General features: G+C 70.4%; 66 protein-coding genes and 1 pseudogene (1 of these 67 running past the window's edge). 56 read left to right on the top strand and 11 right to left on the bottom strand.

Annotated features, from left to right (window positions below; genetic code table 11):
• The 4 genes from FRZ03_RS38770 to FRZ03_RS02860 form a co-directional block, all read right to left on the bottom strand.
• On the bottom strand, window positions 1-981 hold a 981-nt coding region (locus FRZ03_RS38770; protein ID WP_186785227.1), incomplete at its 3' end, for a PE-PGRS family protein.
• Window positions 982-1,000: 19 nt separating this feature from the next.
• On the bottom strand, window positions 1,001-3,163 hold the full coding sequence (locus FRZ03_RS02850; protein ID WP_146463569.1) for a hypothetical protein: 2,163 nt from the start codon (window positions 3,161-3,163) through the stop codon (window positions 1,001-1,003).
• On the bottom strand, window positions 3,160-4,014 hold the full coding sequence (locus FRZ03_RS02855; protein ID WP_146463570.1) for a hypothetical protein: 855 nt from the start codon (window positions 4,012-4,014) through the stop codon (window positions 3,160-3,162). Before FRZ03_RS02855 ends, FRZ03_RS02850 begins: the two co-directional genes overlap by 4 nt.
• Window positions 4,015-4,173: 159 nt before the next feature.
• A complete protein-coding gene (locus tag FRZ03_RS02860; RefSeq protein WP_146463571.1) occupies window positions 4,174-4,896 on the bottom strand; it encodes a Crp/Fnr family transcriptional regulator in 723 nt (240 codons plus the stop codon).
• Window positions 4,897-5,372: 476 nt separating this feature from the next.
• Between FRZ03_RS02860 and rpsL the strand changes: the two genes are divergently transcribed.
• The 5 genes from rpsL to FRZ03_RS02885 all read left to right on the top strand — a co-directional run bounded on the left by rpsL (window position 5,373) and on the right by FRZ03_RS02885 (window position 10,879).
• Window positions 5,373-5,744, top strand: coding sequence for a 30S ribosomal protein S12 (gene rpsL, locus FRZ03_RS02865; protein ID WP_003948652.1), 372 nt, complete (start codon window positions 5,373-5,375; stop codon window positions 5,742-5,744).
• Window positions 5,745-5,746: 2 nt separating this feature from the next.
• Entirely contained in the window at window positions 5,747-6,217 is a 471-nt protein-coding gene (gene rpsG / locus FRZ03_RS02870) for a 30S ribosomal protein S7 (protein WP_003998848.1), read from the top strand.
• 39 nt (window positions 6,218-6,256) lie between these two features.
• Window positions 6,257-8,383, top strand: a complete 2,127-nt coding sequence (fusA, locus tag FRZ03_RS02875; RefSeq protein ID WP_070026323.1) for an elongation factor G — start codon at window positions 6,257-6,259, stop codon at window positions 8,381-8,383.
• Between the two features lie 156 nt (window positions 8,384-8,539).
• The gene (tuf, locus tag FRZ03_RS02880; protein WP_146463572.1) at window positions 8,540-9,733 is read left to right on the top strand and encodes an elongation factor Tu; all 1,194 of its coding nucleotides are present in this window, start codon (window positions 8,540-8,542) and stop codon (window positions 9,731-9,733) included.
• Between the two features lie 204 nt (window positions 9,734-9,937).
• Window positions 9,938-10,879, top strand: coding sequence for a hypothetical protein (locus FRZ03_RS02885; RefSeq protein ID WP_186785228.1), 942 nt, complete (start codon window positions 9,938-9,940; stop codon window positions 10,877-10,879).
• A gap of 528 nt (window positions 10,880-11,407) precedes the next feature.
• Here the strand turns inward: FRZ03_RS02885 and FRZ03_RS02890 are convergent.
• A complete protein-coding gene (locus tag FRZ03_RS02890; RefSeq protein WP_146463573.1) occupies window positions 11,408-12,364 on the bottom strand; it encodes a toxin glutamine deamidase domain-containing protein in 957 nt (318 codons plus the stop codon).
• A 59-nt stretch (window positions 12,365-12,423) separates the two neighbouring features.
• On the opposite strand from FRZ03_RS02890, the gene FRZ03_RS02895 reads away from it, so the two are divergent.
• Window positions 12,424-13,107 carry a serine/arginine repetitive matrix protein 2 gene (locus FRZ03_RS02895; protein WP_146463574.1) on the top strand — a complete coding sequence of 228 codons (684 nt, stop codon included), beginning with the start codon at window positions 12,424-12,426 and terminating at the stop codon, window positions 13,105-13,107.
• 7 nt (window positions 13,108-13,114) lie between these two features.
• Here FRZ03_RS02895 and FRZ03_RS02900 read toward each other — a convergent pair whose 3' ends face one another.
• Complete coding sequence (locus FRZ03_RS02900; protein ID WP_146463610.1) at window positions 13,115-13,486, bottom strand: ATP-binding protein; 372 nt, start codon at window positions 13,484-13,486, stop codon at window positions 13,115-13,117.
• A gap of 174 nt (window positions 13,487-13,660) precedes the next feature.
• On the opposite strand from FRZ03_RS02900, the gene FRZ03_RS02905 reads away from it, so the two are divergent.
• The 36 genes from FRZ03_RS02905 to truA all read left to right on the top strand — a co-directional run bounded on the left by FRZ03_RS02905 (window position 13,661) and on the right by truA (window position 35,828).
• Window positions 13,661-14,506: a helix-turn-helix domain-containing protein gene (locus FRZ03_RS02905; protein WP_261398479.1), complete on the top strand. Its 846-nt coding sequence runs from the start codon at window positions 13,661-13,663 to the stop codon at window positions 14,504-14,506.
• Window positions 14,503-14,682 carry a DUF397 domain-containing protein gene (locus FRZ03_RS02910; protein ID WP_146463576.1) on the top strand — a complete coding sequence of 60 codons (180 nt, stop codon included), beginning with the start codon at window positions 14,503-14,505 and terminating at the stop codon, window positions 14,680-14,682. The genes FRZ03_RS02905 and FRZ03_RS02910 overlap by 4 nt, the downstream gene beginning before the upstream one ends.
• Window positions 14,683-14,901: 219 nt before the next feature.
• Window positions 14,902-15,363, top strand: a complete 462-nt coding sequence (locus FRZ03_RS02915) for a hypothetical protein (RefSeq protein ID WP_146463577.1) — start codon at window positions 14,902-14,904, stop codon at window positions 15,361-15,363.
• 7 nt (window positions 15,364-15,370) lie between these two features.
• Window positions 15,371-17,206 carry an alpha/beta hydrolase gene (locus FRZ03_RS02920; RefSeq protein ID WP_146463578.1) on the top strand — a complete coding sequence of 612 codons (1,836 nt, stop codon included), beginning with the start codon at window positions 15,371-15,373 and terminating at the stop codon, window positions 17,204-17,206.
• Window positions 17,203-18,150, top strand: a complete 948-nt coding sequence (locus tag FRZ03_RS02925; protein WP_146463579.1) for a hypothetical protein — start codon at window positions 17,203-17,205, stop codon at window positions 18,148-18,150. The genes FRZ03_RS02920 and FRZ03_RS02925 overlap by 4 nt, the downstream gene beginning before the upstream one ends.
• 438 nt (window positions 18,151-18,588) lie before the next feature.
• Entirely contained in the window at window positions 18,589-18,897 is a 309-nt protein-coding gene (gene rpsJ, locus FRZ03_RS02930) for a 30S ribosomal protein S10 (RefSeq protein WP_003948644.1), read from the top strand.
• Between the two features lie 16 nt (window positions 18,898-18,913).
• Window positions 18,914-19,558, top strand: a complete 645-nt coding sequence (gene rplC, locus FRZ03_RS02935) for a 50S ribosomal protein L3 (protein ID WP_014674369.1) — start codon at window positions 18,914-18,916, stop codon at window positions 19,556-19,558.
• Window positions 19,559-19,566: 8 nt separating this feature from the next.
• A complete protein-coding gene (rplD, locus tag FRZ03_RS02940) occupies window positions 19,567-20,220 on the top strand; it encodes a 50S ribosomal protein L4 (RefSeq protein ID WP_070026317.1) in 654 nt (217 codons plus the stop codon).
• Window positions 20,220-20,639, top strand: a complete 420-nt coding sequence (rplW, locus tag FRZ03_RS02945) for a 50S ribosomal protein L23 (protein ID WP_070026316.1) — start codon at window positions 20,220-20,222, stop codon at window positions 20,637-20,639. Before rplD ends, rplW begins: the two co-directional genes overlap by 1 nt.
• 40 nt (window positions 20,640-20,679) lie before the next feature.
• A complete protein-coding gene (rplB, locus tag FRZ03_RS02950; protein WP_070026315.1) occupies window positions 20,680-21,516 on the top strand; it encodes a 50S ribosomal protein L2 in 837 nt (278 codons plus the stop codon).
• A 12-nt stretch (window positions 21,517-21,528) separates the two neighbouring features.
• Window positions 21,529-21,810 carry a 30S ribosomal protein S19 gene (gene rpsS, locus FRZ03_RS02955; protein ID WP_030641188.1) on the top strand — a complete coding sequence of 94 codons (282 nt, stop codon included), beginning with the start codon at window positions 21,529-21,531 and terminating at the stop codon, window positions 21,808-21,810.
• Window positions 21,811-21,855: 45 nt separating this feature from the next.
• On the top strand, window positions 21,856-22,203 hold the full coding sequence (gene rplV / locus FRZ03_RS02960) for a 50S ribosomal protein L22 (protein ID WP_006130776.1): 348 nt from the start codon (window positions 21,856-21,858) through the stop codon (window positions 22,201-22,203).
• Window positions 22,203-23,027, top strand: a complete 825-nt coding sequence (gene rpsC, locus FRZ03_RS02965; RefSeq protein WP_010036723.1) for a 30S ribosomal protein S3 — start codon at window positions 22,203-22,205, stop codon at window positions 23,025-23,027. Before rplV ends, rpsC begins: the two co-directional genes overlap by 1 nt.
• 5 nt (window positions 23,028-23,032) lie before the next feature.
• Window positions 23,033-23,452, top strand: coding sequence for a 50S ribosomal protein L16 (rplP, locus tag FRZ03_RS02970; RefSeq protein ID WP_009190136.1), 420 nt, complete (start codon window positions 23,033-23,035; stop codon window positions 23,450-23,452).
• Window positions 23,452-23,676 carry a 50S ribosomal protein L29 gene (gene rpmC, locus FRZ03_RS02975; protein ID WP_007494763.1) on the top strand — a complete coding sequence of 75 codons (225 nt, stop codon included), beginning with the start codon at window positions 23,452-23,454 and terminating at the stop codon, window positions 23,674-23,676. Before rplP ends, rpmC begins: the two co-directional genes overlap by 1 nt.
• Window positions 23,676-23,960 carry a 30S ribosomal protein S17 gene (gene rpsQ, locus FRZ03_RS02980; RefSeq protein WP_039656223.1) on the top strand — a complete coding sequence of 95 codons (285 nt, stop codon included), beginning with the start codon at window positions 23,676-23,678 and terminating at the stop codon, window positions 23,958-23,960. Before rpmC ends, rpsQ begins: the two co-directional genes overlap by 1 nt.
• 105 nt (window positions 23,961-24,065) lie before the next feature.
• Window positions 24,066-24,434, top strand: a complete 369-nt coding sequence (gene rplN, locus FRZ03_RS02985; protein ID WP_003998823.1) for a 50S ribosomal protein L14 — start codon at window positions 24,066-24,068, stop codon at window positions 24,432-24,434.
• A gap of 2 nt (window positions 24,435-24,436) precedes the next feature.
• Window positions 24,437-24,760: a 50S ribosomal protein L24 gene (gene rplX / locus FRZ03_RS02990; RefSeq protein ID WP_014674376.1), complete on the top strand. Its 324-nt coding sequence runs from the start codon at window positions 24,437-24,439 to the stop codon at window positions 24,758-24,760.
• Complete coding sequence (gene rplE / locus FRZ03_RS02995) at window positions 24,760-25,317, top strand: 50S ribosomal protein L5 (protein ID WP_070026314.1); 558 nt, start codon at window positions 24,760-24,762, stop codon at window positions 25,315-25,317. The genes rplX and rplE overlap by 1 nt, the downstream gene beginning before the upstream one ends.
• A 5-nt stretch (window positions 25,318-25,322) precedes the next feature.
• Entirely contained in the window at window positions 25,323-25,508 is a 186-nt protein-coding gene (locus FRZ03_RS03000) for a type Z 30S ribosomal protein S14 (protein WP_003948630.1), read from the top strand.
• 212 nt (window positions 25,509-25,720) lie between these two features.
• Window positions 25,721-26,119, top strand: coding sequence for a 30S ribosomal protein S8 (gene rpsH, locus FRZ03_RS03010; RefSeq protein ID WP_014674378.1), 399 nt, complete (start codon window positions 25,721-25,723; stop codon window positions 26,117-26,119).
• A gap of 24 nt (window positions 26,120-26,143) precedes the next feature.
• A complete protein-coding gene (gene rplF / locus FRZ03_RS03015; RefSeq protein ID WP_070026313.1) occupies window positions 26,144-26,683 on the top strand; it encodes a 50S ribosomal protein L6 in 540 nt (179 codons plus the stop codon).
• 3 nt (window positions 26,684-26,686) lie between these two features.
• Window positions 26,687-27,070, top strand: a complete 384-nt coding sequence (gene rplR, locus FRZ03_RS03020) for a 50S ribosomal protein L18 (protein ID WP_070026312.1) — start codon at window positions 26,687-26,689, stop codon at window positions 27,068-27,070.
• Window positions 27,071-27,113: 43 nt separating this feature from the next.
• Window positions 27,114-27,719 carry a 30S ribosomal protein S5 gene (gene rpsE / locus FRZ03_RS03025; protein WP_003992370.1) on the top strand — a complete coding sequence of 202 codons (606 nt, stop codon included), beginning with the start codon at window positions 27,114-27,116 and terminating at the stop codon, window positions 27,717-27,719.
• Between the two features lie 2 nt (window positions 27,720-27,721).
• Window positions 27,722-27,904: a 50S ribosomal protein L30 gene (gene rpmD, locus FRZ03_RS03030; protein WP_003974250.1), complete on the top strand. Its 183-nt coding sequence runs from the start codon at window positions 27,722-27,724 to the stop codon at window positions 27,902-27,904.
• 2 nt (window positions 27,905-27,906) lie between these two features.
• A complete protein-coding gene (rplO, locus tag FRZ03_RS03035) occupies window positions 27,907-28,362 on the top strand; it encodes a 50S ribosomal protein L15 (RefSeq protein ID WP_070026311.1) in 456 nt (151 codons plus the stop codon).
• 186 nt (window positions 28,363-28,548) lie between these two features.
• On the top strand, window positions 28,549-29,862 hold the full coding sequence (gene secY, locus FRZ03_RS03040; protein ID WP_070026310.1) for a preprotein translocase subunit SecY: 1,314 nt from the start codon (window positions 28,549-28,551) through the stop codon (window positions 29,860-29,862).
• Window positions 29,862-30,527, top strand: coding sequence for an adenylate kinase (locus tag FRZ03_RS03045; RefSeq protein WP_146463580.1), 666 nt, complete (start codon window positions 29,862-29,864; stop codon window positions 30,525-30,527). The genes secY and FRZ03_RS03045 overlap by 1 nt, the downstream gene beginning before the upstream one ends.
• 103 nt (window positions 30,528-30,630) lie before the next feature.
• Window positions 30,631-31,467 (top strand): type I methionyl aminopeptidase, encoded by an 837-nt coding sequence (map, locus tag FRZ03_RS03050; RefSeq protein ID WP_146463611.1) that lies wholly within the window; start codon window positions 30,631-30,633, stop codon window positions 31,465-31,467.
• Window positions 31,468-31,634: 167 nt separating this feature from the next.
• The gene (gene infA / locus FRZ03_RS03055) at window positions 31,635-31,856 is read left to right on the top strand and encodes a translation initiation factor IF-1 (RefSeq protein ID WP_003948620.1); all 222 of its coding nucleotides are present in this window, start codon (window positions 31,635-31,637) and stop codon (window positions 31,854-31,856) included.
• Between the two features lie 60 nt (window positions 31,857-31,916).
• Complete coding sequence (gene rpmJ / locus FRZ03_RS03060) at window positions 31,917-32,030, top strand: 50S ribosomal protein L36 (protein WP_003998809.1); 114 nt, start codon at window positions 31,917-31,919, stop codon at window positions 32,028-32,030.
• 192 nt (window positions 32,031-32,222) lie between these two features.
• The gene (gene rpsM / locus FRZ03_RS03065; protein WP_009300593.1) at window positions 32,223-32,603 is read left to right on the top strand and encodes a 30S ribosomal protein S13; all 381 of its coding nucleotides are present in this window, start codon (window positions 32,223-32,225) and stop codon (window positions 32,601-32,603) included.
• Between the two features lie 66 nt (window positions 32,604-32,669).
• A complete protein-coding gene (gene rpsK, locus FRZ03_RS03070; RefSeq protein WP_003956432.1) occupies window positions 32,670-33,074 on the top strand; it encodes a 30S ribosomal protein S11 in 405 nt (134 codons plus the stop codon).
• A gap of 129 nt (window positions 33,075-33,203) precedes the next feature.
• Window positions 33,204-34,226 carry a DNA-directed RNA polymerase subunit alpha gene (locus FRZ03_RS03075; protein ID WP_003966937.1) on the top strand — a complete coding sequence of 341 codons (1,023 nt, stop codon included), beginning with the start codon at window positions 33,204-33,206 and terminating at the stop codon, window positions 34,224-34,226.
• Window positions 34,227-34,408: 182 nt separating this feature from the next.
• Window positions 34,409-34,903, top strand: a complete 495-nt coding sequence (gene rplQ, locus FRZ03_RS03080) for a 50S ribosomal protein L17 (RefSeq protein ID WP_070026307.1) — start codon at window positions 34,409-34,411, stop codon at window positions 34,901-34,903.
• A 73-nt stretch (window positions 34,904-34,976) separates the two neighbouring features.
• Complete coding sequence (gene truA, locus FRZ03_RS03085) at window positions 34,977-35,828, top strand: tRNA pseudouridine(38-40) synthase TruA (RefSeq protein WP_146463581.1); 852 nt, start codon at window positions 34,977-34,979, stop codon at window positions 35,826-35,828.
• 15 nt (window positions 35,829-35,843) lie between these two features.
• Here truA and FRZ03_RS03090 read toward each other — a convergent pair whose 3' ends face one another.
• On the bottom strand, window positions 35,844-36,740 hold the full coding sequence (locus tag FRZ03_RS03090; protein WP_146463582.1) for a hypothetical protein: 897 nt from the start codon (window positions 36,738-36,740) through the stop codon (window positions 35,844-35,846).
• Between the two features lie 387 nt (window positions 36,741-37,127).
• Here FRZ03_RS03090 and rplM point away from each other — a divergent pair, with 387 nt between their 5' ends.
• From rplM to glmM, 3 genes are all read left to right on the top strand, one after another.
• Window positions 37,128-37,571, top strand: coding sequence for a 50S ribosomal protein L13 (gene rplM / locus FRZ03_RS03095; RefSeq protein ID WP_146463583.1), 444 nt, complete (start codon window positions 37,128-37,130; stop codon window positions 37,569-37,571).
• A gap of 42 nt (window positions 37,572-37,613) precedes the next feature.
• Entirely contained in the window at window positions 37,614-38,126 is a 513-nt protein-coding gene (rpsI, locus tag FRZ03_RS03100) for a 30S ribosomal protein S9 (RefSeq protein ID WP_146463584.1), read from the top strand.
• Between the two features lie 196 nt (window positions 38,127-38,322).
• Window positions 38,323-39,681 (top strand): phosphoglucosamine mutase, encoded by a 1,359-nt coding sequence (glmM, locus tag FRZ03_RS03105; RefSeq protein WP_146463585.1) that lies wholly within the window; start codon window positions 38,323-38,325, stop codon window positions 39,679-39,681.
• Window positions 39,682-39,756: 75 nt separating this feature from the next.
• Here glmM and FRZ03_RS03110 read toward each other — a convergent pair.
• Window positions 39,757-40,685 (bottom strand): annotated as a pseudogene (locus tag FRZ03_RS03110) (DUF389 domain-containing protein).
• Between the two features lie 54 nt (window positions 40,686-40,739).
• Window positions 40,740-41,708, bottom strand: a complete 969-nt coding sequence (gene coaA, locus FRZ03_RS03115) for a type I pantothenate kinase (RefSeq protein ID WP_186785232.1) — start codon at window positions 41,706-41,708, stop codon at window positions 40,740-40,742.
• Between the two features lie 195 nt (window positions 41,709-41,903).
• Here coaA and glmS point away from each other — a divergent pair, with 195 nt between their 5' ends.
• A complete protein-coding gene (glmS, locus tag FRZ03_RS03120) occupies window positions 41,904-43,751 on the top strand; it encodes a glutamine--fructose-6-phosphate transaminase (isomerizing) (RefSeq protein WP_146463587.1) in 1,848 nt (615 codons plus the stop codon).
• Between the two features lie 14 nt (window positions 43,752-43,765).
• On the opposite strand, the gene FRZ03_RS03125 is transcribed toward glmS, so the two are convergent.
• Window positions 43,766-44,557, bottom strand: coding sequence for an SDR family NAD(P)-dependent oxidoreductase (locus tag FRZ03_RS03125; protein WP_146463588.1), 792 nt, complete (start codon window positions 44,555-44,557; stop codon window positions 43,766-43,768).
• A 49-nt stretch (window positions 44,558-44,606) separates the two neighbouring features.
• Between FRZ03_RS03125 and FRZ03_RS03130 the strand changes: the two genes are divergently transcribed.
• From FRZ03_RS03130 to FRZ03_RS38775, 6 genes are all read left to right on the top strand, one after another.
• Entirely contained in the window at window positions 44,607-44,978 is a 372-nt protein-coding gene (locus tag FRZ03_RS03130; RefSeq protein ID WP_146463589.1) for a holo-ACP synthase, read from the top strand.
• A 47-nt stretch (window positions 44,979-45,025) separates the two neighbouring features.
• Entirely contained in the window at window positions 45,026-46,456 is a 1,431-nt protein-coding gene (locus tag FRZ03_RS03135) for an NAD(P)H-hydrate dehydratase (RefSeq protein WP_146463590.1), read from the top strand.
• Between the two features lie 272 nt (window positions 46,457-46,728).
• Window positions 46,729-47,898 (top strand): alanine racemase, encoded by a 1,170-nt coding sequence (alr, locus tag FRZ03_RS03140; protein ID WP_146463591.1) that lies wholly within the window; start codon window positions 46,729-46,731, stop codon window positions 47,896-47,898.
• 88 nt (window positions 47,899-47,986) lie between these two features.
• Window positions 47,987-49,234: an alpha/beta fold hydrolase gene (locus FRZ03_RS03145; protein WP_146463592.1), complete on the top strand. Its 1,248-nt coding sequence runs from the start codon at window positions 47,987-47,989 to the stop codon at window positions 49,232-49,234.
• The gene (gene tsaE, locus FRZ03_RS03150) at window positions 49,200-49,727 is read left to right on the top strand and encodes a tRNA (adenosine(37)-N6)-threonylcarbamoyltransferase complex ATPase subunit type 1 TsaE (protein ID WP_146463593.1); all 528 of its coding nucleotides are present in this window, start codon (window positions 49,200-49,202) and stop codon (window positions 49,725-49,727) included. Before FRZ03_RS03145 ends, tsaE begins: the two co-directional genes overlap by 35 nt.
• Before the next feature lie 126 nt (window positions 49,728-49,853).
• Entirely contained in the window at window positions 49,854-50,015 is a 162-nt protein-coding gene (locus FRZ03_RS38775) for a hypothetical protein (protein ID WP_186785229.1), read from the top strand.
• Window positions 50,016-50,104: 89 nt separating this feature from the next.
• Here FRZ03_RS38775 and FRZ03_RS03155 read toward each other — a convergent pair whose 3' ends face one another.
• Window positions 50,105-50,665 carry a hypothetical protein gene (locus FRZ03_RS03155; protein ID WP_146463594.1) on the bottom strand — a complete coding sequence of 187 codons (561 nt, stop codon included), beginning with the start codon at window positions 50,663-50,665 and terminating at the stop codon, window positions 50,105-50,107.
• A gap of 113 nt (window positions 50,666-50,778) precedes the next feature.
• Here FRZ03_RS03155 and tsaB point away from each other — a divergent pair, with 113 nt between their 5' ends.
• The 4 genes in view from tsaB to FRZ03_RS03175 are tightly spaced (at most 17 nt apart) and all read left to right on the top strand, a layout consistent with a single transcriptional unit that may run on beyond the window.
• Window positions 50,779-51,435 carry a tRNA (adenosine(37)-N6)-threonylcarbamoyltransferase complex dimerization subunit type 1 TsaB gene (gene tsaB / locus FRZ03_RS03160; protein ID WP_146463595.1) on the top strand — a complete coding sequence of 219 codons (657 nt, stop codon included), beginning with the start codon at window positions 50,779-50,781 and terminating at the stop codon, window positions 51,433-51,435.
• 17 nt (window positions 51,436-51,452) lie between these two features.
• Window positions 51,453-51,926 carry a ribosomal protein S18-alanine N-acetyltransferase gene (gene rimI, locus FRZ03_RS03165; RefSeq protein ID WP_146463612.1) on the top strand — a complete coding sequence of 158 codons (474 nt, stop codon included), beginning with the start codon at window positions 51,453-51,455 and terminating at the stop codon, window positions 51,924-51,926.
• Window positions 51,919-53,016 carry a tRNA (adenosine(37)-N6)-threonylcarbamoyltransferase complex transferase subunit TsaD gene (gene tsaD, locus FRZ03_RS03170; RefSeq protein WP_146463596.1) on the top strand — a complete coding sequence of 366 codons (1,098 nt, stop codon included), beginning with the start codon at window positions 51,919-51,921 and terminating at the stop codon, window positions 53,014-53,016. The genes rimI and tsaD overlap by 8 nt, the downstream gene beginning before the upstream one ends.
• Window positions 53,013-53,234 carry the 5' portion of a hypothetical protein gene (locus tag FRZ03_RS03175; RefSeq protein ID WP_146463597.1) on the top strand. 36 nt of this gene lie beyond the right edge of the window, so only the first 222 of its 258 coding nucleotides appear in the window; its start codon is at window positions 53,013-53,015; the stop codon falls past the right edge of the window. Before tsaD ends, FRZ03_RS03175 begins: the two co-directional genes overlap by 4 nt.

The raw sequence follows: 53,234 nt of genomic DNA on the forward strand, positions 1-53,234 counted from the left end.
CGGCGCGGCCGGGGGCAGCGCCTGGGGCGGGGCCGGCTGCTCGCGCATGAGGTCGTCGACGGAGCGCAGGACGGAGCGGGCCGCCTCGGCCTTCTGGTAGTCCTCCAGGGTGTCGCCGGCGATCAGTTCGAGTTCCTGGCGGATGGCGCCGAGCTGCTCCTTTTGGATGTTGCCGATGACCATCCCGGTGTCTTCGGGGTGGGCCGCGAGGTGCAGGGCCCACATGGCGACGCCCCCGTGCTGGAGCCAGTACTGGTAGAACGCGATCTTCTGGGCGGCCAGCTCCTGGGCCTGCCGTTCGCGCAGCACCTCCAGCTGGTGGTCGAGCTGGGCCTGGCGCATCCGGTACTCGTGCTCGGGGTCGAGCATCTCCGACTCGTAGCGCAGGGTGCGCAGCCGCCGCCGGTGGGCGATCGCCTCGTCGTCCAGGCGCAGCCGCACCACACAGGTGACGTGCAGACCGGTGCCCACGGCGAAGGCGCCCTCGGCCGTGACCGCCTGCTGCACGGCTCGTTCGGCGCCCGGGCTGTCCTCGATGGAGAAGCCCCGGGTGACCGGGCGGGCCACCTGGTGCAGTTCCCGGGCGAGCCGGGTCGGCACGTCCCGCTCACCGCTCGCCACGTATGCCTTCGGATCGGCCACCCGCCAGGTGAGGTCGGCGGTGCCGCCGAAGGAGAACGCGTCGTCGTCGCTGGGCAGTTCGAGTTCGAGCCGGACCGGATGGCTGCCCATGTCCACCTCGTACACGGAGGTGTAGCGGCGGGTCGTGGCCTCCGCGCGGCTCGGGCGGTGCGGCGGCATGTAGACGTCGTACGAGCCGCCCGCGGTGACGAAGACCAGGGCGTGGTCGATCGCGCCGACCTGCCGGCGCACGGTGTAGTCGAACCGCGAGATCGGGCGCACGGTCAGGACCGGGTCGATCAGCTCGGTGTGCCGGTCGGCGTTCTGCGACCACTCCGGTGGGCGGCGGAAGTCCGCCATCACTCAACTCCTCGTGTTCTCAGGGTCGTTCCGTGCTCATCGGCGCCGGGTGCAGCACCGTGAGCAGATGCTCGGCCATCGGTGGGCGGGGGCCGCCGTCCTGCGCGCGCATCGTGCGCAGTTCGTGGTCGAGGCGCTTGCGGTCGTCCGCGCTGACCACCAGGGCGGGCAGCAGCAGCTCCAGGGCCGTGGCGGCGTCCGAGCGGCGGGCGGCGACGTGCACCCAGGTCCGCAGGGCGGTCAGCGCCGCCCTGGTGTGGGAGCGGTCGTTGAGCGCGGCGCGCCACAGGGTGGCCAGGTCCCGGGCGGCGTCCTGCTGGTACATGCCGGACTCGGCGTACCAGCCGACGAGCGCGCCCTCCTCGTCGTTGTCGCAGGCGCGGGCGAAGGCGGCCAGGGCGAGGTCGCGGACCGCGGGTGTGTCCCGTTGCAGCAGCCGTACGAACTCGGCGAGCACCTCCTCGCGGCGCGTCCCGGCGGAGAGCAGCAGGGCGGCGGACTCGGTGAGGTGGTCCTGCTCGGCCGGGCTGCTGGCGTCGAACCGGGCGCGGGCGGCCAGCGCGTCCAGGACCGGGCCGGCGAGGTCGGGGCGGAGCGGGGCGAGCAGGCCGAGGGCGCGGATGGCGGTCCACCGCCGTCCCCGGTGGCCGTCGGTGCACCACTGGGTGAGCAGTCGCAGGACGATCGGCACGTCGAGGAGCTGGGCCAGCGCGAGCGTGTTGGCGGCGGTGACGCGCGGGCCGACGGCCTGTGCGGTGGCCCAGCCGTTGACGAGCAGCGCGATCGTCGAGGGCGGGTCGGCGGCGGTGAGCAGCGCCGCGGCCGCGGCCGCGCGGGTGCGGACCAGGGGACGGCCGTCACGGGCGAGCTCCCGCAGCCACTCCACCAGGGCCGGGCGGGCCGAGGGGTGGCCGGTCCACACCTCGGTGAGCAGGACGTGCGGGGTGCGTTCGTCGTGGAAGGCGGCCATGAACTGCGGGACCGGCCCCCACTCGGTCTGCTCCTGCCGTACCTCGCCGGTGGCCCGCGCGAGGGCGAGGCGGTCCTCGGCGGCCGGGCCGAACACCGGGACGGTGGGCGGCCGTTCGGGATGCTGCAACCGCTCGAAGTGCAGGAACAGCTTGTCGGCGAGTTCGGCGGCCAGCACGTAGGGCGCCTGGTCGAAGACGGCCAGCGCGATGACGAAGGCCTTCTCGCGCAGCCCCAGCTCCGGATCGCCGAGCCAGGCGCGGCACTGCTCCTCGACGGCGGCCTGCCCGAAGTCCGCGAGCCGGGCCAGCGACTGGGAACTGCCGTCGTACGCCGCGAGGGCACCGGCGAACGCGGCGGCCTCGGCCGGACGGCGGTCGGTGTCCGCGAGGAAGCGGGCCACGGGCGCCAGCGCGAGCAGGGCGTCGGCCTCGTCGGGCCGGTGCCGGCGCAGCAGCGCCCGTACGACCTCCTCGGCGGGCGGCGGCGCCCAGGGGCAGGGGGTGACCCCGGGCAGATGGGGCGAGTTCTCGACCGTCACGACGAGACAGCCGCCGGTCCTGGCGAGCTGGTCCCGGGCCGCGAAGAGATGGGTGTCGCGCAGCGGACGGTTGCGGCTGAGCGGCAGATCCCGCAGGACGTAGCCGCCGGGCCGGGTGAGCGCGCCGCTCAGCGCGGCCGGCGCGGTCTCGGGGCTCAGCGCGTGCACGGCGGGGACGCCCAGGCGGTGCACCAGCATGAGCGCGGCGGCGTTGCGGCCGGTGGCGTGCGCGCCGGAGAGGACCAGCACCCGCTCCTCGCGCAGCCGCTTCAGCGCGGCCGCGAAGGCGGGCCCCTCGGCGAAGACGGCGGCCAGTTCCTCGATCCGTTCGCGGGGCACCTCGCCGGACGCGTCGGGCGTGGTGCCGACGGGCCCGTGGTGGTGGATCTCGGTGCGGCCGCCCAGGTACACGTCGCCGTCCACCCGGCCGCCCGACACCCCGTGCTGGGCGCCGCCGACCAGGCTGCCGCCGAAGCGGGTGCCCTCGCCGAGGAAGAAGCCCGGGGTGTGCGCGACCAGTTCGCGCTGGGCGGCCCGTGCCTCGTGGCTGTTCTCCTCCTCCGGGTCGGGGCCGGCGCCGGGCCACGGCTCCTCGTCGGGCGCCGGCCGGCCCGGCGGAGCCTGCTCCTCGGGGGCCTGGTCGCCGACGGCGGCGGCCGGGGAAGCCGTCATGCGCCCTCACCCGCCGTGCCGCCGAGGTGCACGTCCCCGGTGACCTGCCCGCCGGAGACGCCGTGCTGGTCCCCGGCCACCAGGCTGCCGCCGAACCGGGGCGATCCGCCGCCGAAGTCGAACACCACGCCGCCCGTGCCGGGCGAGGCGGGCGCGGCCGGCGTCTGGGCGGGCGCCGCCGGGGCCGCGGTGGCCGGCGACCCCGGTGCCGGGACGTCCCCCGACGTGCCCGGCACCGGGGCTTCCCCCGCCCCCGTCCCACCGTGGTCGGTAGCGCCGCTCGGCACCGGCCCGTGCAGCCAGGCGCGCAGCGGCCCGTTCTTGCTGGTCAGGGTCACCGGGTGGAACTCGGCGGCCCGGATGCCGTGGTGGTCGTGGCGTACGACCCCGGTGTGCACGCCCTCCGACACGCACAGCGCGAAGCCGTTGTCCCGCTCCCGCAGCGCGGCGCGCAGCAGCGGGGCGTCCAGCAGCCGGCAGGCGTGGTTCAGGTCGGAGCCGACCCAGCCGCCGTGCTCGTCCACGGCCACGTACCCGGTCGCGACCACACCCCGCAGCCGGATCTGGGCGGAGCTCGACGCCAGCCGGTTGTACCCGTGCAGCCGGGCGGGCACCTCGGTGAGCAGGGTCCGCAGCAGCGCCGGGACGGACGCGCCCGCGTCGATCAGCTCCATGACGGAGTCGCCGCGGTCGGCCCGCTGCCGCAGCGTCTCGTCGATGCCGGCGCGTTCCAGGGCGCGGTCGGCGATGTCGTAGAGCACGCGCCGCAGATAGGTCTGTTCGACGTCGTCCCGGTCGCTGTACTTCTCGATGTCGAACAGCAGGATCGTCCGGCTCACGGGATCGTTCATGCTCGCCTCTCGTTCGGTGCCGTGGTGATGGGGGGCTGCGCCGTCGTCGGAAGAGTGGCGCGCGGCGCCACAAGAGCGTGAGGACGGATGACCCACTGGGACTGTGACCGTGTGCACAGAGCGTGCGCAGGCCGGGAAGTGCGCTGTGTGCGCGGGCGCTCACTCCGGAGCGTCGGCCCGGGCGAGCCGCCGCAGCACGTCCGGCCGTACGATCACCAGCGCCCGGCGGCCGGTGCGCACCACATCGCGCTCCCGCAGGTCCTTCAGCAGGCGCTGCACCGCCTCGCGCGAGGCGCCGACCGAGCCGGCCAGCTCCTGCTTGCTCAGCGGCACGGAGAGTTCGACGCCCTCGGCGGTGCGCCGGCCGTGGGTGCGGGCGAGGTCGAGCAGCAGGGTGGCGAAGCGCTCCCGGACGGTCATGGAGGCGAACTCCAGCCGGCGCCGGTCGGCGGCGCGGGTGCGGTCGGAGGTGAGCCCGAGCAGGGCGAAGGAGACGGCGGGGGAGTGCGCCAGGAACTCCGTGAACCGCTCGCGCTGCACGGCCACCGCCCGCACCTGCTCCAGCGCGGTCACGGTGGCCGAGCGGGTACGGCCGGTCAGCGCGGCCGACTCGCCGATGATGTCGCCCGGCCCGCGCAGCGCGAGCAGCGCCTCGTAGCCGTTGGCCGCCGCCGCGGTCACCTTGGTCCAGCCCTGCACGAGGACCAGTACGTGGGAGGACGGCTCGTGGTGGTGGATGAGCACGGACCGCGCGGTGAAGGTCAGCTCCCGGCCCAGCGCGAGCAGCGCCGCCCGGTCCTCGGCCTCCAGCCGGGCCAGGAAGGGCACCCGGTCGTCGAGACCGCCGTCGTACGGAGCGGACGCGGTCCACTTGCTCGCCATGCCGGTTCCCCCGAATCGTTCACCGCGGTGGACGGATCAACGTACTGAAAGCGCATCGGGCACCGGCCCGGCAAGAGCGGAATCCGGCCAGTCGGCGGAGAAGGGGCAGCGGGCGGGGGAGAGACCGAGCGAAGGGGGGTGACCAGCCGCGACGCCGTGCTGTGGCGCCCCTCGGCCGAGTGGCGGACGATGGGGACAAAACCGTGCCGACGAGGTGGGAAAGTCCAGCGTGTCGGGGGCTGCTCCATTTGTTTTGACCGAAGTCCGTGAGGTAGGTACTCTCAGACCTTGTGCCTGGGGTGTGCCCTGGCTGCTGTGCGTGCCTTGAAACCGTATGGCGAGCCGCTACCGGCCACCGTAATTCGCGCCCTTTTCGCCTTGCGGCGGGAGTCTGGCGGATTCGACACACCCGACCGCGTGGGTCGGCGACGTTCCAGGTTAGCTGTACCCATCGGCACACAGAAACCGGAGAAGTAGTGCCTACGATCCAGCAGCTGGTCCGCAAGGGCCGGCAGGACAAGGTCGAGAAGAACAAGACGCCCGCACTCGAGGGTTCCCCTCAGCGTCGTGGCGTCTGCACGCGTGTGTTCACGACCACCCCGAAGAAGCCGAACTCGGCCCTGCGTAAGGTCGCGCGTGTGCGTCTGACCAGTGGCATCGAGGTCACCGCTTACATTCCGGGTGAGGGACACAACCTGCAGGAGCACTCCATCGTGCTCGTGCGCGGCGGCCGTGTGAAGGACCTGCCGGGTGTTCGCTACAAGATCATCCGCGGCTCCCTCGACACCCAGGGTGTCAAGAACCGCAAGCAGGCCCGCAGCCGCTACGGCGCCAAGAAGGAGAAGTAAGAATGCCTCGTAAGGGCCCCGCCCCGAAGCGCCCGGTCATCATCGACCCGGTTTACGGCTCTCCTCTGGTGACCTCCCTGATCAACAAGGTGCTGCTGAACGGCAAGCGCTCCACCGCCGAGCGCATCGTCTACGGCGCCATGGAGGGTCTGCGCGAGAAGACCGGCAACGACCCGGTCATCACCCTCAAGCGCGCCCTTGAGAACATCAAGCCGACCCTCGAGGTCAAGTCCCGCCGTGTCGGTGGTGCCACCTACCAGGTTCCGGTCGAGGTCAAGCCCGGCCGTGCCAACACGCTGGCGCTGCGCTGGCTGGTCGGTTACTCCCGCGCCCGCCGCGAGAAGACCATGACCGAGCGTCTGCTCAACGAGCTCCTCGACGCCTCCAACGGCCTCGGTGCCGCTGTGAAGAAGCGCGAGGACACGCACAAGATGGCCGAGTCCAACAAGGCCTTCGCGCACTACCGCTGGTAGTCGCAGTCCACATCGAGACCGAGAGAAGACTGAAGCCTTATGGCTACCACTTCGCTTGACCTGGCCAAGGTGCGCAACATCGGCATCATGGCCCACATCGACGCGGGCAAGACGACCACCACCGAGCGGATCCTGTTCTACACCGGTGTGTCCTACAAGATCGGTGAGGTCCACGACGGCGCTGCCACCATGGACTGGATGGAGCAGGAGCAGGAGCGTGGCATCACGATCACCTCTGCTGCCACCACCTGCCACTGGCCGCTGGAAGACGTCGACCACACCATCAACATCATCGACACCCCGGGGCACGTCGACTTCACCGTCGAGGTGGAGCGCTCCCTGCGCGTGCTCGACGGTGCGGTGACGGTGTTCGACGGCGTCGCCGGCGTTGAGCCCCAGTCCGAGACCGTGTGGCGTCAGGCGGACCGCTACGGCGTTCCGCGCATCTGCTTCGTCAACAAGCTCGACCGCACCGGTGCCGAGTTCCACCGCTGCGTCGACATGATCGTCGACCGTCTGGGCGCGCAGCCGCTGGTCATGCAGCTGCCGATCGGCGCCGAGGCGGACTTCAAGGGCGTCGTCGACCTGGTGACGATGAAGGCCTTCGTGTGGTCCGCCGAGGCCACCAAGGGCGAGATGTACGACATCGTCGACATCCCGGACACCCACACCGAGGCTGCCGAGGAGTACCGCGGCAAGCTGCTCGAGGCCGTGGCCGAGAACGACGAAGAGATCATGGAGCTGTACCTGGAGGGCGAGGAGCCTTCCGTGGAGCAGCTGTACGCCGCGATCCGTCGCATCACCATCGCGTCCGGCAAGAGCGACGGCACCACCGTCACTCCGGTGTTCTGCGGTACCGCGTTCAAGAACAAGGGCGTCCAGCCCCTGCTCGACGCGGTCGTGCGCTACCTCCCCTCCCCGCTCGACGTCGAGGCCATCGAGGGCCACGCCGTCAACGACCCGGAGGAGGTCGTCCGCCGCAAGCCGTCCGACGACGAGCCGCTGTCCGCGCTGGCGTTCAAGATCATGAGCGACCCGCACCTCGGCAAGCTCACCTTCGTCCGGGTCTACTCGGGCCGCCTGGAGTCCGGCACCTCGGTGCTGAACTCCGTCAAGGGCAAGAAGGAGCGCATCGGCAAGATCTACCGCATGCACGCCAACAAGCGTGAGGAGATCGACGCGGTGGGCGCCGGCGACATCGTCGCCGTCATGGGCCTGAAGCAGACCACCACCGGTGAGACGCTGTGCGACGAGAAGAACCCGGTGATCCTGGAGTCCATGGACTTCCCGGCGCCGGTCATCGAGGTCGCGATCGAGCCCAAGTCCAAGGGTGACCAGGAGAAGCTGGGTGTCGCCATCCAGCGTCTCGCGGAGGAGGACCCCTCCTTCCAGGTGCACACCAACGAGGAGACCGGCCAGACCGTCATCGGCGGTATGGGCGAGCTTCACCTCGAGGTGCTGGTCGACCGGATGAAGCGCGAGTTCAAGGTCGAGGCCAACGTCGGCAAGCCGCAGGTGGCCTACCGCGAGACGATCCGCAAGGCCGTCGAGCGCGTCGACTACACGCACAAGAAGCAGACCGGTGGTACCGGTCAGTTCGCGAAGGTGCAGATCGGCATCGAGCCGATCGAGAGCGGCGACACCTCGTACGAGTTCGTGAACAAGGTGACCGGTGGTCGCATCCCGAAGGAGTACATCCCTTCGGTCGACGCCGGTGCGCAGGAGGCCATGCAGTTCGGCATCCTGGCCGGTTACGAGATGACCGGCGTCCGCGTCATCCTGCACGACGGCGCGTACCACGAGGTCGACTCCTCCGAGCTCGCCTTCAAGATCGCCGGCTCGCAGGCCTTCAAGGAGGCCGCGCGCAAGGCTTCGCCCGTGCTCCTCGAGCCGATGATGGCCGTTGAGGTCACCACGCCCGAGGACTACATGGGTGAGGTCATCGGCGACATCAACTCCCGCCGTGGCCAGATCCAGGCCATGGAGGAGCGGGCTGGTGCCCGCGTCGTGAAGGGCCTCGTGCCCCTGTCGGAGATGTTCGGCTACGTCGGCGACCTCCGCAGCAAGACGTCGGGTCGCGCAAGCTACTCGATGCAGTTCGACTCCTACGCCGAGGTTCCGCGGAACGTCGCCGAGGAGATCATCGCGAAGGCCAAGGGCGAGTAACGCACAGCGTTCCCACGCTTTAGGCTTGACTCCGGAGCCTCCAGGGGCAAACAGCCGTAAACCCGGATGTTTGCCCCGGGCCCCGGGCATTAACAGCAAAGATCACCTGGCGCCGATGAAGTAAGGCGTACAGAACCACTCCACAGGAGGACCCCAGTGGCGAAGGCGAAGTTCGAGCGGACTAAGCCGCACGTCAACATCGGCACCATCGGTCACATCGACCACGGTAAGACGACCCTCACGGCCGCCATTACCAAGGTGCTGCACGACGCGTACCCGGAGCTGAACGAGGCCACCCCGTTCGACAACATCGACAAGGCGCCCGAGGAGCGCCAGCGCGGTATCACCATCTCCATCGCGCACGTCGAGTACCAGACCGAGGCGCGTCACTACGCCCACGTCGACTGCCCGGGTCACGCGGACTACATCAAGAACATGATCACCGGTGCCGCGCAGATGGACGGCGCGATCCTGGTGGTCGCCGCCACCGACGGCCCGATGCCGCAGACCAAGGAGCACGTGCTCCTGGCCCGCCAGGTCGGCGTTCCGTACATCGTCGTCGCCCTGAACAAGGCCGACATGGTGGACGACGAGGAGATCCTGGAGCTCGTCGAGCTCGAGGTGCGTGAGCTCCTCTCCGAGTACGAGTTCCCGGGCGACGACGTTCCGGTCGTCAAGGTCTCCGCGCTGAAGGCCCTCGAGGGCGACGCGCAGTGGACCCAGTCGGTCCTGGACCTCATGAACGCCGTCGACACCGCGATCCCGGAGCCGGAGCGCGACGTCGACAAGCCGTTCCTGATGCCGATCGAGGACGTCTTCACCATCACCGGCCGCGGTACGGTCGTCACCGGCCGTATCGAGCGTGGTGTCCTCAAGGTCAACGAGACCGTCGACATCATCGGCATCAAGACCGAGAAGACCTCCACCACGGTCACCGGTATCGAGATGTTCCGCAAGCTGCTCGACGAGGGCCAGGCCGGTGAGAACGTCGGTCTGCTGCTCCGCGGCATCAAGCGCGAGGACGTCGAGCGCGGCCAGGTCATCATCAAGCCGGGCTCGGTCACCCCGCACACCGAGTTCGAGGCGCAGGCCTACATCCTGTCCAAGGACGAGGGTGGCCGCCACACGCCGTTCTTCAACAACTACCGTCCGCAGTTCTACTTCCGTACCACGGACGTGACGGGCGTTGTGACCCTCCCCGAGGGCACCGAGATGGTCATGCCGGGCGACAACACCGAGATGACTGTCTCGCTGATCCAGCCCGTCGCCATGGAAGAGGGCCTGAAGTTCGCCATCCGTGAGGGTGGCCGCACCGTGGGCGCCGGCCAGGTCACCAAGATCGTCAAGTAAGTTCCGCTTGCTTGAGGGTCACTGACTGACCTCTGGAGAGGCCCGTACGACTCCGGTCGTACGGGCCTCTTCGCATGTCCGCCACTTTCCGGAACGCCGTGTGCGACGCGGGAACCCCTTGTGCGACGGGCGCGGGCCGCTTAGGAATGACCTTGCCCCAGGCCGAACACCCGCAGGCCGATCATCCGAGGAAAGTGGACCCGCGTGAGCACCGTCCCGCCCGCCCAAGGCCCCGACGACCCCTCCTCCCCGTCCGACGAGCAGTGGGACGCGTTCCTGCGGGAGGTGGTGGCGGGCGGCGGCACGCGCGCCCCGAAGGAACCCTCGGCCCGTGCCCGGACGGCGGCCGTACGACTGCGCCGCCCGCGCCGCCCGAAGCGCACCAGGTCGGCCACCGCCTGGCTGGCGAGCGCGGCGCCCTGGCTGGCCGCGGGGGCCGTGGTGGTCTTCGGTGCCTTCCAGACGGGTCTGATCCCGCAGTCCTCCGGGCCCGCCTCCGGCCCGGCCAAGGCGGTCTCCCTGCCCGGCGGCGGCACCTCCGACGGCAATCAGTGCGGCACCAGCGACTACCACCACTTCCCGCTCCCGCCCGGCGCCGACGAGCCACAGCCCTCCGGCACCGGCTCCGGCCCCCGTCTGGTCCTCGCCTCCTACGGCTACGAGAAGCTGTCGTCCCGCTCGCCGGGCCACCTCACCGTGGGCCTGGGCTTCGCCCCCGGCGCGAAGAAGGCACTGGAACTGTCGCGCACGCTGGGCGGCCAGGGCGTGGCGGTGGAGATAGAGGGCCCGCACGGCCTGGTGGCCGGCGCCCACGGGCTGCCCGTCACCTGGTCCTCCTCGAAGAAGGGCGGTTCCGTCGACGTGAGCGACGGGACCGGCGGCGAGATAACCCTGCCCTCCCAGGCGCTGTGCCCCGGCTACGACGCCCGTTCCGTGGCCGAGGCGCTCCAGCCCCCCACGGACTCCCACCGGACCGTCACCGGCCAGCCGCTCTACCGTCTGGTCGTCTCCCTGCGCGATCCGGCCGTGGGCACCCTGCGCGCCTCCCTGGGCCTGCCGGCCGAGGACGGCGTGCTCAGCGCGAACAACCTGGTGCCGAAGCAGGGGGACTGGCCCGGTGGCAAGGCCGCGGTGAGCGACGTGTAGTCGCGGCGGAGCCTTGGCGGGCGTCGGGGCACGGCAGGGTTTCGGGCTGCGGCGGCTGGGCGCGGCGGGGCGGCCTCCTCGGCTCCGGGTGCGCGGCGAGGGCCGCGGGAACGCGCCGGGACGGCGGTGGTGGCGCGGGCGTCGGCCGTCACGTCGCCCTTCTGGAACGGGGTCGTGCCCGCGGGCTCGGCCACGGCCGTCCAGGCGGCCGGGGCGCCCGGCTCGCCGTCGACCGATGTGTCGTACGAGCCCTTGGACCTTCTTGGCGACCTGCGGGACGTCACCGGAGACGGACACCTCGACCGGCGCGACGCGGCCCGCGGTGCCGCCGATGGCGGCCTCGCCGTCGAAGGTGCTCGCCCTGCCCGTGACGCCGACGGAGACACCGAGGTCGAGCGCGGCCGGCGGCGCCGGGCCGTCGATGCGCACCTCACCGCGGAGCCCGGCGGAACCTCCCTCGCGGTGCTGCTCGTAGGTGGCGCCCAGCTTCTGCACGTGCCCGTTGGGCCCCACCGCCGGGACGGCGAGTCATCCGGCGGCCCCCGGCACGGCCCGCAGCAGCGTCAACTCCCGTACCAGGGACGGCGGATCGAGGCGGGCGAGGGCTCCGGCCAGACCGTCGAGGAGCACGACCCGGCCCTGGTTGTTGTGGACGTAGATCAGATTCCCGCTGATCTCGTGACCGCCGATCTGCCGCCGCACCCGGACGACGCCCCGGGTGCCGGGCCCCGGCTCCCCGACCGCGCCGATCACGTCGTCCCAGCCGTTCACCGCCACCGGCGCGAACTCCGGGAAGTAGCCGCGCGCGAGCCGCTCCCACCAGCCGGGGGCCTCGTGGAAGGGGCGCCAGGGCAGGGGCGAGACCGGTATGCCGTCGATCCCGCAGTGCACGGCGACGAGACAGCCGCGTGCGTGCAGGTGCCGGCCCGGTGTCCCCTGTCCCACCCTCGGCTCCATGTCGGCCAGCGGGTCGCTGGGGGACGGATGGAAGGGGATGCCACCGTCCTTCGGCACCACCACCGAGGCGGCGAGCATGCCCGGGTCGCGGAAGCCCGGCTGGGGGGCCGCCCGGCACGCGAACAGCCAGGCGCCGGCCGTCTCGTGCACCGGCTCACGGTCCGGCCCGGCCAGTTCCACCAGGCTGCCGTAGGTGTGCCGCAGCCACGCCTCGGCGCGCGCCCCCGGACTGCCGGCGCTCGCCACCGCCGCCGCGGCCCGCTGCGCCAGATACACCTCCGCCGGCATGTGGGTGGGCGGGAAGTGCACGTCCGTGCCGTCGTGCGGGACGACGAGGAGCGAGCTGAAGGGGCCCTGCATCGGATCGCCCGTCTCCAGGTGCTCCCGGAAGTCGAAGCGCACCGTCCAGCCGTACGGGTACCAGAGCGCCGTCTGCGCAAGCATCACGACGGAGTGCGCGCGTTCCGGATACGCCGAGGTCCGCAGATACCGCTCGGCCGCCGCCACGGCCTCCTCCCGGCTCATCATCCCGGTCCCCTCTCTCTTCTCCGGCCGCCGCCCCGACAGCTGTTCTACGATGCGGCGTCATGGCCATACCGAACACCTGGGGTGCACCGTACGGCGGTTACGGCGGCCCGCCCCCCGCGCCGCCCGTCATTCCGGCGAGGGACCTGCGCCCCCGGCGCCTGTGGTACGTGGTGGCCGCGCTGCTCGGCGTCGTCCTGGTCGGCACCGGGGTCACCCTCGTCGTGCTGGTGATCAAGAACACGGTGGAGTCGGTCGACACCGCGCACAGGTTCGCCGCGGGCGGTCAGCGCACGTTCAGCTTCACGCAGGGGAAGACCCGGGCGATCTACGTCTTCCAGCCCGAACGGGGCCACGTCGACTGCCGCGTCCCGAGCGCGCTCGCCGATTCGCTGACCAAGCCGGCCGGCACCTTCCGCGTCACCCGCGGCGCCCGCTCCTGGGACCGCGTCCTCGAACTCACCCCGCGGACCGGCGGCGACTACCCGGTCACCTGCGCCTCGGAGGTCCCCGGGGCCGAGTTCGCGCTGGGCGACAAGCCCGAGGTGGGCGGCATGGTCGGCGGCATCCTGGCCGCGATCGGCTGCTTCCTGACGGCGGCGCTCGCGGTACCGGCCATCTGCATCGTCACCGCGGTCCGCCGCGGCCGCCACCGCCGCCGGCTCCTCGCCGCGGCCGCGCCCCCGATGTGGGGCCCGTCCCCTTCCGGAACCGCACCGTGGCCTCCGGCCGGGGCGGCGGTCTAGAAGACGATCAGTCACCCGGGACGGTGATCTCGGCCCACACGGTCTTGCACGGCACCTTGTCCCAGGACACACCCCAGCGGTCGGCCAGCGCCTCCACCACCAGCAGCCCCCTGCCCGACTCCCGCTCGGCACAAGGGCGTTGGACCTTCGGCAACCGCTCACGGCGGGTGTCGGTCAGCTCCACACGGAGCGTACCGGCGGCGACGGAGAGCGTGAGCCGGAAACTCCTGCCGGGCACCCGGCCATGGGTCGCGGCATTGGCCGCCAGCTCGGCGACCACGTGCGTGGCCGCGTCCGACGAGATCCCCCAGGTGTGCAACCGCTCCACGGCGAGCAGCCGGGCGAGCCGGGCGCCGCGGGGTGTGGCGGACAGCAGCATCGTGAAGGTGCGGAGGAGGTTGGTTTCCTGATTCACGTCACTCAGCGTGGCCGAGCGTGCTTGCGTATGAGAGTGACAACGCCCTTGCGTACGGCGACTGTCCCCGCTTTTGTCTCGGCTGTCTCGGCTGTCTCAGGCGTTGTACGAGTACGAGTACGCGTCGAAGGAGGCGTTGTGGGCGAGAGCGTGGACGAAGCGGGCTGGGACGTAGAGCCGGGCGACGAGATCGAGTCGATCGTGCAGGCGGTGGGGCGCCTCCTCAAGGTGTGCCGGGAGGCGGCCGGGATGGCCGTACCCGAGCTGGCCGAGGCGCTCGGCTACGGCGAGGACATGATCCGCAAGATCGAGCGCGGGGCGCGCATCCCCCGGCCCGAGGTCCTGGACAGGGCGGACACGATCCTCAAGGCCCAGGGGCACCTGCGGGCCTTCATGGAGGACATGAGGAAGGCGCGGTACCCCAGGAAAGTGCGCGAGCTGGCGGAGCTGGAGGGGCGGGCGGTGGAGATGTCGCTGTACAGCAACCACAACATCCACGGCCTGTTGCAGACGGAGGAGTACGCGCGAGCGCTGCTGCGCACCTGGCGCCCCGCCTACTCGCCCGACCAGCTGGAGCGCATGGTGGGGGCCCGGATGGCCAGGAAGTCCGTCTTCGAACGCTCCCCCTCACCGGAGTTCAGCTTCGTCCAGGAAGAGGTGACGCTGCGCCGCCCGATCGGGGACACAATGGTGCTGCGCCGACAGCTCCAACACATGCTGGAGGTGGCCGAGTTGCCGTTCGTGGAGCTTCAGGTGATGCCGACCGGCCGTGCGAATCACCCTGGGACAGGTGGCCTGATCGAGGTGCTGAAGTTCATGGACGGGACGGCTGTTGGCCGTAGCGACGGCGACTTCGCGGGCCGCCCCATCTCGAACCCGAGGCAACTCAGGCTGCTTGACCTGCGCTATGGCATCATCCGGGCTCAGGCGCTCACGCCAGAGGAGTCTCTGGCCTTCATCGAGCAAGCGCTGGGAGAACTATGAGCACCCCGGAACTCCACTGGTTCAAGAGCAGCTACAGCAGCAGCAGCAACGGCAACGACTGCGTCGAGATCGCTCCCACCCCCGCCACCGTCCACGTCCGCGACTCCAAGAAGGCCGACGGCCCCCGGCTGGCCCTCACGCCTGAGGCGTGGTCGGAGTTCGTGCGTGGGCTCTGACGATGGGCCCGACTTCGCGCGGAGCCCGTCTCCGAGTCCGGCACAACCCGCTTGCGCATGAGTACGGATACTCAACCGCTTAGTCCCCGAGACAGTTCGCCGCAGTGATGACGTGCTGTTATTTTCGTGAACCCAAAGAGAGTTCATGCCTCGCACACAGGAACACCGGTGCGAGCCCGCCGGAAGGCAGCTGACGGGACACGGGGGAGGGTCACAGGCATGTCCTGGGACGAATGGGAAGAGCTGAAGGCAGGCGCGGTCGCGCATTCGGGCTCCGCTCGGATGCGGTTGAACCACCTGCCGGACGCCGGCAGTGGCGGCTCCTCCGGTGGCGGCCCGGGCCTGCTGAAGTCGGACCGGAAGGTCTGGGCGACCGCGGGCGGCGACATCACGGGCCTGCGGACCGATGTGAGTACGGCGCTGGGGAAGCTCGAACACGGACAGTCGGGGCTGGGGGACGGCGCCGGTTGCGAGTCGGCCGCGGCACAGAAGGAGCTCTTCGAGTCCTGGAAGAAGTACGTCGGTGACGTGAGCGGCCGCTGCGGAAAGCTGGGCGGGCTGCTGGAACGCGCGGGACGCGATCTCTCGATGACCGACGGAGACGTCCGGGCGGGACTGCAGAAGATCAAGACGGAGTACCAGGACACCGAGGCCGTCGGCGGCCAGACGAAGGGCAAGTGAGCGCGTCATGGATCTCGCCGCGCTGAAGGCCCTCAAGCCGTCCGAGTACCAGGAAGCCGCGGACGGCTACCGCGCCACGAGCGAGATGGCGGGCAAGGCCAGGGAAGCGATCGACAACCGGGTCTCGGCGGGTATCCGCAACCAGCTCTCCGGGGAGAGCGCGACGGCCGCTCTGCGGGAGCTGAAGGAGCTGTCCAAGGACTTCCACTACGTCGAGACCGAGTGTGCGCTGGTCAGCACGGCGCTGAACGGCTTCGCCTTCGACATGGCCGCGGCCAAGCGGAAGCTGGAAGCGGCGATGGAGGACGCGAAGGCGGCCGGCTGCACGGTCGGCCCGGACGGATCGGTGACCTTCCCGGCCGGTGGCAAGGAGGTCGACGGCAAGGTGCCGGAGGGCGGCACGGTGCACGTGAGCACCAGCCCGACGGACCCCGCGGCGGCTGCCCTGGAGCGGCAGGCCGTCAACATCCACCCCAATCCCAACTTCGGCAAGGCCGTGGGCTTCGCCGACCGCATCGGTGACGCCCTGAAGGAGGCCACGGACGCGGACACGAAGTGGGCCCCGAAGCTGCGCGCCCTGAAGGCCGACGACGACCTGGTGGTCTCCGACAAGGACTGGATCGACGTCAAGTCGGACACGGACGGGGTGCGCGACGCCGGCAAGGGCTATCTGGACTCCCTGCCGCAGCCGCCCAAGCACGACAATCCCAAGGACAACGCCGAGTGGTGGAAGGGCCTCACCGACGAGCAGCGCTCGGACTACCTGTCGGTCCACCCCGACGCGGTCGGCGCGATGGACGGACTCCCCGCCACCGTGCGGGACGAAGCCAACCGAACGGTGCTCGACGAGGCCCACGCGAAGGCGCAGCTGGAGTACGACGCCTGGCTGAAGAAGCACCCGGAGCCCGAACGGTTCCAGCCCTACATCGACCCGTACACCGGAGCCATGCCGAAGGGTCTGAGCGTGGAGACCCAGGAGTGGAAGGACTGGGAGGAAGCGCGGAAGACGGCCCGCGGCCCGCTCAGCGGGATGGAAGCGATCGAGAAACGCTTCGACACCTACACGGACGAGAGCAAGCGCCCCTACCTGCTCGGCTTCGATGACAAGAACAACGGCCGCGTCGTCATCTCCATCGGCAATCCCGACACCGCCGACAACGTGGCCACCTATGTGCCTGGTACCGGTACGACTCTGGGCAGCATCGACGGCGACATACACCGCGCCGAGGTGCTCCAGGACCGGGCCAGCCTCACCGATCCCACCCACAAGACGGCGTCGATCCTGTGGCTCGGCTACGACGCCCCGCAGGACCTCCTCACCGACGCGACCGACGCAAAGTACGCCGACGCCGCCCGTGAGCCACTGAGCAACTTCCTCACCGGGATCGACACCGCCCACCACGGATCGGTGAACTCAACGGTTCTCGGGCACAGTTACGGCACCCTCGTGGCCGGCGAAACCATGCGGGACCATCCCGACCTGCCCGTGGATCGCGCCATCCTGGTGGGCAGCCCCGGAGTGGGCGTGAACCACGCCAAGGACCTGCACATCGGAGCCGACCACGTCTGGGCCGCGACCGCCAGGAACGACCTGGTGAATCTCGCCCCACCGCCGGCCGGTCCGCTGGCGCCCCTGAACCCCAAGGCATACTGGCGGCTCTTCAACGATCACTCGGTCATGTACGGGAACGATCCGATATCCGACGAATTCGGTGGGCGGACCTTCCATGTCGCTCCCGGAAAGCTGCCGACCACGGACGGCCTCATGCCCGCACACTCGCAGTACTGGGAGGGTGACTCCTTGAACAATATGGCAAAGATCGTGACTGGAGGAACCCCGTGAAGCTGTCCCGGGCGATGGCGGTCATCGCCGTACTGACCGCGTCCACCGTGTTGGCGGGGTGCGGCTCGGGGCAGAAGGGAAACAGCGGCGGAGAGACGGGATCGAAGCAGGTCACCATGGACGAACAGCAGGCGACCAAGCGCGCCGAGGACATCCTCCACCAGGCCGTGGACGGCATGTCCCCCAAGCCGACCCTCAAGCGCACCGGGCTGAACCCCGTCGGCGCCTGTCTGGCCGATGACCACAGCGCCGGCGAGCGCCGGCAGGTCACGCTCTCCTACCAGCTCACGGGGGTGCCGGGGACCGAGGCGAAAAAGCTGGTGCGCCAGGCCAGAGACGCCTGGGTGAAGCGCGGCTACACATTCCAGAGCGCGGACGCCGACTGGTCGGACCCTTTCCCTACGGTGAACATGCGCACGGTCCCCGACGACTTCTGGATGACCGCCCTCACCGGTGTCGTCGACAAGGCCAAGGGCGAGGGACTGGCCGCCATCAGCATCACGTCCCCGTGCTTCGCCGCGGGCGGCTCCGCCGCGGCCGACCCCGCCTCTGCCCATCAGACCGCGGCCGACGAGCGGGCCCAGCGCCTGGCCCGCGACCACTCCAGCCGGCTCTATGACGCTCTCCAGGTGCGTCATGCGGCGAGGCGTGAGGGAGAGGGGCTCGCCACCTACCAGGACGGCGAGGATCGGTACGCCCATCATGCCTGGTCGACCGAGCCGCTGACCGAGGAAGCGATGGCCCAGGCGCTGGCGCGGGCCCGGACGCACTTCGAGAGCCAGGGCTGGAGGCTCGGGCAGACCCCGACGGCGGCCGGCGCCCCCGCGCTGCTGGCGGGCAACCCCGTCGACGGCAGTGCCGTCCGGGTCGCGCCGTCGACGGACGGTACTTTGCGGGTGGCCGTGACCACTCCGGCGGCGGGGCCGGAGGCCGAGTCCGTCTGAGCCGCCCCGCTCCCGGTTTGACCTGTGTCACCCTCGGGGTAATCTCTTCGGCTCGATTGGCGGTCTGCCTGCCCCGTATGGCAGACTGTCCGAGTTGCTCGGTCGAGTGTTGATGCTGCGCGCCTCCCGCCGGGAGGACCGGAAGCGAGTCCCACAGTACTCGTCGCCCTAACTGCCCTCGGGCAGCACTGGGGCGGACGTACGGGAATCTTCCGGGAAGTGTGAGCGCGGCACCGGCCAGGCGCCCGGTGGGCCCGAGGCCCCCGGTCCGCGGTTTCCGGAAGGGCCGTGTGCATTCCCCGCAGGGATGTTCGAACAAGGGACATTCATGTCAGCGGGAGCGCGACACGCCCGACCGCGTGGGTCGGAGGAACGAAGGCAGCAGAAGGAATCCGCCGGGTTCCAGAGCGTGAGAAGAGACAGGACTACTGAGTAGCCATGGCGGGACAGAAGATCCGCATCCGGCTCAAGGCCTACGACCACGAGGTCATCGACTCTTCGGCGAAGAAGATCGTCGAGACGGTGACTCGCACTGGTGCGTCGGTCGCGGGCCCGGTGCCGCTGCCCACTGAGAAGAACGTGTACTGCGTCATCAAGTCGCCGCACAAGTACAAGGACTCGCGCGAGCACTTCGAGATGCGCACGCACAAGCGCCTGATCGACATCCTCGACCCGACCCCCAAGACCGTTGACTCTCTGATGCGACTCGACCTCCCGGCCGGTGTCGACATCGAGATCAAGCTCTGAGGCTGGTGGGCTGAGAATGGCTAAGCAGATCAAGGGCATCCTGGGCGAGAAGCTCGGCATGACGCAGGTCTGGGACGAGAACAACCGTGTCGTCCCGGTCACCGTCGTCAAGGCCGGCCCCAACGTCGTGACCCAGGTTCGTACGAACGACGTCGACGGCTACGAGTCGGTCCAGATCGCCTTCGGCGAGATCGACCCGCGCAAGGTGAACAAGCCCCTCAAGGGCCACTTCGCCAAGGCCGACGTCACCCCCCGTCGCCACCTCGTCGAGATCCGCACCGCGGACGCCTCCGAGTACACGCTGGGCCAGGAGATCACCGCCGAGGTGTTCGAGGCCGGCGTGAAGGTCGACGTGACCGGCAAGAGCAAGGGCAAGGGCTTCGCCGGCGTCATGAAGCGCCACAACTTCCGTGGCCTCGGCGCCGGGCACGGCACCCAGCGCAAGCACCGCTCGCCCGGTTCCATCGGTGGCTGCGCCACCCCGGGCCGTGTGTTCAAGGGCCTCCGCATGGCGGGTCGCATGGGCAACGAGCGGGTCACCACCCAGAACCTGACCGTCCACGCCGTTGACGCGGAGAAGGGTCTGCTGCTCATCAAGGGCGCGGTTCCCGGTCCGAACGGCGGCCTCGTCCTGGTCCGCACCGCGGCCAAGGGGGCCTGAGGTAACCGATGAGCACTGTTGACATCCTTTCGCCGGCTGGCGAGAAGGCCGGTTCCGTCGAGCTCCCCGCGGAGATCTTCGACGCCAAGGTCAGCGTCCCGCTGATCCACCAGGTCGTCGTCGCGCAGCTGGCCGCTGCCCGCCAGGGCACGCACAAGACCAAGACGCGTGGCGAGGTCCGCGGTGGCGGCAAGAAGCCGTACCGCCAGAAGGGCACCGGTCGCGCCCGCCAGGGTTCGACCCGCGCGCCGCAGTTCGCCGGTGGTGGCGTCGTGCACGGTCCCGTGCCTCGTGACTACTCGCAGCGCACCCCGAAGAAGATGAAGGCCGCCGCCCTGCGCGGTGCCCTCACCGACCGGGCGCGTCACAACCGCATCCACGTCGTCGCCGGCGTGGTCGAGGGCGAGACCCCCAGCACCAAGGCCGCCAAGTCGCTGTTCGGCAAGATCTCGGAGCGCAAGAACCTGCTCCTGGTCGTCGACCGCGCCGACGAGGCCGCGTGGCTGTCCGCCCGCAACCTGCCCCAGGTCCACATCCTGGAGCCGGGCCAGCTGAACACGTACGACGTTCTCGTCTCGGACGACGTGGTCTTCACCCAGGCCGCGTTCGAGTCCTTCGTGTCCGGCCCGAAGGCCAATGACACCGAAGGGAGCGAGGCCTGATGGCTATCCGTCACCCCGCTATCGCCTCGAAGGCCGCCAAGGCGGCCAAGGCCGCGCGCGTCGCCAAGGCGCGTCGCCACGCCGCCGAGGGCAAGAACACGGTCGAGACCCCGCTGAGCAAGTCGTACACGGACCCCCGTGACGTCCTGCTCAAGCCGGTCGTGTCCGAGAAGAGCTACGCGCTCCTCGACGAGAACAAGTACACGTTCATCGTCGACCCGAACGCCAACAAGACCCAGATCAAGCAGGCCGTCCAGGCGGTCTTCGACGTCAAGGTCACCGGGGTCAACACGATCAACCGCCAGGGCAAGCGCAAGCGCACGAAGACCGGTTTCGGTCAGCGTGCCGGCAGCAAGCGCGCGATCGTGACCCTCGCCGAGGGCGACCGTATCGACATCTTCGGCGGTCCGACCGCCTGAGGGCGGTCCGGATCGTCCGATATCGGACGAGGACTGAGAAATGGGAATCCGCAAGTACAAGCCGACTACGCCGGGCCGTCGTGGCGCCAGCGTCGCCGACTTCGTCGAGGTCACGCGGTCCACGCCGGAGAAGTCGCTGGTCCGTCCCCTGCACAGCAAGGGCGGCCGTAACAACGCCGGTCGTGTGACCGTTCGCCACCAGGGTGGCGGACACAAGCGCGCCTACCGAGTGATCGACTTCCGTCGTCACGACAAGGACGGCGTGCCGGCGAAGGTCGCGCACATCGAGTACGACCCCAACCGCACCGCGCGCATCGCGCTCCTGCACTACGCGGACGGCGAGAAGCGCTACATCCTCGCGCCGCGTGGCCTGAGCCAGGGCGACCGCGTCGAGAACGGTCCCGGGGCCGACATCAAGCCGGGCAACAACCTCGCCCTGCGCAACATCCCGGTCGGTACCACGCTGCACGCCATCGAGCTGCGGCCGGGCGGCGGCGCCAAGTTCGCCCGCTCCGCCGGCGCCTCGGTGCAGCTGCTCGCGAAGGAGGGCTCCATGGCCCACCTGCGCATGCCGTCCGGTGAGATCCGCCTGGTCGACGTCCGCTGCCGCGCCACCGTCGGCGAGGTCGGCAACGCCGAGCAGAGCAACATCAACTGGGGCAAGGCGGGCCGTAAGCGGTGGCTGGGCGTTCGCCCGACCGTCCGTGGTGTGGTCATGAACCCGGTTGACCACCCGCACGGTGGTGGTGAGGGCCGGACCTCCGGTGGTCGTCACCCCGTGTCCCCGTGGGGCAAGAAGGAAGGCCGTACTCGTTCGCCCAAGAAGGCGTCGAACAAGTACATCGTCCGCCGCCGCAAGACGAACAAGAAGCGCTAAGGACGGGTTGAGATGCCTCGTAGCTTGAAGAAGGGGCCCTTCGTCGACGACCACCTGATGAAGAAGGTGGACACGCAGAACGAAGCCGGCACCAAGAACGTCATCAAGACCTGGTCCCGTCGCTCGATGATCGTCCCGGCCATGCTCGGCCACACGATCGCGGTGCACAACGGCAAGACCCACATCCCGGTGTTCGTCACCGAGTCGATGGTCGGCCACAAGCTCGGCGAGTTCTCGCCGACCCGCACCTTCCGGGGCCACGTCAAGGAAGACCGGAAGTCGAAGCGCCGCTAACAGCGGATCGCATTCAGACACGTAAGTAACTCTGAAGGGACAACCATGGAAGCCAGGGCCCAGGCGCGGTACATCCGCGTCACGCCCATGAAGGCCCGCCGTGTGGTGGACCTCATCCGTGGCATGGACGCCACGGAGGCCCAGGCTGTTCTGCGATTCGCTCCGCAGGCAGCCTCGGTTCCGGTGGGCAAGGTGCTCGACAGCGCCATTGCCAACGCCGCGCACAACTACGACCACACCGATGTCGACAGCCTCTTCATCTCCGAGGCCTACGTCGACGAGGGCCCGACCCTGAAGCGGTTCCGTCCGCGTGCCCAGGGCCGTGCCTACCGGATCCGCAAGCGGACCAGCCACATCACCGTGGTCGTCAGCAGCAAGGAAGGAACCCGGTAATGGGCCAGAAGGTAAACCCGCACGGGTTCCGGCTCGGTGTCACGACCGACTTCAAGTCGCGTTGGTACGCCGACAAGCTGTACAAGGACTACGTCAAGGAAGACGTCGCCATCCGTCGGATGATGACGTCCGGCATGGAGCGCGCCGGCATCTCGAAGGTCGAGATCGAGCGCACCCGTGACCGCGTCCGCGTGGACATCCACACCGCGCGCCCGGGCATCGTCATCGGCCGCCGCGGCGCCGAGGCCGACCGCATCCGCGGTGACCTGGAGAAGCTGACCGGCAAGCAGGTCCAGCTGAACATCCTCGAGGTCAAGAACCCGGAGACGGACGCTCAGCTGGTGGCCCAGGCCGTCGCCGAGCAGCTGTCCTCCCGCGTCTCCTTCCGCCGTGCCATGCGCAAGAGCATGCAGTCGGCGATGAAGGCGGGCGCCAAGGGCATCAAGATCCAGTGCGGTGGCCGTCTCGGCGGCGCCGAGATGTCCCGCTCGGAGTTCTACCGCGAGGGCCGCGTGCCCCTGCACACGCTCCGCGCGAACGTGGACTACGGCTTCTTCGAGGCCAAGACGACCTTCGGCCGCATCGGCGTGAAGGTCTGGATCTACAAGGGCGACGTCAAGAACATCGCCGAGGTCCGCGCCGAGAACGCTGCGGCCCGTGCGGGTAACCGCCCGGCCCGTGGCGGTGCCGACCGCCCGGCCCGTGGTGGCCGCGGTGGCGAGCGGCGCGGTCGCAAGCCGCAGCAGGCTGCCGGCGCCGAGGCCCCCAAGGCCGAGGCTCCCGCCGCCGCCGCTCCGGCTGAGAGCACCGGAACGGAGGCCTGACCGAAATGCTGATCCCCCGTAGGGTCAAGCACCGCAAGCAGCACCACCCGAAGCGCAACGGTATGTCCAAGGGTGGGACGCAGGTTGCGTTCGGCGAGTACGGCATCCAGGCGCTGACCCCGGCCTACGTCACGAACCGCCAGATCGAGGCGGCTCGTATCGCGATGACCCGCCACATCAAGCGTGGCGGCAAGGTCTGGATCAACATCTACCCGGACCGTCCGCTCACCAAGAAGCCCGCCGAGACCCGCATGGGTTCCGGTAAGGGTTCTCCTGAGTGGTGGATCGCCAACGTCAAGCCCGGACGTGTGATGTTCGAGCTGTCGTACCCCAACGAGAAGATCGCCCGTGAGGCGCTGACCCGTGCGGCCCACAAGCTGCCGATGAAGTGCCGGATCGTCAAGCGCGAGGCAGGTGAAGCGTGATGTCGGCCGGTACCAAGGCGTCCGAGCTGCGCGAGCTGGGCAACGAGGAGCTTCTGGCGAAGCTCCGCGAGGCCAAGGAAGAGCTGTTCAACCTCCGCTTCCAGGCGGCGACGGGTCAGCTCGAGAACCACGGCCGTCTGAAGGCGGTCCGCAAGGACATCGCCCGGATCTACACCCTCATGCGCGAGCGTGAGCTCGGCATCGAGACGGTGGAGAACGCCTGATGAGCGAGAGCAACGTGACTGAGAACAAGGAAGCTCGCGGTTTCCGCAAGACCCGTGAGGGTCTGGTCGTCAGCGACAAGATGGACAAGACCGTCGTCGTCGCCGTCGAGGACCGTGTCAAGCACGCGCTGTACGGCAAGGTCATCCGCCGTACGAACAAGCTCAAGGCGCACGACGAGCAGAACGCCGCGGGCGTCGGCGACCGCGTCCTCCTGATGGAGACCCGGCCGCTGTCCGCGACGAAGCGCTGGCGCGTCGTCGAGATCCTCGAGAAGGCCAAGTAGCAATTCCTGCGGGGCAGTTGCCTCGCAGGTCAGTTCCGCCAGGCTCGGCAGGGGTCTCCTCAGGGAAACCCCTGCCGGGAACCGGCAGACAAACAGGAGATAGACGTGATCCAGCAGGAGTCGCGACTGCGTGTCGCCGACAACACTGGTGCGAAGGAGATCCTTTGCATCCGTGTGCTCGGTGGCTCCGGTCGCCGCTACGCGGGCATCGGTGACGTCATCGTCGCCACCGTCAAGGACGCGATCCCCGGTGGCAACGTGAAGAAGGGTGACGTCGTCAAGGCGGTCATCGTTCGCACCGTCAAGGAGCGCCGCCGTCCGGACGGCTCGTACATCCGCTTCGACGAGAACGCCGCCGTCATTCTGAAGAACGACGGCGACCCTCGCGGCACCCGTATCTTCGGCCCGGTCGGCCGTGAGCTGCGCGAGAAGAAGTTCATGAAGATCATCTCGCTCGCGCCGGAGGTGCTGTAAGCATGAAGATCAAGAAGGGCGACCTGGTCCAGGTCATCACCGGCAAGGACAAGGGCAAGCAGGGCAAGGTCATTGCCGCTTACCCGCGCGAGGAGCGTGTCCTGGTCGAGGGTGTCAACCGGGTCAAGAAGCACACCAAGGCCGGCCCGACCGCCAGTGGCTCCCAGGCCGGCGGCATCGTGACCACCGAGGCGCCGATCCACGTCTCCAACGTCCAGCTGGTCGTGGAGAAGGACGGTCAGAAGGTCGTCACGCGTGTCGGTTACCGCTTCGACGAAGAGGGCAACAAGATCCGCGTTGCCAAGCGGACGGGTGAGGACATCTGATGGCTACCACCACCACTCCGCGTCTGAAGCAGAAGTACCGTGACGAGATCGCGGGCAAGCTGCGTGACGAGTTCAAGTACGAGAACGTCATGCAGATCCCCGGCCTCGTCAAGATCGTGGTCAACATGGGTGTCGGCGACGCCGCCCGTGACTCGAAGCTGATCGAGGGCGCGATCCGTGACCTGACCACCATCACCGGTCAGAAGCCGGCCGTCACCAAGGCCCGCAAGTCCATCGCGCAGTTCAAGCTGCGTGAGGGCCAGCCGATCGGTGCCCACGTCACGCTCCGTGGCGACCGCATGTGGGAGTTCCTGGACCGCACCCTGTCGCTCGCGCTCCCGCGCATCCGCGACTTCCGCGGCCTGTCCCCGAAGCAGTTCGACGGCCGTGGCAACTACACCTTCGGTCTCACGGAGCAGGTCATGTTCCACGAGATCGACCAGGACAAGATCGACCGCGTCCGGGGTATGGACATCACCGTGGTGACCACGGCGACCAACGACGAAGAGGGCCGTGCCCTTCTCCGTCACCTCGGCTTCCCGTTCAAGGAGGCGTGAGCGAGATGGCGAAGAAGGCTCTCATCGCGAAGGCTGCTCGCAAGCCCAAGTTCGGTGTGCGTGGCTACACCCGCTGCCAGCGCTGCGGCCGCCCGCACTCCGTCTACCGCAAGTTCGGCCTGTGCCGCGTGTGCCTTCGTGAGATGGCTCACCGTGGCGAGCTGCCGGGCGTGACCAAGAGCTCCTGGTAATCCCCCCTTTTAGGGATACCTGGACCTCTCGGTAAGCAACCGGGGTAGGCAGAGGTGCCGACTCTCATGGCTTAGGCTAGGAGGGTTGGGCCTCTGCCGCCCTGAACGACTTACTACGCCGTAGGTCCCCGCGCCGCACCCGTCCCGTCCCTGTACGGGGAGAGGGATGGCGCATATAGGAAACCCCGGCGAGAAAGGCCACAGGCCAATTCATGACCATGACTGATCCGATCGCAGACATGCTTACGCGTCTGCGGAACGCGAACTCGGCTTACCACGACTCGGTGTCGATGCCGCACTCCAAGATCAAGTCTCACATCGCGGAGATCCTCCAGCAGGAGGGCTTCATCACGGGCTGGAAGGTCGAGGACGCCGAGGTCGGCAAGAACCTCGTTCTCGAGCTGAAGTTCGGCCCGAACCGTGAGCGCTCCATCGCGGGCATCAAGCGGATCTCCAAGCCCGGTCTCCGGGTGTACGCGAAGTCCACCAACCTGCCCAAGGTGCTGGGCGGCCTCGGCGTGGCGATCATCTCCACGTCGCACGGGCTCCTCACCGACAAGCAGGCCGGCAAGAAGGGCGTGGGTGGGGAAGTCCTCGCCTACGTCTGGTAGCAGAAGGGAACGGAGGAAACAGCTATGTCGCGTATCGGCAAGCTCCCCATCGCGGTTCCCGCCGGCGTGGACGTCACCATCGACGGCCGCACGGTCAAGGTCAAGGGCCCCAAGGGCGAGCTGACCCACACCGTCGTGGCACCGATCGACATCGCCAAGGGCGAGGACGGCACCCTGCAGGTGACCCGCCCCAACGACGAGCGTCAGAGCAAGGCCCTGCACGGCCTGTCCCGCACGCTGGTGGCGAACATGATCACCGGCGTGACCCAGGGTTACGTGAAGAAGCTCGAGATCAGCGGTGTCGGTTACCGAGTCACCGCCAAGGGTTCCAACCTGGAGTTCGCTCTCGGTTACAGCCACCCGATCCTGGTCGAGGCCCCTGAAGGCATCTCCTTCAAGGTGGAGTCCCCGACCCGTTTCTCGGTCGAGGGCATCGACAAGCAGAAGGTCGGCGAGGTTGCGGCCAACATCCGCAAGCTGCGCAAGCCCGACCCGTACAAGGCCAAGGGCGTCAAGTACGAGGGCGAAGTCATCCGCCGCAAGGTCGGAAAGGCGGGTAAGTAAGCCATGGCATACGGGCAGAAGATCCTCAAGGGCGACGCCTACAAGCGCGCCGCGATCAAGCGCCGTCACATCCGGATCCGCAAGCGGATCTCCGGTACGGCGGAGCGCCCCCGTCTGGTCGTGACCCGCTCCAACCGCCACATCGTGGCGCAGGTGATCGACGACCTGAAGGGCCACACCCTGGCGTCGGCGTCCACCCTGGACGCTTCGATCCGCGGTGGCGAGGGCGACAAGTCCGCGCAGGCCAAGCAGGTCGGCGCCCTGGTCGCCGAGCGTGCCAAGGCCGCCGGTGTCGAGGCCGTCGTGTTCGACCGTGGTGGTAACCAGTACGCCGGCCGCATCGCGGCCCTGGCGGACGCCGCCCGCGAGGCCGGGCTCAAGTTCTGAGCCACGGTTCCGTAGCTAGCGGAAACAGAGAGAGGTAATTCCAATGGCTGGACCCCAGCGCCGCGGTGGCGGTGCCGGTGGCGGCGAGCGGCGGGACCGGAAGGGCCGTGACGGCGGCGCTGCTGCCGCCGAGAAGACCGCGTACGTCGAGCGCGTCGTCGCGATCAACCGCGTCGCCAAGGTTGTGAAGGGTGGTCGTCGCTTCAGCTTCACCGCGCTGGTCGTGGTGGGCGACGGTGACGGCACCGTGGGTGTCGGATACGGCAAGGCCAAGGAGGTGCCGGCCGCCATCGCCAAGGGTGTTGAGGAGGCCAAGAAGCACTTCTTCAAGGTCCCGCGTATCCAGGGCACCATCCCGCACCCGATCCAGGGTGAGAAGGCTGCCGGCGTCGTGCTCCTCAAGCCCGCGTCCCCCGGTACCGGTGTTATCGCCGGTGGTCCGGTGCGCGCCGTGCTCGAGTGCGCCGGTATTCACGACGTGCTGTCGAAGTCGCTCGGCTCCGACAACGCGATCAACATCGTGCACGCGACCGTGGCGGCCCTGAAGGGCCTGCAGCGTCCCGAGGAGATCGCGGCCCGCCGTGGTCTGCCGCTCGAGGACGTCGCTCCCGCGGCTCTGCTGCGTGCGCGTGCCGGGGCGGGTGCGTAATCATGGCGCAGCTCAAGATCACGCAGGTCAAGTCCTACATCGGCAGCAAGCAGAACCACCGCGACACCCTGCGCTCCCTTGGTCTCAAGGGCATCAACACGCAGGTCGTCAAGGAGGACCGCCCCGAGTTCCGCGGCATGGTGCACACCGTCCGCCACCTCGTGACGGTCGAGGAGGTCGACTGATCATGGCGGAGCAGAACCCGCTCAAGATCCACAACCTCCGTCCCGCCCCGGGCGCCAAGACCGCCAAGACCCGTGTGGGTCGTGGTGAGGCGTCGAAGGGTAAGACGGCCGGTCGTGGTACCAAGGGCACCAAGGCCCGTTACCAGGTTCCGGAGCGCTTCGAGGGCGGCCAGATGCCGCTGCACATGCGCCTCCCGAAGCTGAAGGGCTTCAAGAACCCGTTCAAGACCGAGTACCAGGTCGTCAACCTGGACAAGCTGGCCGCGCTCTACCCGCAGGGTGGCGAGGTCACCGTCCAGGACCTGGTCGAGAAGGGTGCCGTTCGCAAGAACAGCCTCGTCAAGGTCCTGGGCCAGGGCGAGGTCTCCGTGGCGCTGCAGGTGACGGTCGACGCCGTCTCCGGCTCCGCCAAGGAGAAGATCACCGCCGCCGGCGGTACGGTCACCGAGCTCGTCTGAACCCCTCGGACGACGCGTCGATGACGTAAACGATCCCACCGGGGATACCTCACAATGAGGTATCCCCGGTTGGTCGTTCCAAGGGGGGCATGGTCGCCGGTAAGGTGGCCTGCACTGTTCTCACTTATTCGTCGAACCTCAGACCGTCACCCTTGACGCAGTTGCGCGGGGGTCGCAGGAGGCACCGTGCTCACCGCGTTCGCCCGGGCGTTCAAGACGCCCGACCTGCGCAAGAAGCTGCTCTTCACGCTGGGCATCATCGTGGTCTACCGGGTCGGTACCCACATCCCGATCCCCGGCGTCAACTACAAGGCCGTCCAGCAGTGCGTGAGCGAGGCGGGGGCCAACCAGGGCCTGTTCGGCCTCGTGAACATGTTCAGCGGCGGCGCGCTGCTGCAGATCACGGTCTTCGCGCTCGGCATCATGCCGTACATCACCGCCAGCATCATCCTTCAGCTGCTGACCGTGGTGATCCCGCGCCTGGAGGCCCTGAAGAAGGAGGGCCAGGCCGGGACGGCGAAGATCACGCAGTACACCCGTTACCTCACCCTCGCCCTCGCGATCCTGCAGGGCACCGGCCTGGTCGCCACCGCCCGCAGCGGCGCGCTGTTCAGCGGCTGCTCGGTCTCCACGAGCATCGTCCCGGACCAGGCGATCTTCACCACGATCACGATGGTCATCTGCATGACCGCCGGCACCACCGTGGTGATGTGGCTGGGCGAGCTGATCACCGACCGCGGCATCGGCAACGGCATGTCGATCCTGATGTTCATCTCGATCGCCGCGACCTTCCCGTCCGCGCTGTGGGCGATCAAGAAGCAGGGCACCCTGGCCGGCGGCTGGATCGAGTTCGGCACCGTGATCCTGGTCGGCCTGGTCATGGTCGCGCTGGTGGTCTTCGTCGAGCAGGCCCAGCGCCGCATCCCGGTCCAGTACGCGAAGCGGATGATCGGCCGTCGCTCCTACGGCGGTACGTCCACCTACATCCCGCTCAAGGTGAACCAGGCGGGTGTGATCCCGGTCATCTTCGCCTCGTCGCTGCTGTACATCCCGGCCCTCGTGGCGCAGTTCGCGGGCGGCAACTCGGGCTGGAAGCAGTGGGTCCAGGAGAACCTGACCAAGGGTGATCACCCGATTTACATCACCCTGTACTTCTTGCTCATCGTGTTCTTCGCGTTCTTCTACGTGGCGATCTCCTTCAACCCCGAAGAAGTCGCCGACAACATGAAGAAGTATGGTGGCTTCATCCCGGGCATCCGGGCTGGCCGACCGACCGCTGAGTACCTGTCGTACGTGCTCAACCGGATCACCTGGCCGGGTTCGCTGTATCTGGGTCTGATCGCTCTCGTACCGACAATGGCGTTGGTCGGCTTCGGGGCAAGCCAGAACTTCCCCTTCGGCGGTACCAGCATCCTGATCATCGTGGGTGTCGGCCTCGAAACGGTGAAGCAGATCGAGAGCCAGCTCCAGCAGCGCAATTACGAAGGGTTCCTCCGCTGATGCGTATCGTCCTCGTCGGGCCGCCGGGTGCCGGTAAGGGAACGCAAGCCGTCCGGCTCGCCGAGCAGCTGGCCATCCCGCACATCTCCACGGGTGACCTGTTCCGGGCCAACATCAGCCGTCAGACCGAGCTGGGCAAGCTCGCCAAGTCCTACATGGACGCCGGCAACCTCGTCCCCGACGAGGTCACCATCGCGATGGCCAAGGACCGCATGGAGCAGGCGGACGCCGCGGGCGGATTCCTGCTGGACGGCTTCCCGCGCAACGTGGCCCAGGCCGAGGCGCTGGACGAGCTGCTGCGCACCGAGAACATGGCGCTGGACGCGGTGCTGGACCTGGAGGTCCCCGAGGACGAGGTCGTCAAGCGCATCGCGGGTCGCCGCATCTGCCGCAACGACTCCTCGCACGTCTTCCACGTGGACTACAACGCGCCGCGGCAGGCGGGCGTGTGCGACGTCTGCGGCGGCGAGCTGTACCAGCGCGAGGACGACTCCGAGGACACCGTCCGCACGCGCCTGGAGGTCTACCACACGCAGACCGAGCCCATCATCGACTACTACAGGTCGCAGGGTCTGGTCCGGACGATCTCCGCGCAGGCCCCGGTGGACGAGGTCACCCAGCGCGCGCTGGAGGCGCTGAAGAGCGAGCAGGCCGAGAGCAAGTAAGCCCGGCCGCCCACCGGCCGCGGTGCCCTCGAGGGGGCGCCGCGGCCGTAGTGTTGTACAGGTACACCCAGTCGACGTGAGTGACGGAGAGCGCAGGCCCCCCATGGTGCAGATCAAGACGCCCGAGCAGATCGCCAAGATGCGTGCGGCGGGCCTGGTCGTCGCCGCGATCCACGCGGCCACCCGGGAGGCCGCGGTGCCCGGCGCCTCCACCAAGGACCTGGACGAGGTCGCCCGCAAGGTGCTCGACGAGCACGGCGCCAAGTCGAACTTCCTGGGCTACGGCGGCTTCCCCGCGACCATCTGCACCTCCGTGAACGACGTGGTGGTGCACGGCATCCCGTCCGACGACGTCGTCCTCAAGGACGGCGACATCATCTCCATCGACTGCGGCGCGATCGTGGACGGCTGGCACGGCGACGCGGCCTACACGGCCTTCGTCGGCTCCGGCCACGCCCCGGAGCTGATCGAGCTGTCCCGGGTGACCGAGGAGTCGATGTGGGCCGGCATCGCGGCGATGAAGCAGGGCAACCGGCTGGTCGACGTCTCCCGGGCCATCGAGACGTACATCCGCCGCCAGCCGAAGCCGGGCGGCGGCCGGTACGGGATCATCGAGGACTACGGCGGCCACGGCATCGGCACCGAGATGCACATGGACCCGCACCTGCTGAACTACGTCGACCGGCGGCGCGGCAAGGGCCCCAAGCTGGTCCCCGGCTTCTGCCTGGCCATCGAGCCGATGGTGTCCCTCGGCACGCCCAGGACCGAGGTCCTGGAGGACGACTGGACGGTCATCACGACCGACGGCACCTGGTCCTCGCACTGGGAGCACTCCGTGGCGCTGACGGAGGACGGCCCGCTGGTCCTCACCGCGGTCGACGGCGGCAAGGCGAAGCTGGCGGAGCACGGCATCACCGCGGCCCCCGACCCGCTTGCCTGAACAGCGGCTCGCATAGGGGCCGCCCTCGTGGGGCAGAATTCCTCGATTCGCGTTTCCGGGTGCGCCGACGTAGACTGACTCGTCGGCTCTCGTGCACCCGCATGTCCGCATGCGCCCGTAAGGGACGCGGGAGAGTCGATCAAGGTAGTCGATTCGAAGGGCGAAGCGTGGCCAAGAAGCAAGGTGCCATCGAGATCGAGGGCACTGTCGTCGAGTCTCTGCCGAACGCCATGTTCAAGGTCGAGCTCCAGAACGGCCACCAGGTCCTGGCACACATCAGCGGCAAGATGCGTATGCACTACATCCGCATCCTCCCTGACGACCGGGTCGTGGTGGAGCTGTCTCCGTACGACCTGACGCGTGGCCGGATCGTCTACCGGTACAAGTAGATCTTGCCCGCGCCCCGGGTTCGCCCGGTGCGATGGCACTGACCCGGAGAACCTCACCCCATGAAGGTCAAGCCGAGCGTCAAGAAGATCTGCGACAAGTGCAGGGTGATCCGCCGTCACGGCCGGGTCATGGTCATCTGCGAGAACCCGCGCCACAAGCAGCGCCAGGGCTGACGCACGACCACCCCTCTCTGCACCTCTATCGCAGAGTCTTCGCGCGACGCGAGCTGAATTGTTCATACGCAGAACCCGAGCCGAGCGGCTCGACACCCCCGGTTCGGAGGCCGGGGACCCGGTTCGTACCTCATACGGCGGCCGGGAGCCGGTTCTGCGGAAGACCTCCGAAGATTCACCAGGAGCCATTGAATGGCACGCGTTTCCGGTGTTGACATCCCGCGCGAAAAGCGCGTGGAGGTCGCCCTCACCTACGTGTTCGGCATCGGCCGGACCCTCTCGAAGGAGACGCTGGCTGCGACCGGCGTCGACCCGAACACCCGCGTTCGTGACCTGAGCGAAGAGCAGCTGGTCGCGATCCGCGAGTACGTCGACAACAACATCAAGACCGAGGGTGACCTCCGTCGCGAGATCCAGGCCGACATCCGCCGCAAGGTCGAGATCGGCTGCTACCAGGGTCTCCGTCACCGTCGCGGTCTGCCCGTCCGCGGTCAGCGCACCAGCACCAACGCCCGTACCCGCAAGGGCCCGCGTCGCGCCATCGCCGGCAAGAAGAAGCCGGGCAAGAAGTAGTCCGCAGCGGACCTCTGTCCACGGTCTTCGCTGTAGGACCGACCACCTCCCTCTAGGAGTTTGTAGATGCCCCCCAAGGGTCGTCAGGGCGCTGCCAAGAAGGTGCGCCGCAAGGAAAAGAAGAACGTCGCTCACGGCCACGCGCACATCAAGAGCACGTTCAACAACACGATCGTCTCGATCACGGACCCCTCGGGCAACGTGATCTCCTGGGCCTCCGCCGGCCACGTCGGCTTCAAGGGCTCCCGGAAGTCCACGCCGTTCGCCGCGCAGATGGCCGCCGAGTCGGCTGCCCGCCGCGCCCAGGAGCACGGCATGCGCAAGGTCGACGTGTTCGTCAAGGGCCCGGGTTCCGGCCGTGAGACCGCGATCCGCTCCCTGCAGGCCACGGGCCTCGAGGTCGGCTCCATCCAGGACGTCACCCCGACCCCGCACAACGGCTGCCGTCCCCCGAAGCGCCGTCGCGTCTGACGCTCAGCGCTCCGCTGGATTTGCGGTTCCGGGCGGCACGGCCTCTGTTCAGAAGCCGTGCCGCCCGTACCCTTGCAGTACAGAGTCGGGCGTCAAATAGCGGGCGCCCCTGACTGAAGGATTCATTCCATGCTGATCGCTCAGCGTCCCTCGTTGACCGAAGAGGTCGTCGACGAGTTCCGCTCCCGGTTCGTGATCGAGCCGCTGGAGCCGGGCTTCGGCTACACCCTCGGCAACTCCCTCCGCCGTACCCTCCTGTCCTCGATCCCCGGTGCCGCCGTCACGAGCATCCGGATCGACGGCGTGCTGCACGAGTTCACCACCGTGCCGGGCGTCAAGGAGGACGTCACCGACCTGATCCTCAACATCAAGCAGCTGGTCGTCTCCTCGGAGCACGACGAGCCGGTCGTGATGTACCTGCGCAAGCAGGGCCCGGGTCTGGTCACCGCCGCCGACATCGCGCCCCCGGCCGGTGTCGAGGTGCACAACCCCGACCTCGTCCTCGCCACGCTCAACGGCAAGGGCAAGCTGGAGATGGAGCTGACCGTCGAGCGCGGTCGCGGCTACGTCTCCGCCGTGCAGAACAAGCAGGTGGGCCAGGAGATCGGCCGTATCCCGGTCGACTCGATCTACTCGCCGGTTCTGAAGGTCACGTACAAGGTCGAGGCCACGCGTGTCGAGCAGCGCACCGACTTCGACAAGCTGATCGTGGACGTCGAGACCAAGCAGGCGATGCGTCCGCGTGACGCCATGGCCTCCGCGGGCAAGACCCTGGTCGAGCTGTTCGGTCTCGCGCGCGAGCTGAACATCGACGCCGAGGGCATCGACATGGGTCCGTCCCCGACGGACGCCGCGCTCGCCGCCGACCTGGCGCTGCCGATCGAGGAGCTGGAGCTCACCGTTCGGTCGTACAACTGCCTCAAGCGCGAGGGCATCCACTCCGTGGGTGAGCTCGTCGCCCGCTCCGAGGCCGACCTGCTCGACATCCGCAACTTCGGTGCGAAGTCGATCGACGAGGTCAAGGCGAAGCTGGCCGGCATGGGCCTGGCCCTCAAGGACAGCCCGCCCGGATTCGACCCGACCGCCGCCGCGGACGCCTTCGGTGCGGACGACGACGCGGACGCCGGGTTCGTCGAGACCGAGCAGTACTGAGAGCTCGGGCCGGACGGTCCGTTTTCGGGTGCGGGTGCGCTGTGGCTTGTCGCGCAGCTCCCCGCGCCCCTTCCGGACGGGTGCCCCTTCGGGGCCCGTCCGGATCTCCGACAGACAACCGTCTGCTCGGATACTGACCCCGGTACCTGACACGGCCGGGGCAGACACACAGGAGAAGAACAATGCCGAAGCCCACCAAGGGTGCCCGTCTGGGCGGCAGCGCCGCGCACGAGAAGCTGCTCCTCGCGAACCTGGCGAAGAGCCTCTTCGAGCACGGCCGCATCACCACCACCGAGGCGAAGGCCCGCCGCCTGCGCCCGTACGCCGAGCGTCTGATCACCAAGGCGAAGAAGGGCGACCTTCACAACCGCCGCCAGGTGCTCCAGGTCATCACGGACAAGAGCATCGTGCACACGCTCTTCACCGAGATCGGCCCGCGGTACGAGAACCGTCCGGGTGGTTACACCCGCATCACCAAGATCGGCAACCGCCGTGGCGACAACGCGCCCATGGCCGTGATCGAGCTGGTCGAGGCGCTGACGGTGCAGCAGAACGCCGTGGGTGAGGCCGAGGCCGCCACCAAGCGCGCGGTCAAGGAGGCCGACGAGGCCAAGGCCGCCGAGGCCACCGAGGCGCCGGCCGAGGAGGCCGCTGCCGAGGAGTCCAAGGACGCCTGAGGCTCAGCCTGACGCGGGAAGCGGGTTCGCCCTTCGGGCGGGCCCGCTTTCGCGTACTTGAGAGGATCTGTGTGTGAGTGAAGTACAGCCGGGCCATGTCCGTGTCCGCCTCGATCTGTCCTACGACGGCACCGATTTCCACGGCTGGGCCAAGCAGGCCGGCGGCAAGCGGACCGTGCAGGGGGAGATCGAGGACGCGCTGCGCACGGTGACGCGGTCGAAGGAGACGTACGAGCTGACCGTGGCCGGGCGCACCGACGCCGGGGTGCACGCGCGCGGCCAGGTGGCGCATGTCGACCTGCCGGCCGAGCTGTGGGCCGAGCACCGCGAGAAGCTGCTCAAGCGGCTCGCCGGGCGGCTGCCGAAGGACGTGCGGATATGGCGGGCCGAGGAGGCCCCGGAGGGGTTCAACGCGCGGTTCTCGGCGATCTGGCGGCGCTACGCGTACCGGGTGACGGACAACCCCGGGGGAGTGGACCCGCTGCTGCGCGGCCATGTGCTCTGGCACGACTGGCCGCTCGACGTGGACGCCATGAACGAGGCCGCGCGGGAGCTGCTCGGGGAGCACGACTTCGCCGCGTACTGCAAGCGGCGGGAGGGCGCCACCACGATCCGGACGCTCCAGGAGCTGAGTCTGGTGCGGGGCGCGGACGGCGTGATCACGGCGACGGTGCGGGCCGACGCGTTCTGCCACAACATGGTGCGTTCGCTGATCGGCGCGCTGCTGTTCGTCGGCGACGGGCACCGCGGGCCCCAGTGGCCGGGGAAGGTGCTGGCCGCGGGGACCCGGGACTCGGCCGTCCATGTCGTACGGCCGCACGGGCTGACCCTGGAGGAGGTCGGCTACCCCGCCGACGAGCTGCTGGCCGCCCGTAACAAGGAGGCCCGCAACAAGCGCTCGCTGCCGTCGGCGGGGTGCTGCTGAGCCGGAGGCGCCGGGCTACCGGTTCGCCGCCGCGGACGCCTGCGCCTGGCCGCGGCGGCGGATCTGCTGGAAGGTGAACTCCGCCAGGTTGTCGCCGGCGCTGAAGACCTCGGTGTCCTTGGTGGTGACGCTCTTGCCGGTGGTGAAGCCGGCGAGGGTGAAGTAGGCGTAGCGGCCGTAGGCGTTGCGGGTCGAGCGGCAGGTCGCGCCGTCGCAGAAGGCGGCGACGCCCTGGCCGGACAGCGAGCGCACGATGCTGTGGTCGTCGGTCTGTCTGCGGGCCTTGGCCGCCTGGGCCTCGGTGTCGAACAGGGCGACGCCGACGGTGACCGCGACGTTCCCGTGGGTGTAGGTGGCGCGCATCAGCCGGGTGCAGCCGTTGGCGGTGAGGATCTGGGGCAGGGTGCCGCCCGCGGCGCCGGCGCAGCTGGTGGTGTCACTGGTCGCGCCCTTCGTGTACACCGTGCTGCCCATGGTCAGCCGGGTGCCCGGGAACAGGGTCGCGGGGCTCAGCGGGGCGGTGTCCTTCTTTGCGCTGGATATGAAGTCCTTCGGGTCCAGCGGCGGCGGGGCGCTGGTGGGGGCGAAGGAGGGCACGGCGCCGGCCGAGCCGCCGGGCAGGGTGGCGCTGGGCAGCTGCGAGGCGTGGCCCGAGGGGCCGCTGTGCCCGTTCGCCGAGACGACGGCCAGGGCGACCGCGGTGCCGATGGCGATCGTGGCGAGCGCGCCACCGCCGATGAGCAGCAGTTTGCGCCGCTTGCTGCGGGTCTCCGAGGCCTCCGCGAGGGCGGCCCAGTCCGGTGTCCCGTCGTCGCCGGCGCTGCCCCAGGGCTGCTGGGGCTGCTGCGGCTGCTGGGATTGCGGTTTCCAGGGATCCCACTGAGACTGGGGTCCCCCCTGCCCGTAACTCATGGGGCGCATCTTAGGGCCTCTCGTCTGGATCCGGCCGGGCTCGCGGGGTCTGGCACGCACGTCTGCCGCGTTGTCGTCGGTCGCCGACTCCCCCACGCTCGGCTTCGCTCGCGCGGGGGCACCCCCAGCGCACTGGACGCGGGGGAGGCGGCGCAGGGCCCGCCGGGCGTCCTGCCTCGTTTTGACCCGTCCGGGGGCTGCCAGGTAACCTGCTTCTTCGTTGTGTATTGGCTTGCTCATTCTCACGGGACGGGCCCTTACACCGGTCCACCGGGCCGATGACCAGCGACCAGCGCGCGGTTTGCGTCACCGCAGTGCGGTCAAGGCTGTCGTGATCGTTTCGGTGACCTGTTCAGGACCATTCACTCGAAGCGAAGGCTACGAACCGTGCGTACGTACAGCCCCAAGCCCGGCGATGTGACGCGCCAGTGGCACGTCATCGACGCTCAGGACGTTGTCCTGGGCCGTCTCGCCACCACTGCTGCGACCCTCCTCCGGGGCAAGCACAAGCCGATCTACGCGCCGCACGTAGACGCTGGTGACTTCGTCATCATCATCAACGCCGACAAGGTGCACCTGTCCGGCAACAAGCGGACCCAGAAGATGGCCTACCGCCACTCCGGCTACCCGGGTGGTCTGCGGTCCGTCCGCTACGACGACCTGCTGGCCAACAACCCCGAGAAGGCCGTCGAGAAGGCCGTCAAGGGCATGCTCCCCAAGAACTCCCTGGGCCGTCAGATGCTCTCGAAGCTGAAGGTCTACAAGGGTGACCAGCACCCGCACGCTGCCCAGCAGCCGGTGCCGTTCGAGATCACCCAGGTCGCGCAGTAAGTCCGGCCACCCCCTAAGACTGAAGAGAATCTGAGGAGAATCGTGGCCGAGACCACTGCCGAGCAGCCGCTCGAAGAGCTTGACATCGACAGCTACACCACCGAGTCCGAGGTCCCCGTCGAGGGCGAGTACACCTCGGAGTCCCTGGCCTCCCGCTTCGGCGAGCCCCAGCCGGCCGCCGGCCTGGGCCGCCGCAAGAACGCCATCGCCCGCGTCCGGATCGTTCCGGGCACCGGCAAGTGGAAGATCAACGGCCGCACCCTCGAGGACTACTTCCCGAACAAGGTGCACCAGCAGGAGGTCAACGAGCCCTTCAAGGTGCTCGAGCTCGAGGGCCGTTACGACGTCGTCGCCCGCATCGCCGGTGGCGGTGTCTCCGGTCAGGCCGGTGCGCTCCGTCTCGGTGTCGCCCGTGCGCTGAACGAGGCGGACGTCGACAACAACCGCGGCCCGCTGAAGAAGGCCGGCTTCCTGCGCCGCGACGACCGCGCGGTCGAGCGGAAGAAGGCCGGTCTGAAGAAGGCCCGCAAGGCTCCGCAGTACAGCAAGCGCTAAGCAAGCCCGAGCTGCCTGCTCGTACTCCGAACGCCCCGGCGGCACGCCACTTGTGCCGTCGGGGCGTTCGTTTATCTCAGCCAAGGGCGTATAACGACACAAGACGCTCAAAGGCTTGTGTGATCGGATGGCGAGGCGCCCCCCATCGACCCGGTGCCCGTCCGTTTACGCCATCGATGCTTCCTCAGGAGGACAAGTGGGACGACTCTTCGGCACGGATGGCGTGCGCGGTGTCGCCAACGCGGATCTGACGGCCGAGATGGCCCTCGGCCTCTCCGTGGCCGCGGCGCACGTGCTGGCCGAGGCGGGCACCTTCGAGGGCCACCGGCCGAAGGCCGTGGTCGGCCGGGACCCGCGGGCGTCCGGGGAGTTCCTGGAGGCGGCGGTCGTCGCGGGCCTGGCGAGCGCGGGGGTGGACGTCCTGCGGGTCGGCGTGCTGCCGACGCCCGCGGTGGCCCACCTCACCGGCGCGCTCGGTGCCGACCTCGGCGTGATGCTCTCCGCCAGCCACAACGCCATGCCGGACAACGGCGTCAAGTTCTTCGCCCGCGGCGGTCACAAGCTCGCCGACGAGCTGGAGGACCGGATCGAGGCGGTGTACGAGTCGCACCGGCACGGCGAGCCGTGGCAGCGGCCGACCGGCGCCGGCGTCGGCCGGGTGCGCTCCTACGACGAGGGCTTCGAGCAGTACGTCGCGCACCTGCTGTCGGTGCTGCCCAACCGGCTGGACGGGCTGAAGATCGTCTTGGACGAGGCGAACGGCGCGGCCTCGGGGGTCTCGCCGGAGGCCTTCACCCGGGCCGGTGCGCAGGTCGTCACCATCGGCGCCGAGCCGGACGGCCTCAACATCAACGACGGCTGCGGCTCCACGCACCTCGGCCCGCTGAAGGCGGCCGTGGTCGAGCACGGCGCGGACTTCGGCATCGCGCACGACGGCGACGCCGACCGGTGCCTCGCGGTGGACCACACCGGCGAGGAGGTGGACGGCGACCAGATCCTCTCCGTGCTCGCCCTCGCGATGCGGGAGCGCTCCGAGCTGCGGGCGGACACCGTGGTGGCGACCGTGATGTCCAACCTCGGCTTCAAGCTGGCGATGGAGAAGGCGGGCATCCGGCTGGTGCAGACGGCCGTGGGCGACCGGTACGTGCTGGAGGAGATGAAGCGGCACGGGTTCGCCCTCGGCGGTGAGCAGTCCGGGCATGTGATCGTCCTCGACCACGCGACGACCGGCGACGGCACGCTGACCGGTCTGCTGCTGGCCGCGCGGGTCGCCGAAAGCGGCCGCAGCCTGCGGGAGTTGGCGTCCGTGATGGAGCGGCTGCCGCAGGTGCTCATCAATGTGCCCGACGTCGACAAGTCGCGGGTGCGGACCTCCGCCGACCTGGCCGCGGCCGTCGGCGAGGCGGAGCGGGAGCTCGGGGAGACCGGGCGGGTGCTGCTGCGGCCTTCCGGTACCGAGCCGCTGGTCCGGGTGATGGTCGAGGCGGCGGACATCGAGCAGGCGCGGTCGGTGGCCGGGCGGCTCGCCGACGCGGTGAAGTCGGCCCTGGGATAAGGCGGTTCGGGGCGCGGGCGGTCCGCTCGCGCCCGCGCGGCGGGGGCCGTATGCGTGCAACGGCCCCCGCGCCCCTCAGCCCTGCTGCCGCCGGCGCCGCCAGAGGTACTTCTGGGCGAGCAAGGTGAGCGCGCCCGCCAGCACGATGCCGGCCAGGTTCAGCAGGAGCTGTTCGGCCGAGCCCGCGGTCTGGCCGGTGTCGCCGTAGGCCAGGGCCACCGCCGCGTTGGCGGCGGCCGGGACCGTGGTGACCGAGATGGCGACGCCCACCAGGGCGCCGGACTTGGCGGAGGTCAGGGAGAGGGTGCCGGCCACTCCCGCCAGCAGCGCCACGATGAAGGAGAAGGCGTCCGGCGCGTAGACGAACGCGGTGTTGGGGCGGCTGCCCTCCAGCGCGGAGCGCTGGAACAGGCCGACGGCGTCCATGAACAGGGTGAAGCCGACCGTCACCGCCATCGCCGCCGCGAAGCCCACCAACAGGGCGGTCAGCGAGCGCAGCGCGAGCCGCGGGCGGCGCCGGACCAGGGCCGTGGAGATGCCGGCCAGTGGACCGAACTCGGGGCCCACGGCCATCGCGCCGACGATCAGCACCGCGTTGTCCAGCACCACGCCGCAGGCCGCGATCATCGTGGCCAGCGTGATGAACGCCAGGTAGGTGACCGACAGGGTGGACTCCTCGTGGGTGGCCTCGGTCAGGCCCTCCCAGAGCACCGCGTCCGCGCCCTCGCCCGGGGCGTCCCGCTCGGCCTGATCGGCCCGCCGGGACAGGGACGGCCGATCTCCTCGACGGCGATCGCGCCGGTGTCGTCCAGGCCCAGGTGCCGCAGCCCGGCGATGAGCCCGTCGCCCGCCTCCCGGGCGACGTCGCACAGCACCAGGTCACCGGCCGGGTCGCGGGCGGCCCCCGGTATCACCGCGAGGTGGGCGGTGCCGACCGTGTCCTCGATCAGTCGCACCACCTCGTCGGTCCGTTCGGCCGGGGTGATCAGGCGCAGATGCAGCATGGCGCCCTTTGTAACAGGTGCGCCGCGCCGCCTCGGCCTGCTCCGCCGCCCCGCCTACAGCTTGCGCAGGCGCAGCCGCTGCACCTTGTGGTCCGGGCCCTTGCGCACGATCAGGGTGGCCCGGCCGCGGGTGGGGGCGATGTTCTCGACCAGGTTGGGTTTGTTGATCGTGCGCCACAGGGTGCGGGCGTAGTCGAGGGCCTCCTCCTCGGAGACCTGGGTGTACTTGCGGAAGTACGAGTGGGGGTCCTGGAACGCCGTCTGGCGCAGTTTCTTGAAGCGGCTGAGGTACCAGCTCTCGATGTCCTCGGCGCTCGCGTCGACGTACACGCTGAAGTCGAAGTAGTCGGCGAGGCCGACCCTGGTGCGGCCGTCCTTGCCGGGCAGTGCGGGCTGGAGGACGTTGAGGCCCTCCACGATCAGGATGTCGGGGCGGCGGACGGTGAGCTTCTGGTCGGGCACGATGTCGTAGATCAGGTGGGAGTAGACCGGCGCGGTCACCTCGGCCTTGCCGGCCTTGATGTCGGCGACGAAGCGGGTCAGCGCCCGGCGGTCGTACGACTCGGGGAAGCCCTTGCGGGACATCAGGCCGCGGGCCTCCAGTTCCCGGGTGGGCAGCAGGAAGCCGTCGGTGGTGACCAGCTCCACGCGCGGATGCTCGGGCCAGCGGGACAGCAGGGCCTGCAGGAGACGGGCGACGGTGGACTTGCCGACGGCGACGGAGCCGGCCACACCTATGACGAACGGGGTGCCGGACTGGGAGCCCTGCTCGCCGAGGAAGGTGTTCAGGGCGCCTCTGAGGCCGTCGGTGGCGCCGACGTAGAGGTTCAGCAGCCGGGACAGCGGGAGGTAGATGTCGCGCACCTCGTCCAGGTCGATCACGTCGCCCAGACCGCGCAGCTTCTCCACCTCCTCGGCGGTGAGGGGCAGCGGCGTCTTGTCGCGCAGCGCGCTCCACTCGGCTCGGGTGAGGTCGACGTAGGGAGTCGCCTCCGGCCTGTGCCGGTGGGCGCTCCGGGGCATCGAGGGGACCGGTGAGATCACATTCCATTGTTAACGGAGTTTGAACGGCACGGGAGGTGGGGTCCGTCACGCCACCGGGCGCCCCGTCAGACGCGCGCCACCGGGCCGGGCGAGCGTTCGTATGCCTGTGGGAATTTCCGAATTCGGGCAAGGGGTAACGGTTTTTGGCGCCGGGCTGACCGTAGGCTGCCGCCCATGTGCGGAATCGTGGGATACGTAGGGTCGCAGTCGGCGCTCGATGTCGTGATGGCCGGGCTGAAGCGGCTGGAGTACCGGGGGTACGACTCGGCGGGCATCGCCCTGCCGGCGGACGGCGGTCTGGCCGCCGCGAAGAAGGCCGGGAAACTGGTCAACCTGGAGAAGGAGCTGGTCGAGCGGCCGCTGCCGGCCGGTTCGACGGGCATCGGGCACACCCGCTGGGCCACCCACGGCGGTCCCACGGACGCCAACGCGCACCCGCACCTGGACAACGCGGGCCGGGTCGCCGTCGTCCACAACGGCATCATCGAGAACTTCGCGGTGCTCCGGGCCGAGCTGGCCGAGCGCGGCCATGTGCTGAACTCCGAGACGGACACCGAGGTCGTCGCCCATCTGCTGGCCGAGGAGTTCTCGGTGACCGGCGACCTCGCGGAGGCGATGCGGCTGGTGTGCCGGCGCCTTGAAGGCGCGTTCACGCTGGTCGCGGTGCACGCCGACGCCCCCGACGTGGTGGTCGGCGCGCGCCGCAACTCCCCGCTGGTGGTCGGCGTCGGCGAGGGCGAGGCGTTCCTGGCCTCGGACGTCGCCGCGTTCATCGCCCACACCCGCTCGGCGATCGAGCTGGGCCAGGACCAGGTGGTGGAGCTGCGCCGGGACGGCGTGACCGTCACCGGCTTCGACGGCCGCCCCGCCGAGGTGCACTCCTACCACGTGGACTGGGACGCCTCGGCCGCCGAGAAGGACGGCTACGACTACTTCATGCTCAAGGAGATCGCCGAGCAGCCCAAGGCGGTCGCCGACACCCTGCTCGGCCGGATCGACCCGTCCGGCTCGCTCACCCTGGACGAGCTGCGGATCTCCCCGACCGAGCTGCGCGAGACCGACAAGGTCGTGATCGTGGCGTGCGGTACGGCCTTCCACGCCGGGCTGATCGCCAAGTACGCCATCGAGCACTGGACGCGGATTCCCTGCGAGGTGGAGCTGGCCAGCGAGTTCCGCTACCGGGACCCCATCCTGGGCAGCCGCTCCTTGGTGATCGCGATCTCCCAGTCCGGCGAGACCATGGACACCCTGATGGCCCTGCGGCACGCCCGCGAGCAGGGTTCCAAGGTGCTGGCCATCTGCAACACCAACGGTTCCACCATCCCGCGCGAGTCGGACGCGGTGCTCTACACGCACGCGGGGCCCGAGGTCGCCGTCGCCTCCACCAAGGCCTTCCTCACCCAGCTGGTCGCCTGCTACCTGGTCGCCCTCTACCTGGGCCAGGTGCGCGGCACCAAGTGGGGCGACGAGGTCCAGGCGGTGATCAAGGACCTGTCCCGGATCTCGGTCGAGGTCGAGCGCGTCCTGGAGACCATGGAGCCGGTACGGGCGCTGGCCCGCACGCTGGCCGCCAAGGACACCGTGCTCTTCCTGGGCCGGCACGTCGGCTACCCGGTCGCCCTCGAAGGCGCGCTCAAGCTCAAGGAACTCGCCTACATGCACGCCGAGGGCTTCGCGGCGGGCGAGCTGAAGCACGGCCCGATCGCGCTGATCGAGGAGGACATGCCGGTGGTGGTGGTCGTGCCGTCGCCGCGCGGCCGCTCCCTCCTGCACGACAAGATCGTCTCCAACATCCAGGAGATCCGGGCGCGCGGGGCGCGCACCATCGTGATCGCCGAGGAGGGGGACGAGGCGGTCGTCCCGTACGCCGACCACCTGATCCGCATCCCGGCCACGCCCACCCTGCTGCAGCCGGTGGTGGCCACCGTGCCGCTCCAGGTCTTCGCCTGCGAGCTGGCCGCCGCGCGGGGCAACGAGGTGGACCAGCCGCGGAACCTGGCGAAGTCGGTGACGGTGGAGTAGCCCCGCCCCGGATCTCAGTGGACGGAGAAGCCTCCGTCCACGCGGATCGACTGGCCCGTGACGTAGGCGGAGGCGCGGCTCGCGAGGAAGACGGCCGCGCCCGCGAAGTCCCCGGCGAGGCCGTTGCGCCCGGTCATGGTGCGCGCGGCCAGCGCCGCCACCCGCTCCGGGTCGGCCGACAGCCGGGCGTTGAGCGGGGTCATCACGAAGCCCGGCACGAGGGTGTTGCAGGTGACCCCGTACGGCGACCAGGCCTCCGCCTGCGAGCGGGCCAGCGATTCGAGGGCGCCCTTGGAGACGCCGTACGCGCCGCTCGACACGAACGCGCGGTGCGCCTGCTGGGAACTGATGTGGATGATCCGGCCGAAGCCGCGCTCGGCCATGCCGGGCCCGAACCGCTGCCCCAGCAGGAAGGGCGCCTCCAGGTTCACGGCCATGGTGGCGTCCCAGACGTCCTCGCCCAGCTCGTCCATCGGGGGCCGCAGATTGATCCCGGCGCTGTTGACGAGGATGTCGGGCTCCCCGAACACGGCCGCCGCCTCCTCGGCCGCCGCCCGCACTCCTTTCCGGCTGCCCAGATCGCCCGCGACCCAGGCGGCCCGGCACCCGTCGGCCGTCAGTTCCCCGACGGTGGCGGCCAGTCGCTCCTCGCCGCGGGCCACGGCCACCACACTCGCCCCGGCCCGGGCCAGTGCCCCGGCGACGGCCCGGCCGATGCCGGAACTGCCGCCGGTCACCACGGCGACGCGGCCGTCGAGCGAGAACAGGTCGGCGAGATAGGACTGTTGGGACGCGGTGCTGTTCATGGCCGAAGCGTAGAGGGCGTACCTGGGCGGCCTGTCTAGGGTGCTGTCCATGAGCATCATCGGAGTCGGGATCGACGTGGCGGAGATCGACCGCTTCCGGGCGTCCCTGGAGCGGACCCCCCAGCTGGCCGACCGGCTGTTCGTGACGCAGGAGTTGCTGCTGCCCAGCGGGGAGCGGCGCGGAACCGCCTCGCTGGCGGCCCGGTTCGCCGCGAAGGAGGCGGTGGCGAAGGCGCTCGGGGCACCGCCCGGGCTGCTGTGGACGGACGCCGAGGTGTACGTCGAGGACAGCGGGCGGCCCCGGCTGCGGGTGCGCGGGACGGTGGCCGCGCGCGCCGCCGAGCTGGGGGTGCGGTCCTGGCACGTGTCCCTCAGCCATGACGCGGGCGTCGCCTCGGCCGTGGTGATCGCCGAGGGCTGAGCGGGCCCGGGTGTGACCGGCGGGGGTTACGGGGCACACTCGGTGCCATGCGGAGTGCGTACGGCGTGGAGACGGTACGGGCGGCCGAACGGGCCCTGATGGCGCGGCTGCCGGAGGGGGCGCTGATGCAGCGGGCGGCCGCCGGCCTCGCCGCCGCCTGCGCCGACCTGCTGGGCAGGGTGTACGGCAGCCGGGTGGTCCTGCTCGTGGGCAGCGGCGACAACGGCGGCGACGCGCTGTACGCGGGCGCCCGGCTGGCGCGCCGGGGGGCCGGGGTGACGGCCGTGCTCCTCGCGCCCGAGCGGGCGCACGCCGGGGGACTGGCCGCGCTGCGGCGGGCCGGCGGCGTCGTCGGTCCGGCCGGCTTTGCCGAGGAGGCGCTGGGGCGGGCCGATCTCGTGGTGGACGGCATCGTAGGGATCGGCGGCAGGGGCGGGCTGCGGCCGGATGCCGCACGGCTGGTGGAGACGGTGGAGCGGTCCCGGGCCGCCGTGGTGGCGGTGGACCTGCCCAGCGGGGTCGAGGCGGACACCGGGGAGGTGCGGGGGGCCGCCGTACGGGCGGACCTCACCGTCACCTTCGGCACGTACAAGCCCGGCCTGCTGGTGGATCCGGCGCGGGAGTACGCCGGGGTGGTGCGGTTGGTCGACATCGGTCTGGAGCTGCCGGCCGAGGGTGAGCTGGAGGCGCTCCAGCACGCGGACGTGGCGCGGCTGCTGCCGGTGCCCGCGGCCGAGAGCGACAAGTACCGGCGGGGCGTGGTCGGGATCGCGGCCGGGTCCGCGCGCTATCCGGGCGCCGCGGTGCTCGCCGTCGCCGGGGCGCTGCGCGGCGGCGCCGGGGCCGTGCGCTACGTCGGCCCGGCCGCCGACGCGGTCATCGCCCGCTTCCCGGAGACCCTGGTCTCCGACCGGGGCCCGGCCAAGGCGGGCCGGGTGCAGGCCTGGGTGACCGGGCCGGGCGCCGGGGACGACGCGGCGACCGTCGCCGAGGTGCTGGCCGCCGAGGTGCCGGTGCTGCTGGACGCGGACGGGCTGCGCCTCGCGGAACGGGACGCGGTACGGGCGCGTACGGCGCCCACCCTGATGACACCGCACGCGGGGGAGGCCGCCGCGCTGCTGGGGGTGCCCCGCGAGGAGGTCGAGGGCGCCCGCCTCGCCGCGGTGCGCGAACTGGCCGCGGTCTACCGGGCGACGGTGCTGCTCAAGGGCTCGACGACGCTGGTCGCCGACGCGGCGGGCGGCGCGGTACGGGTGAACCCGACCGGCACGGGCTGGCTCGCCACCGCGGGCAGCGGGGACGTCCTGTCCGGTCTCGGCGGCTCCCTGCTGGCCTCCGGGCTGCCCGCCCGGGACGCGGGCGGTGTCGCCGCGTATCTGCACGGCCTGGCGGGCCGGTTCGCGGCCGACGGCGCCCCGGCGGGCGCCCACGACGTGGCGGACCGCATTCCGGCGGCGTGGCGGGACGTACGGCGCTGAGCGGAAAGACGCGCCGAGTCCGGCGTCGAGCGGCACCCGCGCCGAGTCCCGGACCGAGCGGGGACACGCGCCGAGTCCGGCGTCGAGCGGCACCCGCGCCGAGTCCCGGACCGAGCGGGGACACGCGCCGAGTCGCCGCGGTGCGGGCGGTCGTGGCGCTTCGTCAGGCGCGTTCGGTCCGCCGCCGTGCGCCGTCGGAGCACGGTCCCCGGCGGGGCCGTGGCCGACACCACGGTCCGGCCGGTACCGCGCTCTGAGAGACTGGGGGCGCCATGACTGAGACAGCAGCTGTGCCGACCGCCCTCCTGCGCGCCCGCGCCGAGATCGATCTGGGCGCCCTGCGCGCCAATGTGCGGACCTTGCGTGCCCGGGTGGGAGACCTCGCCGTGATGGCCGTCGTGAAGGCCGACGGCTACGGACACGGCGCGGTGCGCTGCGCCCGCGCGGCCGTCGAGGCCGGGGCCACCTGGCTCGGCACCGCCACGCCCGAGGAGGCCCTCGCGCTGCGCGCGGCCGGGCTCACCCAGCGCGCGCTGTGCTGGCTGTGGGTGCCCGGCGGACCCTGGCGGCAGGCGATCGAGGCCGACATCGACGTGTCGCTCAGCGGGATGTGGGCGCTGCGGGAGGTCACCGAGGCCGCCCGCGCGGCCGGGCGCACCGCACGGGTCCAGCTCAAGGCGGACACCGGGCTCGGCCGCAACGGCTGCCAGCCCGGTGCCGACTGGGCGGAACTGGTCGCCGCCGCCCTGCGCGCCGAGGCCGAGGGGCTGGTCCGGGTCACCGGCCTCTGGTCGCACTTCGCCTGTGCCGACGAGCCCGGCCACCCCTCCATCGCCGCCCAGCTCACCCGCTTCCGCGAGATGGTGGCGTACGCCGAGGGGCAGGGCGTTCGCCCCGAGGTGCGGCACATCGCCAACTCGCCCGCCACGCTCACCCTCCCCGAGACTCACTTCGACCTGGTCCGCCCGGGCATCGCCATGTACGGCCTGTCGCCCAGCCCCGAGATCGGCACCCCCGCGGACTTCGGGCTGCGCCCGGTGATGACGCTCAGCGCCTCGCTGGCGCTGGTCAAACGCGTGCCGGGCGAGCACGGCGTCAGCTACGGCCACCACTACGTCACCCCCGGTCCCACCACCCTCGGCCTCGTCCCCCTCGGCTACGGTGACGGCATCCCGCGGCACGCCTCCGGCGCGGGCCCGGTGCTGGTGGACGGCAAGTGGCGGACCGTGGCCGGGCGGGTCGCCATGGACCAGTTCGTGGTGGACCTCGGCGGCGACGAACCGCCGGTCGGCTCGCGGGCCGTGCTGTTCGGGCCGGGCGAGGGCGGCGAGCCTACCGCCGAGGACTGGGCGGCGGCCTGCGGCACCATCGGCTACGAGATCGTCACGCGCATCGGGAGCCGGGTGCCCCGCGTCTACGTCAACGAGGAAGAGCGCGGATAACCCGTTCGGGAATGCCGGCCGGCACAGCGGTCACCCCGCACCCCAGGCCCGTCCCAGCGAACATCTGTACGGCGAGGAGGAGCGGTACGTGAACGAGAGCAGGGCGGACGTCGTCGCCTCGGCGGCCGCCGCCTCCGCCGAAGGGGCGGCCGGGAGCTGGCGCAGGGCCACCGGCGTCGTCGGCGCCGCGATAGGCGTCCTCGCCGCGGGAGCGGCGGCCGGCGTCGCCGTCGAGCGGATGACGGTGGGCCGCTCGATGCGCCGCAAGGCCCGCCTCGCGCTGGACGCCGCGGGCCCCTACGGCACCCTGCGCGGCACCCCGGGCAAGGCGTACGCCGACGACGGCACCGAGCTGTACTACGAGGTCGACGAGGTCGAGCCGGACACGGGCGCGGACCCCTCCCCGCGCCGGCTGCGGCTCTTCGGCCGCAAGGCGCCCACGCCGGTCACCGTCGTCTTCTGCCACGGCTACTGCCTCAACCAGGACTCCTGGCACTTCCAGCGCGCGGCCCTGCGCGGGGTCGTGCGCACCGTGCACTGGGACCAGCGCAGCCACGGCCGCTCCGGGCGGGGCGTGGCGCAGAACCGGGACGGCGAGCCGCTCACCATCGACCAGCTCGGCCGCGATCTGAAGGCCGTCATCGACGCCGCCGCACCGGAGGGGCCGATCGTGCTGGTGGGCCACTCGATGGGCGGGATGACCATGATGGCGCTCGCCGCCGAGCACCCGGAGCTGATCCGGGACCGGGTGGTCGCCGCCGCGTTCGTGGGCACCTCCTCGGGGCGGCTCGGCGAGGTCAACTTCGGGCTGCCGGTGGCCGGCGTCAACGCGATACGCCGGGTGCTGCCCGGCGTGCTCAGGGCGCTCGGGCAGCAGGCGGAGCTGGTGGAGAAGGGGCGCCGGGCCACGGCGGATCTGTTCGCCGGGATCATCAAGCGGTACTCCTTCGCCGGGCGGGACGTCGACCCGGCCGTGGAGCGGTTCGCGGAGCGGATGATCGAGTCCACGCCGATCGACGTGGTCGCCGAGTTCTACCCGGCCTTCACCGACCACGACAAGACCGGGGCGCTGGCCTGCTTCCGGGACATACCCGTGCTGGTGCTGGCGGGGGTGCAGGACCTGGTGACGCCGAGCGCGCACAGCGAGGCGATAGCCGACCGGCTGCCCGACGCGGAGCTGGTGCTGGTGCCGGACGCCGGGCACCTGGTGATGCTGGAGCACCCGGAAGTGGTCACCGACCGCCTCGCCGACCTGCTCACCCGCGCGGGCGCGGTGCCGGCAGGGGCTACCGTAAGTGCCTATGGAACGTCCAGCAGCACCGTACGACCCCGCTGAGCACGACCCCGCCGAGACCCGGCTGACGATCACCTCCCCCGAGCAGATGCGGGAGCTGGGCCGGCGCCTCGCCAAGCTGTTGCGCGCCGGTGACCTGGTGATGCTCTCCGGGGAGCTGGGCGCGGGCAAGACCACGCTGACCCGCGGGCTCGGCGAGGGGCTCGGGGTGCGGGGCGCGGTCACCTCGCCGACCTTCGTGATCGCCCGGGTGCACCCCTCCCTCGGCGACGGCCCGCCCCTGGTCCACGTGGACGCCTACCGGCTCGGCGGCGGCCTGGACGAGATGGAGGACCTGGACCTCGACGTCTCGCTCCCGGACTCCGTGATCGTCGTGGAGTGGGGCGAGGGCAAGGTCGAGGAGCTGACCGAGGACCGGCTCCAGGTCGTCATCCACCGCGCCGTCGGCGACACCACGGACGAGGTGCGGCACCTGACCCTGACGGGGCTGGGGGAGCGGTGGGCCGACGCGGGCCTGGAGACGCTCACGGCCTGAGCCGCGAGGTTTTTCCGACAGGCCGTCGGCAAGATGTTGCGCGGGCTGCCGTGCCGTGATGACATGGGGTTCAGCTCGTAGTGAGGCATGCCTAACTACGCCGCCCCGCACCTCAGGAGGCGCCCCATGCCCCCTTCCTCCCGCACCCCGCGGCAGCCCGGTCCCGTTCCGGTGCCCATGCAGACCCTGCTGGCGGCCTGCGCGGCCGCGGCGGCGATCTCCCGCCCGCCGAGAGCCCCGGAACCGCGCGCCCCGCGCCGCCCGGACCGGACCCGGCGGGCGGCGTGAGCCCGGCCCGCCAAGGGTGAGCCCGGCGGGCCCGCCGTACCGGCCCGCTCGTCGCACCAGGCCGGTCGTCGGACCAGGCCGGCCGGACGTCAGCGGATCACCACGATCCGTTCGCCGATCGTCGCGAACTTCCACAGGGCGTCGCCGTCCGGCCGGGTCTCGCGGATGCCGCCCGTCCTGGCACCCGCGTCGGCGGCCGGGACGGCGTCGCTGCGCACGGGGGCGCTGAAGCCGATGGTGACGCCGTCGACCGTGGTGAAGCGGACCACGTGCTCGATGGGGATGCCGTCGGTCCCGGTGACCGCGTGCGAGCGCGAGGTCACCCAGTACGTGCCGACCGGCGGGTCCACGGTGCCGGGGCGCACCCGGAACGTGCGCAGCACCCGGTCGCCCGCGCCCACCAGCCACACCCGGTCGTCGTCCACCGAGTACACGACCCGTTCACCCTTGCCGGAACCGGTCGGCAGGGCCGTCGGATGGCGCCGGTCCCGGGGCGCCTTGGTGGCCGCCGTCCCGGGCGAGCCGTTCGCCGACGGCCGGCCGCCCAGGCCCGCCGGTACGGTCGCCTGCGCCTGGTAGGCGAGGAAGCCGACCGTTCCCATGGCCGCCGCGGTGAGGCCCGCCACGATTCCCGAGCTGGTCCCTGTCACCCGCGCCACCCTCTGCCTCGCGCCATATGTCGTACTTCGTACAGACCGTAGCAGCCGGTGACCGTCCGTCCCGGGCGACCGTGCACGAGGCGCGGGCGCCGTAGGCTGTTCGCGTGCTCTTGCTCGCTCTGGATACCGCAACGCCCGCCGTCACCGTCGCCCTGCACGACGGAACGGACGTCATCGCCTCGTCGAGCCAGGTGGACGCGCGCCGGCACGGGGAGCTGCTGCTGCCGGCCGTCGACCGGGTCCTCGCCGAGGCCGGCCGCACGCTGGAGGCGGTCACCGGGATCGTCGTCGGCACCGGCCCCGGCCCCTACACCGGGCTGCGCGTCGGCCTGATGACCGCCGACACCTTCGGGCTGGCGCTCGGCGTCCCCGTGCACGGCGTGTGCACGCTGGACGGCCTCGCCTACGCCGCCGACATCGAGAAAGGCCCCTTCGTCGTGGCCACCGACGCCCGGCGCAAGGAGGTCTACTGGGCGACGTACGCCGACTCCCGCACCCGGCTGACCGGCCCGGCGGTGGACCGCCCCGCCGACATCGCCGAGCGGGTCGCCGGGCTCCCGGCGGTCGGCGCCGGTGCCCTGCTCTACCCGGACACGTTCCCGACCGCCCACGAGCCCGCGCACGTGTCCGCCGCCGCGCTGGCCGCGCTCGCCGCCGGGAAGCTGGCCGCGGGCGAGGAGCTGGAGGCGCCGCGGCCGATGTACCTGCGCCGCCCGGACGCCCAGGTTCCCAAGAACTACAAGGTGGTCACCCCCAAGTGACCGCACGACTGCGCGAGATGCGCTGGTGGGACATCGACCCGGTCCTGGAGCTGGAGAAGGACCTGTTCCCCGAGGACGCCTGGTCCCGGGGCATGTTCTGGTCCGAGCTGGCCCACTCCCGGGGCCCGGCGGCCACCCGCCGCTACGTGGTGGCCGAGTCCGAGGGCCGCATCGTCGGCTACGCCGGCCTGGCCGCCTCCGGTGATCTGGCCGACGTCCAGACCATCGCCGTCGCCCGGGACCAGCAGGGCTCCGGCCTGGGCGGGCGGCTGCTGACCGACCTGCTGCGGGCGGCGACCGCGTTCGAGTGCCGCGAGGTGATGCTCGAATGCCGGGTCGACAACGTCCGCGCGCAGAAGCTGTACGAGCGCTTCGGCTTCGCCCCCATCGGGTTCAGGCGCGGCTACTACCAGCCGGGGAACGTGGACGCCCTGGTGATGCGCCTGACCGACCCTTCCGCATCTGTTCAAGGAACCGAGATCAATGGCTGACGAACCCCTCGTCCTCGGCATCGAGACGTCCTGCGACGAGACCGGCGTCGGCATCGTGCGCGGCACCACCCTGCTGGCCGACGCCGTCGCTTCCAGCGTGGACGAGCACGCCCGCTTCGGCGGCGTCGTCCCCGAGGTGGCCTCCCGTGCCCACCTGGAGGCGATGGTCCCGACCATCGACCGCGCGCTCAAGGAGGCCGGGGTCACCGCCAAGGACCTCGACGGCATCGCCGTGACCGCGGGGCCCGGCCTCGCGGGCGCCCTCCTCGTCGGCGTCTCCGCCGCCAAGGCCTACGCCTACGCCCTCGGCAAGCCCCTGTACGGCGTCAACCACCTGGCCTCGCACATCTGCGTCGACCAGCTGGAGCACGGCCCGCTGCCGGAGCCGACGATGGCGCTGCTGGTCTCCGGCGGCCACTCCTCGCTGCTGCTGTCCTCGGACATCACCTCCGACGTACGGCCGATGGGCGCCACCATCGACGACGCCGCCGGCGAGGCCTTCGACAAGATCGCCCGCGTGCTCGACCTGGGCTTTCCCGGCGGCCCGGTCATCGACCGGTACGCCCGCGAGGGCGACCCCGCGGCCATCGCCTTCCCGCGCGGTCTGACCGGCCCGCGCGACCCGGCGTACGACTTCTCCTTCTCCGGCCTCAAGACCGCCGTGGCCCGCTGGATCGAGGCCAGGCGGGCGGCCGGCGAGGAGGTGCCGGTGCGCGACGTGGCCGCCTCCTTCCAGGAGGCCGTGGTGGACGTGCTCACCCGCAAGGCCGTGCGGGCCTGCAAGGACGAGGGGGTCGACCACCTGATGATCGGCGGCGGTGTCGCGGCCAACTCCCGGCTGCGCGCCCTCGCCCAGGAGCGCTGCGAGGCGGCCGGCATCCGGCTGCGGGTGCCGCGCCCCAAGCTGTGCACGGACAACGGCGCGATGGTGGCCGCGCTCGGCGCCGAGATGGTCGCCCGCAACCGGGCCGCCTCCAGCTGGGACCTGTCGGCGGACTCCTCCCTGCCGGTGACCGAGTCGCACGTGCCCGGCCACCACCACGGCCACGACCATGTGCACGAGGTCAGCAAGGAGAACCTGTACTCATGACGGTCGCGCTGATGTGGGAGGCGCGCGCCGCCGAGGGCCGGGGCGCGGAGCTGCTGGCGTGGGCGCGCGCGCAGGCCCTGCCGGAGCGGCCGGTGCGCCGCGAGATCTTCCGCGCGCCGCAGGACCGGGTCCTGGTCATCACGTGGTGGGACGCGCCGTACGACGCCGCGGTGCCCGAACTGCCGGACCCGGGGCCCGAGCTGGTGACCCGGCCGGTG

This window comes from Streptomyces misionensis, from assembly GCF_007896895.1.
Taxonomy (GTDB): Bacteria; Actinomycetota; Actinomycetes; order Streptomycetales; family Streptomycetaceae; genus Streptomyces; species Streptomyces misionensis_A.

Bases quoted from the DNA above. Each gene is read 5' to 3' on its own strand.
- rpmJ (WP_003998809.1), top strand. From the start codon at position 31,917: ATGAAGGTCAAGCCGAGCGTCAAGAAGATCTGCGACAAGTGCAGGGTG.
- tsaE (WP_146463593.1), top strand. From the start codon at position 49,200: ATGGAACGTCCAGCAGCACCGTACGACCCCGCTGAGCACGACCCCGCC.
- FRZ03_RS03000 (WP_003948630.1), top strand. From the start codon at position 25,323: ATGGCGAAGAAGGCTCTCATCGCGAAGGCTGCTCGCAAGCCCAAGTTC.
- rplW (WP_070026316.1), top strand. From the start codon at position 20,220: ATGGCTATCCGTCACCCCGCTATCGCCTCGAAGGCCGCCAAGGCGGCC.
- FRZ03_RS03075 (WP_003966937.1), top strand. From the start codon at position 33,204: ATGCTGATCGCTCAGCGTCCCTCGTTGACCGAAGAGGTCGTCGACGAG.
- coaA (WP_186785232.1), bottom strand. From the start codon at position 41,708: ATGCCCCGGAGCGCCCACCGGCACAGGCCGGAGGCGACTCCCTACGTC.
- FRZ03_RS02910 (WP_146463576.1), top strand. From the start codon at position 14,503: ATGAGCACCCCGGAACTCCACTGGTTCAAGAGCAGCTACAGCAGCAGC.
- rplO (WP_070026311.1), top strand. From the start codon at position 27,907: ATGGCGGAGCAGAACCCGCTCAAGATCCACAACCTCCGTCCCGCCCCG.
- rpsE (WP_003992370.1), top strand. From the start codon at position 27,114: ATGGCTGGACCCCAGCGCCGCGGTGGCGGTGCCGGTGGCGGCGAGCGG.
- rpsS (WP_030641188.1), top strand. From the start codon at position 21,529: ATGCCTCGTAGCTTGAAGAAGGGGCCCTTCGTCGACGACCACCTGATG.
- rpmD (WP_003974250.1), top strand. From the start codon at position 27,722: ATGGCGCAGCTCAAGATCACGCAGGTCAAGTCCTACATCGGCAGCAAG.
- rpsG (WP_003998848.1), top strand. From the start codon at position 5,747: ATGCCTCGTAAGGGCCCCGCCCCGAAGCGCCCGGTCATCATCGACCCG.
- rplX (WP_014674376.1), top strand. From the start codon at position 24,437: ATGAAGATCAAGAAGGGCGACCTGGTCCAGGTCATCACCGGCAAGGAC.
- rplF (WP_070026313.1), top strand. From the start codon at position 26,144: ATGTCGCGTATCGGCAAGCTCCCCATCGCGGTTCCCGCCGGCGTGGAC.
- FRZ03_RS02855 (WP_146463570.1), bottom strand. From the start codon at position 4,014: ATGAACGATCCCGTGAGCCGGACGATCCTGCTGTTCGACATCGAGAAG.
- rpsM (WP_009300593.1), top strand. From the start codon at position 32,223: ATGGCACGCGTTTCCGGTGTTGACATCCCGCGCGAAAAGCGCGTGGAG.
- rplQ (WP_070026307.1), top strand. From the start codon at position 34,409: ATGCCGAAGCCCACCAAGGGTGCCCGTCTGGGCGGCAGCGCCGCGCAC.
- rpsK (WP_003956432.1), top strand. From the start codon at position 32,670: ATGCCCCCCAAGGGTCGTCAGGGCGCTGCCAAGAAGGTGCGCCGCAAG.
- fusA (WP_070026323.1), top strand. From the start codon at position 6,257: ATGGCTACCACTTCGCTTGACCTGGCCAAGGTGCGCAACATCGGCATC.
- rpsJ (WP_003948644.1), top strand. From the start codon at position 18,589: ATGGCGGGACAGAAGATCCGCATCCGGCTCAAGGCCTACGACCACGAG.
- rplR (WP_070026312.1), top strand. From the start codon at position 26,687: ATGGCATACGGGCAGAAGATCCTCAAGGGCGACGCCTACAAGCGCGCC.
- rimI (WP_146463612.1), top strand. From the start codon at position 51,453: ATGCGCTGGTGGGACATCGACCCGGTCCTGGAGCTGGAGAAGGACCTG.
- FRZ03_RS02915 (WP_146463577.1), top strand. From the start codon at position 14,902: ATGTCCTGGGACGAATGGGAAGAGCTGAAGGCAGGCGCGGTCGCGCAT.
- FRZ03_RS02900 (WP_146463610.1), bottom strand. From the start codon at position 13,486: ATGCTGCTGTCCGCCACACCCCGCGGCGCCCGGCTCGCCCGGCTGCTC.
- FRZ03_RS02895 (WP_146463574.1), top strand. From the start codon at position 12,424: ATGGCCATACCGAACACCTGGGGTGCACCGTACGGCGGTTACGGCGGC.
- FRZ03_RS02920 (WP_146463578.1), top strand. From the start codon at position 15,371: ATGGATCTCGCCGCGCTGAAGGCCCTCAAGCCGTCCGAGTACCAGGAA.
- rpsQ (WP_039656223.1), top strand. From the start codon at position 23,676: ATGAGCGAGAGCAACGTGACTGAGAACAAGGAAGCTCGCGGTTTCCGC.
- rplE (WP_070026314.1), top strand. From the start codon at position 24,760: ATGGCTACCACCACCACTCCGCGTCTGAAGCAGAAGTACCGTGACGAG.
- rplD (WP_070026317.1), top strand. From the start codon at position 19,567: ATGAGCACTGTTGACATCCTTTCGCCGGCTGGCGAGAAGGCCGGTTCC.
- FRZ03_RS03125 (WP_146463588.1), bottom strand. From the start codon at position 44,557: ATGAACAGCACCGCGTCCCAACAGTCCTATCTCGCCGACCTGTTCTCG.
- tsaD (WP_146463596.1), top strand. From the start codon at position 51,919: ATGGCTGACGAACCCCTCGTCCTCGGCATCGAGACGTCCTGCGACGAG.
- rpsH (WP_014674378.1), top strand. From the start codon at position 25,721: ATGACCATGACTGATCCGATCGCAGACATGCTTACGCGTCTGCGGAAC.
- FRZ03_RS02890 (WP_146463573.1), bottom strand. From the start codon at position 12,364: ATGATGAGCCGGGAGGAGGCCGTGGCGGCGGCCGAGCGGTATCTGCGG.
- FRZ03_RS02860 (WP_146463571.1), bottom strand. From the start codon at position 4,896: ATGGCGAGCAAGTGGACCGCGTCCGCTCCGTACGACGGCGGTCTCGAC.
- map (WP_146463611.1), top strand. From the start codon at position 30,631: ATGGTGCAGATCAAGACGCCCGAGCAGATCGCCAAGATGCGTGCGGCG.
- FRZ03_RS03130 (WP_146463589.1), top strand. From the start codon at position 44,607: ATGAGCATCATCGGAGTCGGGATCGACGTGGCGGAGATCGACCGCTTC.
- FRZ03_RS03135 (WP_146463590.1), top strand. From the start codon at position 45,026: ATGCGGAGTGCGTACGGCGTGGAGACGGTACGGGCGGCCGAACGGGCC.
- rplV (WP_006130776.1), top strand. From the start codon at position 21,856: ATGGAAGCCAGGGCCCAGGCGCGGTACATCCGCGTCACGCCCATGAAG.
- rplP (WP_009190136.1), top strand. From the start codon at position 23,033: ATGCTGATCCCCCGTAGGGTCAAGCACCGCAAGCAGCACCACCCGAAG.
- FRZ03_RS03045 (WP_146463580.1), top strand. From the start codon at position 29,862: ATGCGTATCGTCCTCGTCGGGCCGCCGGGTGCCGGTAAGGGAACGCAA.
- FRZ03_RS03090 (WP_146463582.1), bottom strand. From the start codon at position 36,740: ATGAGTTACGGGCAGGGGGGACCCCAGTCTCAGTGGGATCCCTGGAAA.
- alr (WP_146463591.1), top strand. From the start codon at position 46,729: ATGACTGAGACAGCAGCTGTGCCGACCGCCCTCCTGCGCGCCCGCGCC.
- FRZ03_RS02850 (WP_146463569.1), bottom strand. From the start codon at position 3,163: ATGACGGCTTCCCCGGCCGCCGCCGTCGGCGACCAGGCCCCCGAGGAG.
- glmS (WP_146463587.1), top strand. From the start codon at position 41,904: ATGTGCGGAATCGTGGGATACGTAGGGTCGCAGTCGGCGCTCGATGTC.
- rpsC (WP_010036723.1), top strand. From the start codon at position 22,203: ATGGGCCAGAAGGTAAACCCGCACGGGTTCCGGCTCGGTGTCACGACC.
- rplC (WP_014674369.1), top strand. From the start codon at position 18,914: ATGGCTAAGCAGATCAAGGGCATCCTGGGCGAGAAGCTCGGCATGACG.
- rplB (WP_070026315.1), top strand. From the start codon at position 20,680: ATGGGAATCCGCAAGTACAAGCCGACTACGCCGGGCCGTCGTGGCGCC.
- rpmC (WP_007494763.1), top strand. From the start codon at position 23,452: ATGTCGGCCGGTACCAAGGCGTCCGAGCTGCGCGAGCTGGGCAACGAG.
- FRZ03_RS38775 (WP_186785229.1), top strand. From the start codon at position 49,854: ATGCCCCCTTCCTCCCGCACCCCGCGGCAGCCCGGTCCCGTTCCGGTG.